51 protein-coding genes and 7 pseudogenes (1 of these 58 running past the window's edge) are annotated in these 57,671 nt (G+C 49.9%); 4 read left to right on the top strand and 54 right to left on the bottom strand.

Annotated elements, in window-relative coordinates; translation table 11 throughout:
• The 27 genes and pseudogenes from topA to EGV91_RS11265 all read right to left on the bottom strand — a co-directional run.
• Positions 1 to 411, bottom strand: partial view of a type I DNA topoisomerase gene (gene topA, locus EGV91_RS11395; RefSeq protein ID WP_135503822.1) — the 5' portion only. 1,659 nt of this gene lie to the left of the window's left edge; the window shows 411 of its 2,070 coding nt (coding positions 1-411); its start codon is at positions 409 to 411; its stop codon lies off the left edge, out of view.
• Positions 412 to 991: 580 nt separating this feature from the next.
• Positions 992 to 1,806 (bottom strand): annotated as a pseudogene (dprA, locus tag EGV91_RS11390) (DNA-processing protein DprA).
• A gap of 143 nt (positions 1,807 to 1,949) precedes the next feature.
• Positions 1,950 to 2,852 (bottom strand): succinate--CoA ligase subunit alpha, encoded by a 903-nt coding sequence (gene sucD / locus EGV91_RS11385; protein ID WP_135503821.1) that lies wholly within the window; start codon positions 2,850 to 2,852, stop codon positions 1,950 to 1,952.
• 17 nt (positions 2,853 to 2,869) lie between these two features.
• The gene (gene sucC, locus EGV91_RS11380) at positions 2,870 to 4,030 is read right to left on the bottom strand and encodes an ADP-forming succinate--CoA ligase subunit beta (RefSeq protein WP_135503819.1); all 1,161 of its coding nucleotides are present in this window, start codon (positions 4,028 to 4,030) and stop codon (positions 2,870 to 2,872) included.
• A 129-nt stretch (positions 4,031 to 4,159) separates the two neighbouring features.
• On the bottom strand, positions 4,160 to 4,939 hold the full coding sequence (locus tag EGV91_RS11375; RefSeq protein ID WP_135503817.1) for a ribonuclease HII: 780 nt from the start codon (positions 4,937 to 4,939) through the stop codon (positions 4,160 to 4,162).
• A gap of 92 nt (positions 4,940 to 5,031) precedes the next feature.
• Positions 5,032 to 5,898 (bottom strand): ribosome biogenesis GTPase YlqF, encoded by an 867-nt coding sequence (gene ylqF, locus EGV91_RS11370; protein WP_135503815.1) that lies wholly within the window; start codon positions 5,896 to 5,898, stop codon positions 5,032 to 5,034.
• Between the two features lie 11 nt (positions 5,899 to 5,909).
• Positions 5,910 to 6,467, bottom strand: a complete 558-nt coding sequence (gene lepB, locus EGV91_RS11365; protein ID WP_135503812.1) for a signal peptidase I — start codon at positions 6,465 to 6,467, stop codon at positions 5,910 to 5,912.
• A gap of 306 nt (positions 6,468 to 6,773) precedes the next feature.
• The gene (rplS, locus tag EGV91_RS11360) at positions 6,774 to 7,118 is read right to left on the bottom strand and encodes a 50S ribosomal protein L19 (protein ID WP_135503810.1); all 345 of its coding nucleotides are present in this window, start codon (positions 7,116 to 7,118) and stop codon (positions 6,774 to 6,776) included.
• A 124-nt stretch (positions 7,119 to 7,242) separates the two neighbouring features.
• Complete coding sequence (trmD, locus tag EGV91_RS11355; protein ID WP_135503808.1) at positions 7,243 to 7,980, bottom strand: tRNA (guanosine(37)-N1)-methyltransferase TrmD; 738 nt, start codon at positions 7,978 to 7,980, stop codon at positions 7,243 to 7,245.
• Complete coding sequence (gene rimM, locus EGV91_RS11350; protein ID WP_135503806.1) at positions 7,977 to 8,495, bottom strand: ribosome maturation factor RimM; 519 nt, start codon at positions 8,493 to 8,495, stop codon at positions 7,977 to 7,979. The genes trmD and rimM overlap by 4 nt, the downstream gene beginning before the upstream one ends.
• A 72-nt stretch (positions 8,496 to 8,567) precedes the next feature.
• A complete protein-coding gene (locus tag EGV91_RS11345) occupies positions 8,568 to 8,801 on the bottom strand; it encodes a KH domain-containing protein (protein WP_135503804.1) in 234 nt (77 codons plus the stop codon).
• A 12-nt stretch (positions 8,802 to 8,813) separates the two neighbouring features.
• On the bottom strand, positions 8,814 to 9,086 hold the full coding sequence (rpsP, locus tag EGV91_RS11340; RefSeq protein ID WP_052651220.1) for a 30S ribosomal protein S16: 273 nt from the start codon (positions 9,084 to 9,086) through the stop codon (positions 8,814 to 8,816).
• A gap of 159 nt (positions 9,087 to 9,245) precedes the next feature.
• Positions 9,246 to 10,602: pseudogene (ffh, locus tag EGV91_RS11335) on the bottom strand (signal recognition particle protein).
• Positions 10,603 to 10,614: 12 nt separating this feature from the next.
• Positions 10,615 to 10,938, bottom strand: a complete 324-nt coding sequence (locus tag EGV91_RS11330) for a putative DNA-binding protein (protein ID WP_135503871.1) — start codon at positions 10,936 to 10,938, stop codon at positions 10,615 to 10,617.
• A 67-nt stretch (positions 10,939 to 11,005) separates the two neighbouring features.
• Positions 11,006 to 12,022: a signal recognition particle-docking protein FtsY gene (gene ftsY / locus EGV91_RS11325; RefSeq protein ID WP_135503802.1), complete on the bottom strand. Its 1,017-nt coding sequence runs from the start codon at positions 12,020 to 12,022 to the stop codon at positions 11,006 to 11,008.
• Positions 12,023 to 12,037: 15 nt separating this feature from the next.
• Positions 12,038 to 15,586, bottom strand: a complete 3,549-nt coding sequence (gene smc, locus EGV91_RS11320; RefSeq protein ID WP_135503800.1) for a chromosome segregation protein SMC — start codon at positions 15,584 to 15,586, stop codon at positions 12,038 to 12,040.
• Between the two features lie 3 nt (positions 15,587 to 15,589).
• Positions 15,590 to 16,345, bottom strand: coding sequence for a ribonuclease III (rnc, locus tag EGV91_RS11315; protein ID WP_135503798.1), 756 nt, complete (start codon positions 16,343 to 16,345; stop codon positions 15,590 to 15,592).
• Between the two features lie 124 nt (positions 16,346 to 16,469).
• A complete protein-coding gene (locus EGV91_RS11310) occupies positions 16,470 to 16,706 on the bottom strand; it encodes an acyl carrier protein (RefSeq protein WP_135503796.1) in 237 nt (78 codons plus the stop codon).
• Between the two features lie 40 nt (positions 16,707 to 16,746).
• On the bottom strand, positions 16,747 to 17,493 hold the full coding sequence (fabG, locus tag EGV91_RS11305; RefSeq protein WP_135503794.1) for a 3-oxoacyl-[acyl-carrier-protein] reductase: 747 nt from the start codon (positions 17,491 to 17,493) through the stop codon (positions 16,747 to 16,749).
• Entirely contained in the window at positions 17,490 to 18,425 is a 936-nt protein-coding gene (gene fabD / locus EGV91_RS11300) for an ACP S-malonyltransferase (protein WP_135503792.1), read from the bottom strand. The genes fabG and fabD overlap by 4 nt, the downstream gene beginning before the upstream one ends.
• Entirely contained in the window at positions 18,418 to 19,413 is a 996-nt protein-coding gene (plsX, locus tag EGV91_RS11295; protein WP_135503790.1) for a phosphate acyltransferase PlsX, read from the bottom strand. The genes fabD and plsX overlap by 8 nt, the downstream gene beginning before the upstream one ends.
• Positions 19,410 to 19,994 carry a transcription factor FapR gene (gene fapR, locus EGV91_RS11290; RefSeq protein ID WP_135503788.1) on the bottom strand — a complete coding sequence of 195 codons (585 nt, stop codon included), beginning with the start codon at positions 19,992 to 19,994 and terminating at the stop codon, positions 19,410 to 19,412. The genes plsX and fapR overlap by 4 nt, the downstream gene beginning before the upstream one ends.
• Positions 19,995 to 20,083: 89 nt before the next feature.
• Entirely contained in the window at positions 20,084 to 22,126 is a 2,043-nt protein-coding gene (recG, locus tag EGV91_RS11285) for an ATP-dependent DNA helicase RecG (protein WP_135503869.1), read from the bottom strand.
• Entirely contained in the window at positions 22,116 to 23,015 is a 900-nt protein-coding gene (sdaAA, locus tag EGV91_RS11280) for an L-serine ammonia-lyase, iron-sulfur-dependent, subunit alpha (protein WP_135503786.1), read from the bottom strand. Before sdaAA ends, recG begins: the two co-directional genes overlap by 11 nt.
• A gap of 16 nt (positions 23,016 to 23,031) precedes the next feature.
• Complete coding sequence (gene sdaAB / locus EGV91_RS11275) at positions 23,032 to 23,694, bottom strand: L-serine ammonia-lyase, iron-sulfur-dependent subunit beta (RefSeq protein ID WP_135503784.1); 663 nt, start codon at positions 23,692 to 23,694, stop codon at positions 23,032 to 23,034.
• Between the two features lie 105 nt (positions 23,695 to 23,799).
• A complete protein-coding gene (locus EGV91_RS11270; protein ID WP_135503782.1) occupies positions 23,800 to 25,452 on the bottom strand; it encodes a DAK2 domain-containing protein in 1,653 nt (550 codons plus the stop codon).
• An 18-nt stretch (positions 25,453 to 25,470) separates the two neighbouring features.
• Positions 25,471 to 25,833, bottom strand: a complete 363-nt coding sequence (locus tag EGV91_RS11265; protein ID WP_135503780.1) for an Asp23/Gls24 family envelope stress response protein — start codon at positions 25,831 to 25,833, stop codon at positions 25,471 to 25,473.
• A 220-nt stretch (positions 25,834 to 26,053) separates the two neighbouring features.
• Here EGV91_RS11265 and rpmB point away from each other — a divergent pair, with 220 nt between their 5' ends.
• Entirely contained in the window at positions 26,054 to 26,242 is a 189-nt protein-coding gene (gene rpmB / locus EGV91_RS11260) for a 50S ribosomal protein L28 (RefSeq protein WP_135503778.1), read from the top strand.
• Positions 26,243 to 26,752: 510 nt separating this feature from the next.
• Here rpmB and EGV91_RS11255 read toward each other — a convergent pair.
• The 13 genes and pseudogenes from EGV91_RS11255 to EGV91_RS11195 all read right to left on the bottom strand — a co-directional run bounded on the left by EGV91_RS11255 (position 26,753) and on the right by EGV91_RS11195 (position 39,345).
• Positions 26,753 to 27,394 carry a thiamine diphosphokinase gene (locus EGV91_RS11255; RefSeq protein WP_135503776.1) on the bottom strand — a complete coding sequence of 214 codons (642 nt, stop codon included), beginning with the start codon at positions 27,392 to 27,394 and terminating at the stop codon, positions 26,753 to 26,755.
• On the bottom strand, positions 27,391 to 28,056 hold the full coding sequence (gene rpe / locus EGV91_RS11250; RefSeq protein ID WP_135503774.1) for a ribulose-phosphate 3-epimerase: 666 nt from the start codon (positions 28,054 to 28,056) through the stop codon (positions 27,391 to 27,393). The genes EGV91_RS11255 and rpe overlap by 4 nt, the downstream gene beginning before the upstream one ends.
• Positions 28,049 to 28,945: a ribosome small subunit-dependent GTPase A gene (rsgA, locus tag EGV91_RS11245; RefSeq protein WP_135503772.1), complete on the bottom strand. Its 897-nt coding sequence runs from the start codon at positions 28,943 to 28,945 to the stop codon at positions 28,049 to 28,051. Before rsgA ends, rpe begins: the two co-directional genes overlap by 8 nt.
• 36 nt (positions 28,946 to 28,981) lie before the next feature.
• Positions 28,982 to 30,964: a Stk1 family PASTA domain-containing Ser/Thr kinase gene (pknB, locus tag EGV91_RS11240; protein WP_135503770.1), complete on the bottom strand. Its 1,983-nt coding sequence runs from the start codon at positions 30,962 to 30,964 to the stop codon at positions 28,982 to 28,984.
• Between the two features lie 2 nt (positions 30,965 to 30,966).
• Entirely contained in the window at positions 30,967 to 31,716 is a 750-nt protein-coding gene (locus EGV91_RS11235; RefSeq protein ID WP_175580305.1) for a Stp1/IreP family PP2C-type Ser/Thr phosphatase, read from the bottom strand.
• A gap of 37 nt (positions 31,717 to 31,753) precedes the next feature.
• On the bottom strand, positions 31,754 to 33,100 hold the full coding sequence (gene rsmB / locus EGV91_RS11230) for a 16S rRNA (cytosine(967)-C(5))-methyltransferase RsmB (protein WP_135503768.1): 1,347 nt from the start codon (positions 33,098 to 33,100) through the stop codon (positions 31,754 to 31,756).
• Positions 33,097 to 34,029: a methionyl-tRNA formyltransferase gene (gene fmt, locus EGV91_RS11225; RefSeq protein WP_135503766.1), complete on the bottom strand. Its 933-nt coding sequence runs from the start codon at positions 34,027 to 34,029 to the stop codon at positions 33,097 to 33,099. The genes rsmB and fmt overlap by 4 nt, the downstream gene beginning before the upstream one ends.
• Complete coding sequence (def, locus tag EGV91_RS11220; protein WP_135503764.1) at positions 34,026 to 34,538, bottom strand: peptide deformylase; 513 nt, start codon at positions 34,536 to 34,538, stop codon at positions 34,026 to 34,028. The genes fmt and def overlap by 4 nt, the downstream gene beginning before the upstream one ends.
• A gap of 19 nt (positions 34,539 to 34,557) precedes the next feature.
• Positions 34,558 to 36,955, bottom strand: a pseudogene (gene priA, locus EGV91_RS11215) (primosomal protein N').
• Complete coding sequence (coaBC, locus tag EGV91_RS11210) at positions 36,945 to 38,150, bottom strand: bifunctional phosphopantothenoylcysteine decarboxylase/phosphopantothenate--cysteine ligase CoaBC (protein ID WP_135503762.1); 1,206 nt, start codon at positions 38,148 to 38,150, stop codon at positions 36,945 to 36,947. Before coaBC ends, priA begins: the two are co-directional and overlap by 11 nt.
• A 74-nt stretch (positions 38,151 to 38,224) precedes the next feature.
• Positions 38,225 to 38,449 carry a DNA-directed RNA polymerase subunit omega gene (gene rpoZ / locus EGV91_RS11205; protein ID WP_135503760.1) on the bottom strand — a complete coding sequence of 75 codons (225 nt, stop codon included), beginning with the start codon at positions 38,447 to 38,449 and terminating at the stop codon, positions 38,225 to 38,227.
• Positions 38,449 to 39,068: pseudogene (gmk, locus tag EGV91_RS11200) on the bottom strand (guanylate kinase). Before gmk ends, rpoZ begins: the two are co-directional and overlap by 1 nt.
• Position 39,069: 1 nt before the next feature.
• Positions 39,070 to 39,345: an extracellular matrix/biofilm biosynthesis regulator RemA family protein gene (locus EGV91_RS11195; RefSeq protein WP_135503758.1), complete on the bottom strand. Its 276-nt coding sequence runs from the start codon at positions 39,343 to 39,345 to the stop codon at positions 39,070 to 39,072.
• Positions 39,346 to 39,461: 116 nt separating this feature from the next.
• Here EGV91_RS11195 and EGV91_RS11190 point away from each other — a divergent pair, with 116 nt between their 5' ends.
• Positions 39,462 to 41,129, top strand: coding sequence for an Rqc2 family fibronectin-binding protein (locus EGV91_RS11190; protein ID WP_135503756.1), 1,668 nt, complete (start codon positions 39,462 to 39,464; stop codon positions 41,127 to 41,129).
• 194 nt (positions 41,130 to 41,323) lie between these two features.
• A complete protein-coding gene (locus EGV91_RS11185; RefSeq protein WP_135503754.1) occupies positions 41,324 to 42,001 on the top strand; it encodes an amino acid ABC transporter permease in 678 nt (225 codons plus the stop codon).
• 62 nt (positions 42,002 to 42,063) lie between these two features.
• Here EGV91_RS11185 and EGV91_RS11180 read toward each other — a convergent pair whose 3' ends face one another.
• From EGV91_RS11180 to pyrR, 14 genes and pseudogenes are all read right to left on the bottom strand, one after another.
• The gene (locus EGV91_RS11180) at positions 42,064 to 43,020 is read right to left on the bottom strand and encodes an ABC transporter permease (RefSeq protein WP_135503752.1); all 957 of its coding nucleotides are present in this window, start codon (positions 43,018 to 43,020) and stop codon (positions 42,064 to 42,066) included.
• The gene (locus EGV91_RS11175; protein ID WP_135503865.1) at positions 43,013 to 43,918 is read right to left on the bottom strand and encodes an ABC transporter ATP-binding protein; all 906 of its coding nucleotides are present in this window, start codon (positions 43,916 to 43,918) and stop codon (positions 43,013 to 43,015) included. Before EGV91_RS11175 ends, EGV91_RS11180 begins: the two co-directional genes overlap by 8 nt.
• Before the next feature lie 168 nt (positions 43,919 to 44,086).
• Positions 44,087 to 44,353, bottom strand: a complete 267-nt coding sequence (locus EGV91_RS11170) for a hypothetical protein (RefSeq protein WP_135503750.1) — start codon at positions 44,351 to 44,353, stop codon at positions 44,087 to 44,089.
• A 19-nt stretch (positions 44,354 to 44,372) separates the two neighbouring features.
• Positions 44,373 to 45,716 carry a D-serine ammonia-lyase gene (locus tag EGV91_RS11165; protein ID WP_221300761.1) on the bottom strand — a complete coding sequence of 448 codons (1,344 nt, stop codon included), beginning with the start codon at positions 45,714 to 45,716 and terminating at the stop codon, positions 44,373 to 44,375.
• A gap of 317 nt (positions 45,717 to 46,033) precedes the next feature.
• On the bottom strand, positions 46,034 to 46,663 hold the full coding sequence (gene pyrE / locus EGV91_RS11160) for an orotate phosphoribosyltransferase (protein ID WP_135503748.1): 630 nt from the start codon (positions 46,661 to 46,663) through the stop codon (positions 46,034 to 46,036).
• A pseudogene (pyrF, locus tag EGV91_RS11155) lies at positions 46,660 to 47,303 on the bottom strand (orotidine-5'-phosphate decarboxylase). Before pyrF ends, pyrE begins: the two are co-directional and overlap by 4 nt.
• Before the next feature lie 41 nt (positions 47,304 to 47,344).
• Positions 47,345 to 48,259 (bottom strand): dihydroorotate dehydrogenase, encoded by a 915-nt coding sequence (locus tag EGV91_RS11150; RefSeq protein WP_135503746.1) that lies wholly within the window; start codon positions 48,257 to 48,259, stop codon positions 47,345 to 47,347.
• Complete coding sequence (locus tag EGV91_RS11145; protein WP_135503745.1) at positions 48,256 to 49,023, bottom strand: dihydroorotate dehydrogenase electron transfer subunit; 768 nt, start codon at positions 49,021 to 49,023, stop codon at positions 48,256 to 48,258. The genes EGV91_RS11150 and EGV91_RS11145 overlap by 4 nt, the downstream gene beginning before the upstream one ends.
• Positions 49,020 to 52,208, bottom strand: a complete 3,189-nt coding sequence (gene carB / locus EGV91_RS11140) for a carbamoyl-phosphate synthase large subunit (protein WP_135503743.1) — start codon at positions 52,206 to 52,208, stop codon at positions 49,020 to 49,022. The genes EGV91_RS11145 and carB overlap by 4 nt, the downstream gene beginning before the upstream one ends.
• Positions 52,201 to 53,295 (bottom strand): carbamoyl phosphate synthase small subunit, encoded by a 1,095-nt coding sequence (locus tag EGV91_RS11135; RefSeq protein WP_135503741.1) that lies wholly within the window; start codon positions 53,293 to 53,295, stop codon positions 52,201 to 52,203. The genes carB and EGV91_RS11135 overlap by 8 nt, the downstream gene beginning before the upstream one ends.
• Entirely contained in the window at positions 53,292 to 54,572 is a 1,281-nt protein-coding gene (locus tag EGV91_RS11130) for a dihydroorotase (RefSeq protein WP_135503739.1), read from the bottom strand. The genes EGV91_RS11135 and EGV91_RS11130 overlap by 4 nt, the downstream gene beginning before the upstream one ends.
• Before the next feature lie 2 nt (positions 54,573 to 54,574).
• Complete coding sequence (locus EGV91_RS11125) at positions 54,575 to 55,444, bottom strand: aspartate carbamoyltransferase catalytic subunit (RefSeq protein ID WP_135503737.1); 870 nt, start codon at positions 55,442 to 55,444, stop codon at positions 54,575 to 54,577.
• Between the two features lie 126 nt (positions 55,445 to 55,570).
• A complete protein-coding gene (locus tag EGV91_RS11120; RefSeq protein ID WP_135503735.1) occupies positions 55,571 to 56,860 on the bottom strand; it encodes a solute carrier family 23 protein in 1,290 nt (429 codons plus the stop codon).
• 18 nt (positions 56,861 to 56,878) lie between these two features.
• Positions 56,879 to 57,328 (bottom strand): annotated as a pseudogene (gene pyrR / locus EGV91_RS11115) (bifunctional pyr operon transcriptional regulator/uracil phosphoribosyltransferase PyrR); the annotation flags it as partial.
• Here pyrR and EGV91_RS11110 point away from each other — a divergent pair.
• Positions 57,323 to 57,671: pseudogene (locus EGV91_RS11110) on the top strand (class I tRNA ligase family protein); the annotation flags it as partial. The pseudogenes pyrR and EGV91_RS11110 sit on opposite strands and share 6 nt — an antisense overlap.

The following is a 57,671-nucleotide window of genomic DNA, read 5'->3' as shown; positions in this document are numbered from 1 at the left end:
CTGCTGGGCATCCACTAAATCCATATCGATTTTTCGCGGATGTTTAAATGACTCTTTGATCGCATCTTTCGTAATTTCGTTGAACACGACTCGGCAATCCGAGTCCTGGTCGACACCCAGCGCAGTCGCCAAATGCCAAGCAATCGCTTCACCTTCGCGATCCGGGTCAGCTGCAAGAAAGACTTTTTTCGCTTTTTTCGCTTCTTTTTTCAAGTCTTGCAAAATAGGCCCTTTTCCCCGGATCGTAATATAGCGGGGTTCGTAATTATTTTCAACATCCACACCCATTTGGCTTCGGGGCAAATCACGCAGATGGCCGAGCGATGCCCGGACTTTGTACTTTTTACCTAAATAGCGTTCAATTGTTTTCGCCTTTGCTGGCGACTCGACTATGACCAAAAAATCCGACATGACTATTCCTCCTCATAGAGGTTTCTTAAAATTATCTAAATAAGTTGAACTTAGGATTCATGCTGTTGATACTGCGCAAAACTGCCTCGCTTGCCGCGGGCGAGCGCCGGGCCTCCTCAGTCGCTTCGCTTCTTCCGGGGTCTCGGCTGTCTCGCTATCCCGCAGGCGTCTCGGCACTTTTGCTCCGTATCCAGAAAATAACAGATCCAAAAAAGCTTATTTTATTCCTAAAGAGCTTATCCAGCGAAAGCGCGGCAAAGGGCTAGGCAAGGAAATGGCCAAATGAAATTTGGACCATTTCCTTTGCTTCGAAGCTAGCGAAGCGATGCAGAAGCAGAAGGTTTTTGCAGAAAGACAGGCGTTCTTTGCCTGGCTTTTTTGCGAGAGCCAAGGAGGTGCCAGGTACTTTTGGCGACTCCTTTGCGACGAGCTTGCGCAGGAGCAATCGTCTTTGCTCTGCCCAAAGCGTCTTGAGCGGTGCTCAATAAGTTACTTATTAGCTCAACTTATATAAAAGAATTACCTGTTGCAAAATGTATAACAGATTTTACCGGATTGCAAGGCTTTTCATTTTACTGAATTATTTTTCAGCTCTCAATTGCCGGTATTCATCCAGAATCTGATCGCCGTTCCATACCGGTTTTGCGCCTTCTGAGATAAGTTTATGCGGTCCCTCTGACAAACCCGAAAAGATATCTCCCGGCACCGCGAAAACGTCCTTGCCGTGGTCAAGGGCGTGCTCAATCGTGCTCAGCGTCCCGCTTTTCACTTGCGCTTCCGTAACCAGGACGCCGCAAGACAAGCCGCTGATAATCCGGTTGCGCATCGGGAAATTCCAGCGTTTCGGCTGCATATAGGGTGGATATTCCGTAATTGATAAAAATTTTTCTTCTATTATAATATTCAGTGCCATGTTTTCTTTTGGATACGGATGCAAAATCCGCTGCCAGCGACTGCAATTGTCTCACCGCCTGAATTTATGGCAATTTCGTGGGCCATTGCATCGGCCCCTTTTGCCAAGCCGCTGACAATTAAAAATTCATGCTGGGTTAAAACGGGCAATATTGTGTCCATTGCTTTGCGGGAATAGGATGAAGCCTTGCGCGAGCCAATTACGGCTATCTTTTGCGGCACGAGCAGCAGTTCTGTTCGGCCTTTAGCGTATAGGATGGCTGGAGGATCGATCAGTTCCAGCAATGATTTGGGGTAATGCGGATGGAGAAAAGATATGGGGGTTATCTTGTATTTTCGGTAGAGGCTTTCAAAAGGGATATCGAGCGCTTCTGTATAGGCTTTTTTCAAATCATGCGCTTGCTGTTCTTTCACATTCAGCAAAAATGCGAGTTCCAAGACGCTTCTGCGGCTCAGCTTCTCAAGCTCTTCGTCATCTGCCATCAGTTTTGACAGCCGGTTCAACGGTTTTGGATACACATAATGCAATGCGTTCAATCTTTGCACAAACAATTTGTCCATTCCATTCCTCCTCAAATTTCAGTAAAAAAAGAAGGCGCATCAGCTTGATGCGCCTTACTCTTATATTAATGTGTTTTGCAGCGATCATACAAGCCATTTTCTTTAATGACTCGGATTAAAGTTTCGCCGATTACAGATGGAGTTTCTGCAACTTGGATCCCAGCAGCGTTCATTGCTTTGATCTTGTCAGCAGCAGTCCCTTTTCCTCCAGAAATGATGGCGCCAGCGTGGCCCATGCGTTTTCCTTCAGGAGCCGTTTGTCCGCCGATAAAGCCGACAACCGGTTTTGTCATGTTTTCTTTAACCCACGCAGCAGCTTCTTCTTCAGCTGTTCCGCCGATTTCACCGATCATGACGACCGCGTAAGTATCTTCGTCTTCATTGAATTCTTTCAAGACATCGATGAAGTTTGTTCCGTTGACCGGATCTCCGCCGATTCCCACAGCAGTCGATTGGCCGATGCCTTCTTGAGACAATTGGTGTGTCGCTTCATACGTCAAAGTACCTGAGCGTGAAACAACGCCAACATGTCCTTTTTTATGGATGTAGCCAGGCATGATCCCGATTTTGCACTCGTCCGGAGTGATGACTCCAGGGCAGTTCGGTCCTACTAGGCGAGTTTTCTTGCCTTCCATATAGCGTTTCACTTTAACCATATCCAAAACCGGAATGTGTTCAGTGATGCAGATCGCCATATCAAGTTCAGCTTCAACCGCTTCAAGAATTGCATCGGCAGCAAAAGGAGCCGGTACATAAATTACAGAAACGTTTGCTCCTGTCGCTTTGACAGCATCTTCAACTGTGTTGAATACAGGTACGCCTTCAACTTCAGTGCCGCCTTTGCCAGGAGTTACCCCAGCAACGATTTTAGTGCCATATTCTAACATTTGCTTTGTATGGAAAAGGGCAGTTGACCCTGTAATTCCTTGTACAAGCACTTTCGTGTCTTTATTAATATATACGCTCATTTTTGTCCCTGCCCTTCTTAGCCTACAAGTTCTACGATCTTTTTAGCGCCTTCTGCCATAGTGCCGGCAGCGACGATATCAAGACCTGATTCGTTCAGCAGTTTTTTGCCAAGTTCAACGTTTGTTCCTTCAAGACGAACAACTAGAGGTACGCTCAAGCTGACTTCTTTTGCTGCTTGAATAACGCCTTCAGCAATGATGTCACACTTCATGATTCCGCCGAAAATGTTAACGAAGATCCCTTTTACATTCTTATCAGAAAGAATGATCTTGAATGCTTCCGTTACTTTCTCAGCGGTCGCACCGCCCCCAACGTCAAGGAAGTTAGCGGGTGTTCCGCCGTAATAGTTGATCGTGTCCATAGTTGCCATAGCAAGTCCGGCGCCGTTAACCATACAGCCGATGTTCCCGTCTAAAGAAATGTAGCTCAAGTCATACTTGGAAGCTTCGATTTCTTTTGGATCTTCTTCATCGTAGTCGCGCATTTCCATGATGTCCTGGTGGCGGTAAAGAGCATTTGCATCGAAGTTGAATTTCGCATCCAATGCTACTACTTGTCCGTCTCCTGTAACAACCAAAGGATTAATCTCAACGATTGCTGCATCTTTTTCGATGTACGCCTGGTAAAGGCCCAACATCAATTTAGCTGCTTTGTTGACAAGTTTGGTCGGGATGTTCATGTTGTAAGCCATGCGGCGGGCCTGGAAGCCAGTCAAGCCGACAACCGGGTCGATTTCTTCGTAGAAGAGGCGCTCCGGATTGTTTGCTGCTACTTCCTCGATGTCCATTCCGCCTTCTTCAGAACCCATAAGAGTTACACGTGAAGTTTCGCGGTCAAGAACCAATCCAAGGTAGTATTCTTTTTCGATGCTGCTTCCTGCTTCGATATACAGGCGTTTAATTTCTTTGCCTTCAGGACCAGTCTGATGTGTAACGAGCACTTTTCCAAGAAGCTCTTTCGCATAAGCGCGCACTTCATCCAAGTTCTTAGCAAGCTTAACGCCGCCTGCTTTCCCGCGGCCACCTGCGTGGATCTGGGCTTTCACCACAACAACTTCAGTACCAAGTTCTTTTGCAGCTTTGACAGCTTCTTCCGGAGAAAAAGCAACATAGCCTTCAGGAACTGCTACTCCATATTGTTTTAGGATCTGTTTTCCCTGATATTCATGGATATTCATCTTTCGTCCTCCAATCAAACATCTGTATCGTAATTTTATTGCCTTTACCATTGTATTAAAGTTGCCATAAAATGTCCACAGTTGTCGGCTATACTGCAAAAAACTTCAAATATTCACGCATTTCCGGTGCTATTCAGCGTTTTTATCTGCATTCATCGATTTTATTGGCTCAAACGTTTTTCGGTGGATGGGACAGGGGCCGACACGTTCCAGTGCGAGAAGATGGTCTTTTGTGCCGTAGCCTGAATGCTTTTCAAAACCGTAAGACGGAAACAATTCCGCGTAATCGTCCATGATGGCGTCCCGCGCCGTTTTAGCCAGAATCGATGCAGCGGCGATGCTCAGGCTTTTTGCATCGCCTTTAATAATGGATTCGCAGCGAATGCCGATGTCCAGCGACATCGCGTCAGCCAATATGATGTCAGGTGCCGGATCAAGGTTCATGGCGGCTTGAGACATCGATTGCTTTGTCGCCTGATAGATATTCAATTCATCGATTTTCTCAGGCGGCTGAATATGTATAGCATAGCTAATAGCCTGCTCTTTGATGAGCTGCGCTAATAGCCTGCGTTTGGCTGCCGGAATTTTCTTCGAGTCGTCCAGCCCGATCAGCGCGCTGCAGTCGTCCGGCAATATGACAGCTGCCGTTACGACTGGGCCAGCGAGCGGCCCCCGCCCCGCTTCGTCAATTCCACAGACCCGTTCGCCAGGATCCGCTTTGAACGATTGGTCAAATGACATTTTCCCGTCGTGTTCAAACCATAATTTGTCGTGCAGCCCTTTTTTCCGCTGCCAGCTTTTCAACGCGGCCTGTACTGACTTCCGTCCATCTTCCTGCAATTCGTCCATCCACGGCTGCCAGTCGGTTTCCGCCGCCAGCCGCTTTTTGATTGCTTCACTTGTCAGCATAAGCCTCTCCCTTTCTCTTGCTGTTTCTACACCAAATAACTGCGGGCAATAAAAAAGGGCTGACCCCAGTTTCACGGAATCAGCCCTTAGCGTCATTCTTCTTTGACAATCATTTCGTCACGGTAATCGAACGTGACCCGCCCTAAGTATTGATTGCGGATATCACGGACAATCGCCTCAGCGGTCATTTCGTAATCCACTTCGCCGTCCGGTGATACGAAACTGCGTCTTTTGCCGATCGCGTCAAAAGTATTGACGATTTCATCATCCACGCCATCAATGCCGTAGCGCTCTTTCAGCCGCTCGGGATACCGTTGTTCAAGGAATTTCAATGCGTAAATCGCCAGCTCCTGCATTTGGATGACAGAGTCTTTAATCGCTCCCGTCACCGCCAGCTTAAAGCCGATTTCCTGATCTTCGAATTTCGGCCACAAAATACCCGGCGTATCCAAAAGTTCGATTTCCTTGCCGACTTTTATCCATTGCTGTGCTTTGGTCACTCCAGGCATGTTTCCTGTTTTAGCCAAGCTTTTTTTCGACAGCCGGTTGATCAGCGTGGACTTCCCAACGTTCGGAATGCCGACAATCATTGCGCGGATGGCACGCGGCTTAATGCCCTTGGCGATCATGCGGCTCCATTTGTCTTCGAGAATTTCCTTCGAAGCTTTCGTCACCGCCTGCAGCCCTCTTCCTTCTAGGGAATTAATTGCAACTGCACGTGTACCCTGCCCTTCGAAATAGCGGATCCATTTCTTTGTTTCTGTTTCATCGGCCATGTCCATTTTGTTCAAAATGATCAGCCGGGGTTTGTGCTGGATCACTTGATCAATCATTGGATTGCGCGAGGATAAAGGAAGACGGGCATCCACCAGTTCAAAAATGATGTCGACCAGCTTCAGTTTTTCCGTTACTTCTCTTCTTGCTTTGGCCATATGCCCTGGAAACCATTGTATCGTCATAAAAACACTCCTTAGTTAACGAGCCCTGCTTCTTCCATCGGCCAAAATACGAAACTCGTATTACCGATGACGTCATCCATTGGCACTATACCAATATGCCGGCTGTCTTTGCTTGCTCTCCGGTTGTCTCCCATAACGAAAACATAACCTTCAGGTATCGTACTCTCATTGATTTTTTCTTCAAGCGTAAAATCCTCTGTCAATGTGCCGGTGATGCCTTCTTTGTAAATATCCAAATAAGGCTCTTCCACCGCTTGCCCATTAATAAACAGCTGATCATTTTCATAAGCGATGTGATCTCCCGGCAAGCCAATGATCCGCTTAATATAATCTTTTTCTTCAGGCGCATGAAAAACGATGATATCGAATCGGTCAGGCTCTCCTACCGAATAGCCGATTTTGTTGACAATCATACGGTCGCCATGCTCCAAGGTCGGCATCATTGATTCGCCATCCACTACAATTGGAGTAAAAAAGAAAACACGAATAATTGCCGCAAGCCCGAACGCAATCAACAGCGCCTTTGACCATTCCCAAACCTCATTCTTCTGTTTAACTTCACGTTCCATGCGCGTTCCTCCCCAAACATTCTACTGTAATTGTACAACATTCCAAGCCTTAAGCAAAGAAAAGCGGGTGTGCCCGTTTAGCCCCGACAAGCGCTGGAGGCCTGGCCGGTAATGGCGCTCTTTGCCATTGCTGGACAGGCTGAAGCGACTCGAGGGGCTGGGCACTGCAACTGGACACATAGAAAAGTGGAAGTGCCCGTTTAGCCCCGGCAACAAGTCATGCGACGCTAAATGTTTAACGATCTGCACTCTTTTTTTACGCAAAAAAGAAAGAGGGCGCATTCGCCCTCTTTCATCAGTGCAATCTTATCGAATTTCTTTGATGCGTGCTGCTTTACCGCGAAGGTTACGCAAGTAGTACAATTTCGCACGACGAACTTTACCACGGCGGGTAACTTCAAGTTGTGCAATCTTTGGCGTGTGTACAGGGAATGTACGTTCAACACCAACACCATAAGAGATTTTGCGGACTGTGAATGATTCACTGATTCCGCCTCCACGGCGACCGATTACAACTCCTTCGTATAACTGGATCCGTTCGCGAGTTCCCTCAACGACCTTCACGTGTACACGGACAGTATCTCCTGGACGGAAGTCCGGGTGGTCTGTACGAAGTTGATCTTTAGTAATGTCTGCAATAATGTTTTGCATGTTTTTTCTCTCCTTCTACAGATGCTCTTGCACACAATTGCTGCTGCAGCGGAACACCGTGATCCTGTACTTCACATAAAAGTACAGACTCCATGGTATCACTAAACAAGCAGTTATGCAAGGTCTATTCTTGATTGTTGCTGGTGTTTTTCAATGAATCGATAATCTTCTGCTGCTGCTTTGTCAGCTGGATGTGCTCAAGCAGATCCGGCCGTCGTTCAAGCGTGCGTTTCAACGCCTGCTCTTCGCGCCATTGATCGACTTTCCCATGGTTTCCAGAAGTCAACACAGCAGGCACCTGCCAACCTCTGAAATCAGCTGGACGGGTATACTGGGGATGTTCGAGCATGCCAGTAGAGAATGAGTCTTTGATAGAGGAGTCAGCGTTCCCAAGGACCCCTGGAAGCAGCCTGACGACACTGTCAATGACAGTCATCGCGGCAAGTTCGCCACCGGTGAGGACAAAGTCTCCGATGGAAATCTCATCTGTCACCAGATGTTCCCGGATCCGTTCATCGTATCCTTCGTAATGGCCGCAGATAAAGATCAACTCTTCTTCCTGCGCAAGCTCTTCGGCTTTTTTCTGCGTAAAGCGTTCGCCTTGTGGGCACATTAAGATCACGCGCGGCTTTTTGTCCGTGACGAGCGACTCGACAGCATTGAACATCGGTTCGGGTTTCAGTACCATGCCCGCTCCGCCGCCAAAAGGATAATCATCGACCTGGCGTTTATTGTCGGCAAATTCCCGAAGATCCACGACGTTCAGCTTGACCGCATTTTTGTCTTGGGCTTTTTTCATGATCGATTGGTTGAAGACCCCTTCGAACATAGGCGGAAAGAGCGAAATGACATTTATATTCATGTGTTCAACAAGCCTTCCAGCACTTCGATGACGATTTTCTTTTCATCTATGTCGATTTCTTTGACGACATCTTCGATATACGGGATATAGTGTTTTTTGCCAGCTTCCGGCGTCACTTCCCATACATCATTCGCTCCTGTCTCCAGGATCTCGGTTACCTTGCCAATGAGCTCGCCTTCTGTCGAATACACTTCACAGCCAAGAATTTCATGGTGGTAATATGCGTTGTCTTCAAGTTCCGTTAAATCGTTTTCTGAAATGCGCAGATAGCTGTCTTTGAATTCTGCGACATCATTGATGTGCGGATAGCCTTCGAATGTCAGCAATTCAAAATTTTTGTGCTTCCGATGGCTGGCGATTGTCACCATAATCGGTTTCTTTTCGTTTTTCTTGAACAAGCCCAGTTTCATGCCGACGGCAAACCGCTCTTCCGGAAAATCCGTACGTGACAATACACGGACTTCTCCAAGGATGCCGTGAGTGTTGACTATTTTTCCTACATTAAACCATTCCACGCAATAAAACATCCTTTCAGTTTCTGTTTTGGCTGACAAAAAAGGGAGGAACCTAGGCTCCTCCCTTTTTTGCTAATCCACAATATCGACGTAAGTTTTCTTCTTATGATGATTCCCAGCTGCTGAATACACGATGGAGCGGATCGCTTTCGCGACGCGTCCTTGTTTACCGATGACTTTCCCTGTATCTTCTGGATGCACTGAAAGTTTATAGACAATACGGCTTGCATTTTCGTCAGTTTCGACGCGAACTTCGTCCGGATGATCGACTAGCGGTTTCACAATGGTTTCAATCAGCTGCTTCATAAGAAAACTCCCTTACTTGCTTAATTTTTCGTTATGGAATTTCTCCATAATGCCGTTTTGAGAAAACAAGTTGCGAACTGTGTCAGATGGTTTAGCACCATCATGAAGCCATTTCAACGCTAATTCTTCGTCAATTTTAACTTCAGCTGGAACTGTTAGCGGGTTGTAAGTACCCACTGTTTGGATTTGACGGCCGTCACGTGGAGCACGTGAGTCAGCTACTACAATACGGTAAAAAGGAGATTTCTTAGCTCCCATACGTTTCAAGCGAATTTTTACTGCCATTTCTTAAAGCACCTCCGAATAGTTTCACACAAGATATTATATTATCAAGCTTTAAATAGTTTGTAAAGTATTTTTTCTTAACACCTTAAAATTTCTTTGCTGCAACAGCGATTCGCCGTGTTTTTAAACGGTTTTCACGCGCAATAAATCATTCTCGGATCATTTGAAAAGCGAATCCAGGCCAGGCATCGAGCCTTTCTTTTTGCCTTTTTGGCTCATGCCTGACATCTGCTTCATCATTTTTTTCATGTCTTCGAATTGCTTCAATAGACGGTTAACGTCTTGGATCGTCGTTCCCGAACCTTTGGCAATGCGTTTTTTGCGGTTCGAGTTCATGATGTCAGGAGTCGTTTTCTCCTGCGTCGTCATCGATTGGATAATCGCTTCCACACGGGCCATCTGGCCTTCATCAACTTTCGCATTTTCCAGCCCTTTGATTTTATTGGCGCCTGGCAGCATCTTCAGGATTTCGTCCAGCGGGCCCATCTGTTTCACCTGCGACAGCTGGTCCAGGAAATCATCGAATGTGAACGAAGAAGTCCGGAATTTCTCTTCCAGTTCTCTCGCTTTTTCTTCATCGACGTTGGACTGCGCCTTTTCAATCAGCGACAGCATATCGCCCATGCCAAGGATCCGTGACGCCATGCGTTCCGGATAAAACGGCTCCAATGCATCCATTTTCTCGCCCATACCGACGAATTTAATCGGCTTCTGGGTAACGGAACGGATGGACAGAGCCGCACCACCGCGTGTATCGCCGTCAAGCTTCGTCAGCACGACTCCGGTGATGCCGATAGCTTCATCGAAGTTCTGCGCTACGTTGACAGCGTCTTGGCCTGTCATTGCGTCGACGACAAGGAAGATTTCTTCTGGCTCTTTAAGGGCGCGGATATCTTTCAATTCCTGCATCAGTGCTTCATCGACATGCAAACGGCCGGCCGTATCGATGATGACCGTGTCCATATGTTCCTGTTTGGCGAACTCGATCGCCTGCCGAGCAATTTCCACAGGGGAAATATCCGTGCCTTTCGAGAAGACCGGCAGCGACAATTGCTTGCCGATTGTTTCGAGCTGCTGGATAGCGGCCGGACGGTAAACGTCGGCTGCCACCAATAGCGGCTTGCGGTTGTTTTTTTTTGCGCAGCAAGCTGGCAAGTTTACCGGAAGTGGTCGTTTTACCCGCCCCCTGCAATCCCACCATCATGATGACGGTCGGCTGCTTTGATGAGAATTCGATTTTGCTTTGGTCGCCGCCCATCAATTCCGTCAACTCGTCTTTTACGATCTTCACGACTTGCTGGCCTGGCGTCAAGCTTTCCATGACGTCCACACCGATTGCGCGTTCACTGACTTTTTTCACGAATTCTTTTACGACTTTCAAGTTGACATCCGCTTCGATCAAAGCGAAGCGGACTTCGCGCATCATTTCTTTGACGTCCGCTTCCGACACTTTACCTTTGCCTTTGATCTTTTGGATGGTGCCTTGCAGGCGTTCAGCTAATCCTTCAAATGCCATTGCTATCGCCTCCTAATCCCATTCTTTTAACTGGCCGAGGAATTCCCGTACCCGTTCTTCTGTAAAGGGTTCTTTTTCAAATGCCGTAACCAGCTGCTGCCGTTTTTGGAATTTCTCGAACAGCTGCAGTTTGGCTTCATATTCTTCAAGCATCGCTTCAGTGCGGCGGATATTGTCATAAACCGCTTGGCGGGTGATATTATACGCTTCTGCGATTTCCCCCAAGGAATGGTCGTCCAAATAATAGAGCTCCATATAGCTGCGCTGTTTAGGCGTCAGCAATTCCTGATAAAAATCGAACAGGTAATTCATGCGCGTTGTTTTTTCTAAGCCCATCATTGCAGTTCACCTCATCCACTCTTCTTTTTACGATACTGAAAACAGAGTTGGGCGTCAAGTAATTTTACTTGTCTCCTTCTAAGAGTTCCATCGCTTCTTCTTTGTCCAAACCTTCCGCAAACAGGCCATAGACGTATTTTTGCGGGTCGAACGGCTGCAAGTCATCCATTTGCTCACCAAGCCCCACAAATTTCACGGGGATTTTCAGCTTGCTGCGGATCGCGAGGACGATCCCGCCTTTTGCAGTGCCGTCAAGCTTCGTCAGGACAATGCCCGTCACGTTTGTCACTTCTTTGAACATCTGCGCTTGGATCAATGCGTTCTGGCCAGTCGTCGCGTCCAGCGCCAGCAGGACTTCATGCGGTGCGCCAGGAATTTCGCGTGCGATGACCCGGTTCACTTTCTCCAGCTCTTTCATCAAATTGACTTTGTTCTGCAGGCGTCCGGCGGTATCGCAGATCAATACGTCCACGCCGCGCGATTTTGCTGCACGGACGGCATCGTACATGACCGCTGCCGGGTCAGACCCTTCACTTTGTTTGATGACGTCGACTCCGACGCGCTTGCCCCAGATGTCCAATTGTTCGATTGCTCCAGCACGGAATGTGTCGCCCGCTGCCAAAAGGACCGATTTGCCTTCGTTTTTCAAGCGGTGCGCCAATTTGGCGATGCTTGTCGTTTTGCCAACGCCATTGACTCCGACGAATAAAATCACCGTCAAGTCATCCGCGAAATTCAGCTCAGTGGTTTGCTCTTCGCCCGCTTGATAGATTTCCACCAATTTCTCAGAAATGACAGACTGGACCCTCGATGTGTCACGGACGTTTTGGCGCTGCACTTCATAGCGCAGTTCATCCATCAATTCCATGACTGTTTCAAATCCAACGTCCGCTTGAAGAAGGATTTCTTCCAATTCTTCAAAGAAATCTTCATCGACTTTGCGGTATTTCGCTACGAGGTCATTGATCTTCGACGTAAAGCCCGTGCGCGTTTTCGTTAAGCCTTCTTTGTATTTTTCTGTCGACTCTTCCGCTTCCGCGTTTCCTGCAAATTTATCTTTCAGCTTTTTAAAGAAACTCACATGATCACTCCTCTATTAATTTTGTTCCTGCAATTTGACGGACACCAGTTTTGAAATACCTGATTCCTGCATCGTGATGCCGTACAGCACATCCGCGCCTTCCATCGTCCCTTTGCGGTGCGTGATGACGATGAATTGTGTGTTTTTGCTGAATTTCTTCAGGTACTGACTGTAACGTACGACATTCGATTCATCAAGCGCCGCTTCTACTTCGTCAAGTACGCAGAAAGGCACCGGGCGAATGTTCAAAATTGAAAACAGCAGCGCGATGGCGGTAAGCGCCCGTTCGCCGCCTGACAGCAGGCTTAATGTCTGTTGCTTTTTCCCAGGCGGCTGCGCGATAATTTCCACGCCGGTCATTAGCATATCTTCCGGATTGGTCAGCACGAGATCCGCGGAACCGCCGCCGAACAATTCGCGGAAGACCCGCTGGAAATGTCCGCGGATGGCATGGAATGTTTCATCAAAACGGCTGGTCATTTCGTCATCCATTTCCCGGATGACGGTGCGCAGCGTCTCTTTTGCTTCGTTCAGGTCGTTGCGCTGTTCGGTCAGGAAATTGTGGCGCTCGGAGACATGGTCGAATTCTTCAATCGCTCCGATATTGACCGGCCCCAATTCTTCAATCGACTGTTTCAGCAGTTTCACTTTCTTGCGGACTGCCGCTTCTTCGTCAGCCAGTTTGAATTCACGTGCTTTTTCGATCGTCATATGGTAATTATTCTCCAGCTGGGAAAGGAAACCTTGGATCTGGACATCGATGCGCGTCGACTTGACTTCGCAGATGCGGATCGCTTCGACAAAGCCCTTGTAGATGCGCTGAAGCTCTTTCAATTGCTCTTCAAGCGCTGTCAGTTCGCTCTGCTTAGCCGTGCGGCCTGCTTTCAGCTCGGCAAGCGACTGTTGCACATTCTCTTTCTTATTGGTCCAGACTGTAATTTCGCGCAAGATATCGTCATCGGAATAAACTTTAGAAGCTTCTTCTGACTGAATCCAATCGAGCTCTTTTTGCAGCTGCTGGATTTTCAAATCGCTTTTCTCTTTCCGTTCCAAAAGCTCCGCTTCGCTGACGATCAGCTGAGCAACGCGCTCTTTCATGACAGCAAGCGAAGATTTCTGGTCTGCGAGTTTGGAAATGACCGAATCACGGGCCGAATCGTTCTGCTGCTTGAACTGCGTCAATTCGTCGATCTGTTTGGAAATCGACAGCAATTCACCGCTGATTTCGCCTAGCCGGTCTGCAGCTGCCTCTTTTTTGTCGGCCAATGCGGACAAATCATGTGTTTTATTGCTTCGCTCTGCTTGAAACAGCCCGTAGCGGTCTTTCGTCGTCTTCAAGACAGCTTCGATTTCGCGCAGTATAATCGCGCGCTCGGCTTCCATGTCGCGGTATTTTTCACCTTCAGAACGCAAATTGTTCAATGCCTGTTCCGCTTCGGTGACTTCTTGCTGTTCTTTTTTCACAGTCTTTTCAGCTTGGGCGATGGTGCTCGTCAATTCCTTCAGCTGAATGACCAATTGTTCGAGTTCGGCTTTCCGAGTAAAGAACGAAGCCTGGGTCTTGTTGGCGCCGCCTGTCATCGAACCGCCCGCATTAACGACATCACCTTCTAGCGTAACGGTGCGGTAACGGTTCATCGTCAATTTCGCAATGGCCGATGCACCTTTTAAATCTTTCGCGATAATGACATTGCCAAGCAAGTTTTCCACGATCATTCCGTATTTCTGATCATAGCCGACCAGTTCATACGCCATTTTCACAAATGACGGATGCTGCTCTATAGCCGCTATGCTACTGGAAGGGATTTTCCGTGATTTCATGACAGTCATTGGCAGGAACGTAGAGCGCCCTGCGCGTTTATTGCGCAAAAATTCGATGCCTTCACGGGCGTTTTGTTCATTTTCCGTGACGATATGCTGACTGGCTGCGCCAAGCGCCGTTTCGATCGCTTTTGCGTATTGCTGGTCCACTTGGACAATTTCAGCAACCGCCCCGACGATGCCGGAGAGTTGGCGTTTGTCACGCGCCACCAGGACTTCGCGGACACCTTGGAAAAAGCCGGAAAAATCCGCTTCCAGCTCTTGCAAGGTTTCCACACGGGAACTCAGTTGCTTTTGCGACTGGTAAGCCTGGAACAACATCGTTTGTTTTTTATCAAACGCCTGCTTTTTGCTGGTATAGGTTGATTCCGCCGCTTTGTATTGTGCACGTTTTTCTTCCAGCAATGTCCGGATGTTTTCGAGTTTTCCCCCGGCAGCCGTTTTTTCTTCATCAAGGCGTGCCAATTCAGTCGAAAAATCCGCCTCTTGTACGGCGATGCGGCTGCTCGATTCCGAGACTTGCTGTTCCTGCAAATCGATATTCTTCAATTCGTTTCGGACGCTTGCCTGTTCGTTCATCAAATCGATATACGTGGATTTATGGGTTTCGATATCGTTGTCAATATCAGCAGGCGACCGGTTGAGCTGGTCCTCCAGCACTTTCACGGATTGGCGGATCGCTAGTTGTTCGGCTTTGCGCTCCTGCAGCATCGCCATTTGTTCGCGATGCTTTTTGTGGAGGGCTGCATTTTCCTGCTTTTCGCCATCCAGGCTCGCAGTCAGCTGTTGCGCTTGGCGGTCTGCGTTATTCTTTTTCTCAGACATCAACAGCTTGCGGCCTTCCCATTTCTCACTTTCGCTGCTGGCCTCTACCAATTGCTGCTGGGAGCCGTCGATTTCATCGTCCAGCTTTTTCAATGCCGAGCGGATCGTTTTAACCCCATGTTCTTTTTCTTCAATATCAGCCGCTAACTCCCGCTCTTTGCGTGAGTGGGAAGCTGCATCTTCTTCCAGTGCTGCCATTTGTTGTACAAGCTGCGTAATATCAAAAGCCAATAAGGCAATATCTGCGCCTTTCAATTGTTCATTCATATCCAAATAATCGCGGGCAGTCGATGCCTGAATCTGCAGCGGCTCCATACGGCCATCAAGTTCATGCAGGATATCCAATACGCGATTCAAGTTTTCATCGGTTTCGCTAAGTTTGAATTCCGCCTTCTTCTTGCGCTGCTTATACTTTAAAACGCCCGCTGCTTCTTCAAAAATCGAGCGGCGCTCTTCCGCTTTGCTGTTGAGAATTTCGTCAACCCGACCTTGGGAAATAATGGAAAAAGCTTCTTTCCCGAGTCCGGAATCCATAAATAGATCCGTAATATCTTTCAGGCGGCAATTTTGCTTATTCAGCAAATACGCACTTTCACCACTGCGAAAAACCCTTCTCGTCACGCTGATTTCGCTGTAATCGAGAGGGGCACTGCCGTCCGTATTATCCAATACCAAAGTAACTTCCGCAAAATTCAGCGGCTTTCTGGATTCACTGCCGGCAAAAATGACATCTTCCATTTTTGCGCCGCGCAAAGATTTGGCCGATTGCTCGCCAAGCACCCAGCGGATTGCATCGGTGACGTTGCTCTTGCCGCTTCCGTTAGGTCCGACAACTGCTGTCACGCCGGGGACGAAATCGATGCCGATGCGATCGGCGAACGACTTGAACCCCATGACTTCTAATCGTTTCAAAAACATGTTCTAATCCTCCGTTGCTTCCTGCAATTTAAGGATGGCCAGCTGAGCGGCTTTTTGCTCCGCTTCTTTTTTCGAGCGGCCATTGCCGATGCCGAGTTCCTGATCAGCGAGCGATACCCGCGTCACAAACACGCGGCTGTGTGCAGGGCCTTTTTCATCGATGATTTCGTAGCTTAATGAGCCATTGTTCTTTTGCTGCACCAATTCCTGGAGCTGGCTCTTGTAATCCATGACGTTGGAAAATGCACCGACTTCAACTTTTGGAAATAGCACCACTTCCATAAAGCTGACAACCGCTTCCAAGCCCTGGTCCAAATACAAAGCGCCGATCAGCGATTCAAATACATCCGCCAATAGCGCAGGGCGCGTCCGGCCGCCTGTCTGTTCCTCACCTTTTCCAAGCAAGATGTAGTTGCCGAGATTGAGCTCATTGGCAAACGTCACCAATGAAGGTTCGCAGACGATTGCTGCACGCAGCTTTGTCAGCTTGCCCTCGCTCATTTCTGGATACTTTGCATACAAAAAGTGAGAAACTGACAATTCCAATACTGCGTCTCCCAAAAATTCAAGGCGTTCGTTATCGAGGTAATACCTTCTTCTGTGTTCGTTGACATAAGAAGAATGCGTAAATGCCTGATAAAGCAACGCCGGCTGTTCAAATTTAATATTCAAGTCCTTTTGCAATTGGTCAAAGGCTGCCCGCGAGCTTTCTTTGATCAATCCAGGCTTCTGCTGATTCACTTTTCTTTTCATTGCCATTGTAATCTGCCTTCCTTTAACGTTCTGCCTCTAATTTTACCTTTTTTTGAAGCTTTGTGCAAAAAAACAAAGCGACGCACAGCCGCTTTGCTAAAAGCTTCTGTGCGTCGAGAGTGTAATCAGATTATGCTTGCTTTTTTTCGATATACGTTACCGCGTCGCCTACTGTTGCCATACCTTCTGCGTCTTCATCAGAAATTTCCATGTCGAATTCGTCTTCAAGTTCCATAACCAATTCAACTACGTCCAATGAATCTGCACCAAGGTCGCCTGTGAATGAAGCTTCAAGCTTTACTTCGCTTTCTTCCACACCTAGACGATCTACGATTACTTTTGTTACGCGCTCTAATACTGTTGACAATGCCGTCACCTCCCCTCAAATCAGTATACAAAATTTCTTCCTACATGACCATGCCTCCGTCAAGATGAAGCGTCTGCCCAGTCATATAAGATGCGTCGTCTGACGCCAGGAAAAGCGCCGCTTTCGCCACTTCTTCCGGTTTGCCGAAACGGCCGAGGGGAATTTGCGCAAGCATCGTTTTTTGGATGTCTTCGCCCAATTTATCCGTCATATCCGTTGTGATAAACCCTGGAGCCACAGCATTTGCCGTGATATTCCGGCTCGCAAGTTCGCGTGCTGTTGTCTTCGTCAAGCCGATGACACCGGCTTTAGCTGCCACATAATTCGCCTGTCCCGCATTGCCCATCACGCCGACAATCGACGCAATGTTGACGATGCGCCCAGAGCGCTGTTTCATCATTTGGCGCGTCACCGCTTTGGTGCAGATAAAGACGCCTTTCAGATTCGTGTTGATGACGTCATCCCACTCATCGTCTTTCATGCGCATCATCAAATTATCGCGTGTGATGCCTGCATTGTTGACAAGGATATCCACTGAGCCGAAAGCCTGCATCGCCTGATCGACCATCGCTTTCACGGCATCTGCGTCTGCAACGTCTGCTTTCACAGCAATCGCTTCGCCGCCATTGTTTTTGATTTCTTCTACGACAGCTTCCGCTTTTGCCTGGCTGCCGCTGTAATTAACGACAATCTTAGCACCGGCTTCGGCCATTTTACGGGCGATTTCCGCACCGATGCCGCGCGAAGCTCCTGTGATAATTGCTGTTTTCCCTGTTAAGTTGGTCATTTCGCCAGCTCCTCTACCGCTTTTTCAAACGTTGCCAAATCGTATACTGGCAGTGTTACCGCTGAACGGTCAATTTTCTTCACAAGGCCGCTAAGCACTTTTCCGGGCCCGATTTCCACAAATACGGTGACGCCCAAGTCGATCATTTCACGCACCGATTGCTCCCAGAGGACCGGCGAGTACAATTGGCGCACCAATAGCTCCTGGATTTGGGAAGCATGGGTTTCACTTTTCGCTGTAACGTTCGTGATAACCGGTACTTTGGCATCTTCCAAAAAGGCCTCGCTCAGCACTTTCGACAACGCCTGCGATGCCGGCCGCATCAATTCTGAATGGAACGGACCGCTGACGTCAAGAGGAATTGCCCGTTTGGCGCCGCGTTCTTTCGCGAGCACACAAGCTCTGTCAACGCCCGCTTTCGTTCCGGAAATGACGATTTGCCCTGGGCAATTCAGATTCGCCAATTGGACGACGCCGACCGAATCCGTCACTTCATTCGTCACTTTTTCCAGCTCTGTGCTATCCATCCCTAGAATGGCAGCCATCGCCCCTTCTCCTGCAGGCACTGCTTCGTTCATGAACAAGCCCCGCTTATGGACGATATCGACCGCTTTTTCAAACGGCAGGACGCCTGAAGCGACAAGCGCGCTGTATTCACCCAGGCTATGCCCGGCTGTGTAATCCGGGAAGATCCCGGCGCGGTTCAAGCGTTCTGTAATCATCGAGCTCACCGTCAACAATGCCGGCTGCGCATGGTATGTAAGGGTCAAGTGTTCCTGCGGGCCTTCAAGCATCATCTGCGACAAATTGACGCTCAGCACTTCATCGACCTGTTTGAAAAACTCAAGGCTCTTGCTGTCGGATAAAAAGCTTTCGCCCATTCCGACAGCTTGTGAACCTTGCCCTGGATAAATAAATGCAATTTTAGTCATGAGGGTTCTCCTTTTTCAGCGTGCTGTATATCGTTCCCGCTACATCATTTTCCACCATTGTCCGCGCCTGGCGGATGGCATTGAACAGCGCAGTGCCATTGGATGAGCCATGCGCTTTGATGACCGGAGCCTTCAAGCCGAATAGCCCCGCACCGCCATATTCGCTGTAATCGAGCATGCCTTTCAAGCCGCGCAAATCGTCTTTGACCAATAAAGCCGCCAATTTCGTCTTCGCCGAGCTATTGAACACATCTTTGATCATCGCAAAAACGTTCATCGCCGTGCCTTCGATCGTTTTCAGCACCATATTGCCGGTAAAGCCGTCCGTCACCACAACATCAGCGACACCATTCAATAAATCACGCGATTCTACGTTGCCGATAAAATTAATCGGGGCTTCTTTCAAGAGCGGAAAGGCTGCTTTTGTCAATTCGTTGCCTTTCTTTTCTTCTGTGCCGATATTCAACAAGCCGACTGTCGGATTTGTGATGCCGCGCACTTTTTCTGCGTATATGCTGCCCATGATGGCGTATTGCACCAGATGCTCCGGACGCGCTTCTGCGTTTGCCCCCATATCGAGCATCAGGAATCCTTTGCGGTCAATTGTCGGAAGCGTCGGCGCGAGCGCCGGGCGGTCTACCCCTTCAATCCGGCCGACCACGAATAAGCCAGCTGACATCAACGCGCCGGTATTGCCTGCCGATACACAAGCATCTGCCCGGCCTTCTTTCACTGCCAGCGCCATCTGCACCATCGAAGAGTCTTTCTTGCGCCGTACTGCCCGGACAGGATCGTCCGTCGACTCGATTATTTCTTCACAGTGAATGACGGCCAATCGGTTATGGTCTTTCAAATACTCTGCCATCCGGTCTTGCCTGCCATACAATTGAATCTGCAAATCGCTGAATTCTTCAAGCGCTTTATAAACGCCTGCAATAATTTCTTTCGGGGCGTTGTCTCCGCCCATGCCATCTACTGCTATGATCAATTTCCGTCACCTTCGCTTTGCTCAGTCATTCGGTACATTTCAAATGTGCCGATAAATACGGTCGCCTGATCAACAGTCGAGACGACTTTTACATATGCCCGATTTTTCTCCGGATTCCGGTCGATTACTTGCGCTTTCGCCACTACACGCTGTCCTGCCCTTACAGGCCGCAGAAACTGCAGCTCGGATTTTACGGTGAGCGCGAGTTCGTCATTCATGACAGCTACCGCCAATGAATTCGCTTGAGCGAATAAATGGTGGCCGCGGGCAATCTGGTTGCGTTGAAATACATGTTCCGGTTTAACGTCGAAAAGAGAAATCGCTTTTTCATCCAATTCAATATCGATAATCTCCCCGATTACTTCGTCAATCGGCAAAGACTTCACTTCATCTTCAAATGTCTTAACGGCTACATGCTTGATGCGTTCCCGCAGTTCGGGAATCGACAATTCCATGCGGTCAAGGCGTATCGTTTGGACACTGACGCCAAAATTTGCCGACAATTCCTCGTCCGTCACAAAAGGGTTTTCTTTTATGGACGCCGTCAGCGCCAATTGCCGTTCTTTTTTCGGTTTTTTCATCTTGTCACCGCCCGCTATTAGCACTTGGTACTAATATGAGTATATAAATAACAAAAAAAGAATGCAAGGATAATCTGCACCCTGCATTCTCAGTCAAGCCTGCCTCCGGCCAGTGCACCCGATTTTTCGAGCTGGCTGCGAAGGCACGCCATTTCGTCGCTGGTCCAAAATTCTTCGGAACTCACTAATGACTCCGCATCTTTGCGCGCTGTTTCCAGTGCCCGGTAATCATGCACAAGATCCGCCATTTTGAACTCCGGTATGCCGCTTTGCTTGCGCCCGAAAAAGTCTCCGGGCCCGCGCAGCTGAAGATCTTTCTCTGCCAGCACAAAGCCGTCATTGGTTTCCGTCATCGAAGACATGCGTTCTTTGCCGACTTCCGTTTTCGGATCCGCCAGCAACACACAATACGATTGATCGCTGCCCCGGCCGACCCGGCCCCGCAGCTGGTGAAGCTGCGACAGGCCAAAGCGTTCCGCGTCGTAGATCAGCATGAACGTGGCATTTGGCACGTTCACGCCGACTTCAACGACTGTTGTGGAAACAAGCACTGCCACTTCGCCTTCAGAGAACGAACGCATTGTCTGTTCTTTTTCATCGCTATGCAAGCGTCCGTGCATCAAACCGACCGTGAACTTGCCATAGAAATGGCTGGATAGTTGCTGGAACAGATCGACAGCATTCTGGTAATCAAGCTTATCCGACTCCTCGATCAGCGGGCAAATGACGTATGCTTGGCGGCCTGCCGCCAGCTCTTTTTCCATCCGGCCCACGATTTTGCCGAACATGTCTTTTTTCATCCAAAAAGTTTCAATCTCTTTGCGGCCCACCGGCATTTCATCGATGACTGAAACGTCCATCTCACCGAATGCCGATATTGCGAGCGTCCGCGGAATCGGGGTCGCTGTCATGAACAAGACATCCGGATTATAGCCTTTGTCTTTCAAGACTCGGCGCTGATCCACGCCAAAGCGGTGCTGCTCATCAGTGATGACCAGTCCCAATTTCTTAAACGCAACATCCGGTTGGATCAATGCGTGGGTGCCAATCAGCATATCGATTTCCCCAGCCGCCAATTGATCCAGAATCAATTGGCGCCGTTTTCCTTTGACCGATCCCGTCAACAACGCAATCTTCACGGGGAAATCCGCGAACCATTCCGCTAAGGTATTGGCGTGCTGCTCAGCCAGAATTTCGGTCGGTGCCATCAACGCCCCTTGCTGTCCCGCTGTCACCGCTGCGTAAAGCGCAATGGCAGCGACAACCGTTTTGCCTGAACCGACGTCTCCTTGAAGCAGCCGGTTCATGCGGAACGGTTCTTTCATATCTTTCGAGATTTCATTGACAACGCGTTTTTGTGCGCCGGTCAAGCCGTATGGCAGTGATTGGATGAACTTTTTCAATTCGTTCAGGTCATAGTCGATAAACGAGCCGCCTTCTTCTTCGCGGTTCTTTTTCCGCAATGCCTGCATCTTCAATTGGAAAATCAGCAATTCTTCGTAGACAAAACGGCGTCTCGCCTGTTTCAGCGCTTCACCGTCCACCGGGAAATGAACCCATTCCAAGGCATCTTCAATAGACGCCAAGTGATAGGCTGTGCGAAAACGCTCCGGCAAACAGTCTTCTAGGTCGGATTTAGCAATATCCAGCGCTTGCCGCATCAATTTGCGGAACGTCTTCTGGTGGATGCTGCCTTTCAAACTATAGACCGGCTCAAAATCAGCGCCGCCTGTGCGCGGGCCGATTGTGTGGCTTTGCACCGTGATGATTTGGCGGCCGCGGTCCCATTTGCCGGCTAGCGTGACAATCTCACCGATGTGCAGCTTGGCTTTGACGTAAGGCTGATTGAAGAAAATCGCTTTGATCAAATGGCGGCCCACCATCACTTGGACAGTTGTCCGCGACTTGTTTTTTCCTAAAAAAAGGACGGAAGGCTCACTTTCGACCCTTCCCTCCACAGTCACCCGTTCATTATGCGGTGTATCAGCCAGATCTTTCAGCTGGAAATCTTCATGGCGGTAAGGAAATGTCATAATCAGATCATGGATCGTTTCAATCTTCATTTCCTGTAAAGTTTCCGCAGCTTGTCTGCCGACGCCTTTTAAAACAGCGACAGAATCTTTACTGCCCACTGCCGACCACGGACCCGCCAAATATTTTCGCTTCCAGCCATTTGCCGGTCGGAGTAGCGGCAAGTCCGCCTTTTGCCGTTTCTCTCAATGCGCTCGGCATCGATTTACCGATTTCATACATTGCGCTGATCACTTCATCGCATGGAATGCGGCTGGTTACGCCTGCAAGTGCCATATCGGCAGCTACAACCGAATTGGCTGCGCCCATGGCATTGCGTTTGACGCAAGGCACTTCGACAAGGCCTGCCACTGGATCACAAACCAGTCCGAGCATATTTTTCAATGTAATCGCAAATGCTTCAGAAGATTGCTGCGGTGTTCCGCCCGCCATCTCCACGATCGCAGCAGCGGCCATTCCGGCAGCTGATCCGACTTCCGCTTGGCAGCCGCCCTCTGCACCTGAAATCGACGCATTATTCGCGACAACAAAGCCGAAAGCACCCGACGTGAACAAATAACGGATCATCTGTTCCCGAGTTGGGTTAAGCTGGTTTTTTACTGCAAACAAGGTTCCTGGCACAACGCCTGCTGAACCCGCTGTAGGTGTCGCACAAATCGTACCCATCGCCGCGTTGACTTCGTTTGTCGCCACAGCTTTGCTGACAGCGTCCAATAAAAGGTTGCCTGACAGCGTATTGCCTTTTTCCATATACGCCTGCAGCAAAACAGCGTCGCCGCCTGTTAAACCGGATACGGAATGCACGCCTTTCAGCCCTTTTTCAACGGCTTCTTCCATGACCGTCAAATTGCGGTCCATCTGTTTCATGATATCTTCGCGCGGCCGGTCAGTGACGAGCATTTCCTGCTCAATCATGATTTCTGAAATCAATTTATTTTCCTGTTCAGCCCGTGCCACCAATTCTTTTACATTGCGGAATAAAGGTTCCACTCCATTTGCCTCCTTCTCAATCAGCGATTCGCGTCACTTGTGTAATGTTCGGCAGCTCAGTAAGCTCATCCAACACTTCTTTGTCGACATTCTGATCCACTTCAATGACCATAAGCGCCATGTCCCCTTTTTCTTTCCGGGACACTTCCATATGGCCGATGTTGATATCGTATTTATACAAGCAATTCGCTACGTTTGCGATGCAGCCAGAGCGGTCATCATGGACCACCAGGATCGCCGGATGGTTGCCGGACAAGCGCAGCGGGAATCCGTTCAATTCCGTGATTTCTATTTTACCGCCACCGATGGAAATGCCCATCAGCGACATTTCCGAACGTTCATCGCCAATGACGATGCGTGCGGTATTCGGGTGTTCAACGCTGGCGGTTTCCGGGATGAACTCGAATGCCATGCCCAGCTTTTCCGCTTCTTCAAAAGAAGTTTTGATGCGCTCATCAAACGTATCGTAGTCCAACAGTCCGCCGACGATTGCTACATCCGTGCTATGCCCTTTATATGTCTCGGCGAACGAGCCGTATAAATGGATCTTCGCCCATTTCGGCTGGCGGCCGAATAAATCCCTTGCCACTCTTCCGATGCGCGCGGCACCCGCCGTATGCGAAGAAGAGGGACCGATCATGACCGGTCCTATAATATCAAAAACAGATTTGAACTTCATTGCTCAAACCCCTTTCTATCTAGTTGCGTCTACCTTCAGTGTACATGAATTTGCCACAATCTACAAAAATAAAAAAGCGCATACATTTGTATGCGCTAAGGGTTTCTATTCAACAGAAATTATATAAGGATAAAGCGGCTGCTTGCCGTTGTGGATTTCCACTTCGACTTCGCTATTGAGGGTTTCGATGAATCCGCCCAATTTCTCAGCATCCGATTCGTTCACATCTTCACCGAAAAGAATAGTGACGATTTCAGAATCTTCATCGATGAGTTTTTTCGCCAATTCTTCCGTAACCCGCTCTAAGCTGGCATCTGAAATGACGATTTTGCCTTCTGAGATTCCCATGAAGTCATCTTTCGTAATGGTCACGCCATCAATTGTAGTATCACGGACTGCAAATGTCACAGAGCCCGATTTCACTTGTTTCGATGCATTCGCCATTGTTTTCAGGTTTTCATCAACTGTCGCGTTGGCATTGAATGCCAGCAATGCGGCCATTCCCTGCGGCACGTCTTTAGTTGGCACTACGGCTGCTTCGATATCGAGCAATTCCGCCGCCTGCTCGGCTGCCATGATGATGTTTTTATTGTTCGGCAAAATCAGTACGCGTTCTGCACCGATCGATTTAACCGCGTTGACGATGTCTTCCGTCGAGGGGTTCATCGTTTGCCCGCCTTCAATGACGTAAGATGCTCCGATGCTTCTGAGAAGTTCAGCTACGCCTTCACCCATTGCGACAGTCACGACTGCGTAAGGATGCGTCGCCGTTTTTTTCGGTTCGCCTTTGCGGAAATCCTCGCCAACGATATCGATATGCTGTTGGCGCATGTTCTCGATTTTCATCGAAATCAAGCTGCCGTATTCTTGGCCGTATGTAAGCACTTTGCCCGGTTCTTCCGAGTGGATATGGATTTTCGCGACTTCATCATCCGAGATGACCAAAAGCGAATCGCCGTAGCCGCTCAAGTCTGTACGGAAAGCTGCTTCGTTGAATTCTTTTTTGCCTTCTTCGAATTTCACCATGAATTCCGTGCAATAACCGAATTCAATATCCGATGTGTCCATGAAGCCTGCGATGTTCTTATGGTGTTCAGCGCTGACCAAATCATCCATCGTGTTATGGGCATGCTTCTCCGGCAATTGCTCGCCTTTCAATGAAGCAAGAAATCCTTCGTACACGTAGACTAGCCCTTGGCCGCCGCTGTCGACAACGCCGACTTCTTTTAATACAGGAAGCAGATCCGGTGTGCGTTCAAGTGAAGCTTTCGCTTCCATGACCACGGCTTCGAAAAGCGTAATAACATCCGTTTCTGTTTTTGAAACTTCCATGCCTTTTGCTGCAGCGTCTTTAGCTACAGTCAAGATTGTGCCTTCAACCGGCTTCATCACCGCTTTATACGCTGTTTCTACGCCGTGCTGAAGAGCTTCCGCAAATTTGACAGCCGACAATTCCGGTTCATTGGCAATCGATTTGCCAAAACCTCGGAATAATTGCGATAAAATAACGCCCGAATTTCCGCGCGCTCCCATCAACAATCCTTTTGATAATGCTCCTGCCGTTTTGCCGATATGTTCTTGTGCATGCGCTTCGGTTTCTTTCGCCCCCGAAGTCATAGACAAGTTCATGTTCGTTCCAGTATCACCGTCTGGCACTGGAAATACATTCAATGCATCTACATAATCCGCATTTTGATAAAGGTGATGGGCACCCATCTGCACCATATCCGCGAACTGAATTCCATTTAAAGACTTCATAGCCGTTTCTTCCTCCTCTTACGGGTTCGTCACACGAACTCCTTGAACATAAATATTGACTGCTTTGACAGGCATGCCAAGCGTCTTGGTAATTGTGTATTTCACTTTGGACTGGACTTGGTACGCCACTTCGGAAATTTTTGTTCCGTAGCTGATGATGACATACATATCAATGCTCAAATCTTTATCTTCCTGGCGGACAATGACACCTTTAGCGAAATTCTCTTTGCGCAATATATCGGTCAGGCCATCTCTGATCTGATGCTTCGTCGCCATCCCTACGATTCCGTAGCATTCGATTGCCGCTCCGCCTGCAATTTGGGCGATTACATCATTGGAAATATCGATTTGGCCGTATTCGTTTTTCAATTCAATCGACATTGGAATTCCTCCTTGAGTCCTATTTCACTCTTTTCATTCTACATGAAACCATTATACAAGAAAAGCAGGCGTTTGGGGTGTAAAGGTTTTTTTCTTGAAAGACCTGTGAAAATATCTTGCAAAGGCTAAATACCTGTGGTAAATTATTAAAGTATGTGAAACGAAAAACGAACTGAAATTCTATTATAATTTTCAGCTTCACTTGTGAGGAGGGACTTACATGCCTAAAGTATGTGCTATTAGCGGACGTAAAGCTCGCGCTGGAAACGCTCGTTCACACGCGTTAAACTCGACAAAACGTACATGGGGAGCAAACCTTCAAAAAGTTCGTATCCTTGTAAACGGTAAACCGAAACGTGTATGGGTTTCTGCAAGAGCAATGAAATCAGGAAAAGTTGAGCGCGTTTAATCACTCGCCCAACACGAATGCCGAATCTGACATCAGTCAGATCCGGCATTTTTTCTTTTTTAAGAATCATAATGCGCTATTTAATATATATTTCATTTCGCTTCAGCCGGACGCTTTCCGCGGGCACGGCTGAAGCCTCTTCCCTCGCTTTGATCAGTCCAGGGTCTTCAGCTCGTCGCTCTGTCGCTTTGCTCCATCACTGCTCCCGCTGGAGTCGCCGTCATCCACTTCATTCAATGGTATTTCTTAGTAAAGGATCATTTCTTTTATTGAAAAATTTGAAAGATAGAAGTAACTGCATATTGTTCAAATCTCCAGATATGGAGCAAACCAGTCCCGACTCCCGCGGGAGAGCGAAGTGCCGAAATCCACTCGTGCACTAGCACGAGTTAGTTCGGCGCAAGCCCGCAGGAAAGCGGGGCTGTTTTGCGGAATATCGGCTCATCAATTGAATTTTTAATAGCTATCCCCAAAAATAAAAGGTGCATCGGAAAAATCCGATGCACCTTTTCATATGTCTGCGCTTTCGATGACGATGCAGCTGCCTTTTGTAAAGGACACGGTGCCCTCGCCGTCAAATTCGTTGCTGACGAAACGCGTGGAACCGAAACGGATGGTTTCATCCACAACAGGATATTTGAAGTTCTCCAATGTGAAGCCTTCAATCTCCTCAGCGAATGGATAAAACGAGATGAAGCGGTAGCCGTTTTCCCGTTGGATTTTGTGGATGCCGGGTTCCAAAAAGCGGATGCGGTTCTGTTTGTTGACGATGTAGAACTTGATGCCGGAATGCTTGAGATGGACATGGTAAACAGCGTGGAGCGCGCTCATGTAATGATCCAGCCGTCCACCGGTTACACCCGCCACAAAAACATGCTGCGGTGAAAATTCCATCGCCTTCTCCAGCGCAAGTTCCGTATCGGTTTCATCCTTTTCTTCTTCTGCCCGGCTGAAATCAGGGAACAGCGAAGCGATTTCATCCAATTCCCTCTGCGACACCGAATCGAAATCGCCGACCGCAGCTTTAGGAAAAATGCCTTGTTCCAGCAACACCAATGTCCCCGCGTCCACCCCGATGAATACCGCATCTGGCCAAGCGGCGAAGTCCGGCAGTTCGTCCACCGGTCCGCTGCCGACAATTACGACATTCATGAGATGGCCTCTTCTCCAGCCCGTTTGATCGCCTGCAATGCTTCGCGGCGATCCCTTTTCCCAAAAATTGCAGAACCTGCTACAAATACATTGGCGCCGGCTTTCGCACATGGAATAATCGTTTCTTCATTGATGCCGCCGTCGATTTGGATGTCGATTGACAAGCCTTTTTCACGGATGATTTTCGACAATTGTTCCACTTTCGGCACGACCGATTCGATGAATTTCTGGCCGCCGAAGCCCGGGTTGACCGTCATGAACAATACGAGATCAATATCTTCAAGGATTGGAAGAATTGTTTCGATCGGCGAATGCGGATTCAAAACGACCCCTGGCTTAACACCGGATGCGCGGATCAATTGGATTGTCCGGTGCAAATGCGGGCATGCTTCAACATGGACCGTGATGTAATCCGCTCCTGCTTTGGCGAAATCCTCGATGTAGCGGTCTGCATTTTCAATCATCAAGTGGACATCAAGCGGAAGTTTCGTCAATGGGCGGATAGCGTCCACCACAATCGCGCCAAAAGAGATATTCGGAACGAAATGGCCATCCATGACATCAATGTGGATCCAATCCGCTCCTGCTTTTTCAACTTCGAGAACTTCTTCTCCCAATTTTGCAAAATCTGCTGCTAGTATCGAAGGTGCAATTTTAATCATTGGAGTACCTCGGCTTTCTCGTCATAATTTCATCCAGGAATTTCAAGTAATGCTTATAGCGGTATTCCGGGATTTCTTTATTTTCCACTGCTGCTTTGATTGCGCATTTCGGTTCATTTAAATGAAGGCATTCCCGGAATTTGCAGCCGTTTGAACGGGCAGCGAATTCAGGGAAGAACTCGGAAAGTTCTTCTTTTTCAACCGTATCAAAATCGAATGAACTGAATCCTGGCGTGTCGGCCAGCAAGCCGTTATTGACCTCGATCAGCTCGACGTGGCGCGTCGTATGCTTGCCTCGGTTCAAGGCTTTCGAAATGGCATCAGTTTTCAGCTCGAGCGCCGGCAGAATCGTATTGAGCATCGTTGATTTGCCGACGCCTGATTGGCCCGCCAGTACACTGATTTTGCCTTCGAGTACAGGCATCAGGCGCTGCTGCAATTCAGGGTCGCCAATGAATGTCGGAATGACTTCATAGCCGATTTTTTCATAATCCTCAATAAAATGAGCAAGATTTTCTTTTTCGCTGTCGTTCATCAAATCCATTTTGGTGATGCAAATGACAGGCTGGATATCATGAGACTCGATCGCCGTCAAAAACCTGTCCAATAGCATCGTATGGAAATCAGGCTGTTTTGCGGAAAACACAAGAATTGCCTGGTCGACATTCGCGATGGGCGGGCGCACCAGTTCATTCTTCCGTTCATGGACATGTGTGATGGTGCCTTCCAGTTCATTATCCGCTTCATAGTCGACATAATCGCCGACCAGAGGGGAAATTTGGCGGTTGCGGAAAACGCCCCGGCCTCTGCACTGGGTATAGCGTTTGCCGTCTTCGTCCATAACATAATAGAATCCGCTCAGCGCTTTTCTGATTTGACCTTTCGGCATGCTTGTTTTCACTCCTTCTATTGTCAGCTAGTGATTTTATTCCACGTTATTGTATTCGATGGTGTCTTCTTCAATAACGGTCGAGTCGCGGACGATGCGATAGGTTGCGCTGCCGCCTTCTGCAATCTGCAATTCGACTTTACGCGACTCGCTTTCGGTAATGGTGAACTCCTCGACAGGCTCAGCCATTGTACTGTCATTGTCCTGGATATAAATCTGGATCGTCTGTTCCACTGGCTCCTCGCCCTCCGCCGCCGGTTCGGCCGGCTCGTATGGAATATCAACGGTGCGGATATATGTTTTCAGCGGCAGCGGAGCTTTGCCGGATGACATCACCACTTCGATGGTACTGCCCGCTTCCAGTTCTTCACCAGCAGCCGGGGTCTGCGATAAGACAGTCCCTTCCGCAGCAGTATCCGATGACTCTTCCCCGATGATGCGGATATTGAAGCCGGAGGTCCGCGCGTACTGGCTCAAATCCGCCTCGGAAAATCCAGCGATGTTTTCCACTGCGCGCATGTCTTTGCCTTTGCTGACCGTCAAAACCACTTCTGTTTCAGAAGCAATGACTTCGTCGCCGGCTCTCGGTTCATGCGAGAGGACGGTGCCGGCTGGTTCATCTGAAAATTCCTCGACAAGGCTCACGTCCATGTAATTGGCCTGCCGCAGCAATTCTTCCGTTTCTTCAGCATCTTCGCCGGTATAATCCTCGAACAAGACACTTTCTTTGCCTGAGCTAATGAACAATTGAATCTCAGATTCCCGGTCCCGCATTTTTCCGGATTCCGGGATCGTCCGGATAACCTGGCCTTCTTCAATATCTTCAGAAGGCTGCTGCTGTTCTTCCCCAATCAGGAAGCCTGCAGCCTGCAATTCTTCAACCGCTTCGTTCCGTTCCATGCCGGAAACGTCCGGTACAGCGACTTGCCGCGGTTCAAACAGTCCGGGAAACGCTATCGCTGTTATCAATCCAGCTAAAATCAGCGCGCCAATCACTGCGATGGCCCATGGCAGCTTCTTTTTCTTTTCCGGAACCGGAGGCTTTTTATTGCTGCCTCCAGCGATTTTTACGCTGTCGACAGGCACAACGGTTTTCGTCTCCTGAGAACGTTCAAACGTTTTCGGATCCTTGATGGCGGGCATCGCTTTCGTCTCGTCATCGTCATGGGGGACTGTAAACTTCGGTTCATTGAGCCGTTCCGGCAATAAAACCGTCGACAAATCCTCTTCCATTTCGTTGGCTGACTGGTAGCGGTGCTGCGGGTTTTTCGCAGTCGCTTTTAAGACGACATTCTCCAGACTTTGTGGAATTGTCGGCACCATTTCACGCAGTGACGGCGTTTCTGTCTGAAGATGCTTTAATGCAATCGATACCGCAGATTCACCTGAGAACGGCAAACGCCCTGTAAGCAATTCAAACATCACAATGCCCAGTGAATAAATATCCGATTTCTTGTTCGCTGCGCCGCCGCGTGCTTGCTCCGGCGACAAATAATGGACTGTCCCAAGCACCGAATTGGTTTGCGTATAAGACGTGGCACTCAATGCCATCGCAATGCCGAAATCGGTGATTTTTACATTGCCTTCCGCATCCATCAGGATATTTTGCGGCTTGATGTCGCGGTGGACGATCTGGTTCTGGTGGGCATGCGCCAACGCTGACGTCAGCTGCTTCATGATTTTCACAGCTTGTTCAGGCTCGACGGGCGAGTGCTCGATTATGTATTCTTTGAGCGTCTTCCCCGGCACATACTCCATTACCAAATAATGCAGCGAGCCTTCTTCTCCTACATCGAAAATGTTGACGATATTCGGGTGTGCCAGGCTGGTGGTCGACAATGCCTCACGTTGGAATCGCCTGCGCAATTCTTCTTCATTGGAGAAATCATAGCGCAAAATCTTAATGGCAATATCCCGGTCCAAAATTATGTCATGGGCCAGGTAAACGTTCGACATCCCGCCTCCGCCGATCAATTCTAAAATCTTATAGCGGCCATTAATGCTTTTGCCGATTAACATGCTTACACCTCCTCATCCTTCAAGGAAAGAAGAACGAACGAGATATTGTCCTCTCCTCCCATGTCATTCGCCAGATTCACCATTTCCTCACCTTTAAGGGAGAGTGGAGCATCTGACAGAATAATGGAGGAAATTTCTTCTTTGGTTATTTTATTGCTGAGCCCATCTGAACAAATCAGCATATACGAAAGTGCTGTTGTTGAGAAATGAAGGATTTCACCATCAATTTCGGGATCGGTCCCAAGCGCTTTGACGATCCAATTTTTCTTCGGATGCGCTTCTGCTTCTTCTTCACTGATCTCACCGCTGTCAATCAGCACGTTGACGTAAGAATGGTCACGCGTCACTTGTTCGATTGATCCATTGATGACATAAGCACGGCTGTCGCCAATGTGGCACATAACGCAATCTTGCCCTTCGATCAAGGCGGCGATGAGCGTTGTGCCCATCCCTTTGCAGCCCGGGTTGTTTTCTGCGTATTCATATACCATGGCGTTGACTTTCTGGATATTCAAGGACAACCACGATTTCTTTTCATCGATTGATGAAAACGCGTCTTTCCCTGCTTCCATGAACATTTCTCCTAAAGTATCAACGGTCATCGAACTCGCTACGTCACCTGCATTATGGCCGCCCATCCCATCGGCTACCACTGCAAGCAGCAGGCCATCCGGACGCTTCAAAACCGCTACCCGATCCTCGTTGATTTTGCGTTTTTTACCCGTATCACTTTCCAAAACATATTGCACCAAAACCCGGCACCCCGTTTCATGTCTAATCGTGCTTGAACTATTTAATAGAAGCTTGTTTGCGGAAGGCGGAAAGGAAAAAACCGTCGCTGCCGTAGTCTTGCGGAAAAATCTGCACGAAGCCTGTGTTTTTCAGCCCCAACTCTTTTGGCAATGCCACTTCGATTTTTTCCATTTCCGGATGTTCTTTCAGGAACCGCTCAGCCGTTCCGCGGTTTTCCACCGAATCGACTGTGCATGTGCTGTAGACCATGATGCCATCCGGCTTTAATAATTGCGCCGCTTGGCCAAGCAACTCCAATTGAATTTCTTGCAGCCTATCGAAATCTTCTTCTTTTTTTGTGTATTTGATGTCCGGCTTGCGTTTGATGACGCCAAGACCGCTGCAAGGAGCATCTACTAGAATACGGTCGAATTTTTCAGGACCGAAGCGTTCGACGCTTTTCTTGCCGTCGCCGACTTCCGTTTCGATAACGGTATGGCCGAGGCGTTTTGCCGTTTCTTCAATCAGCTTGATTTTATGCTTATGGAGGTCCATGGCGAAAAGATGCCCTTTGTTTTCCATCTTCTCTGCGATATGCGTCGTTTTCCCGCCGGGAGCCGCACACATATCCAGCACTTCCATGCCCGGGCCTGCCTGTAAGGCATAAGCGCTCAGCATCGAACTTTCATCTTGTATCGTGATAAAGCCTTTTTCGAACGTCGCCGTTTTCGCTGGCTGGCCATTTGTGACAATCAGGCATTCCGGCACCCATTTGCTTTGCACCGCTTCCAAGCCTTCGGATTCAAGCATCTCGATGACTTCTTCCGGAGTCGCCTGCATGCGGTTGACGCGAACAGTCTGGGAAGGGATTTTATTGTTTTCCAATGCCATTTCGCGCGTCTTTTCCAAACCGAATTGTTCGGCCCAGCGTTTGATCATCCATACCGGATGGCTGGTTTCGATGGAAATTTTTTCATACGGATCGCTGATTGTGTTGAACGAACGCACGCCGTTGCGCTGAACCGAGCGGAGTACGCCGTTAACGAATTTAGCAATGCCCCCGTGGCCGCGCCGTTTGGCAATTTCCACCGCTTCATGGACAACTGCATGCGCCGGAACCCGGTCAAGGTAGACGATTTGGTATAGCGACATGCGCAGCAAGGTTTTTACCCACGGCTCCACTTTGCCTTTCAAATAAGGCTCCAGGTAATAATCGAGCGTCATCTGGTGCTGCAAAGTGCCGTAAGTGATTTCAGTCAACAAGCCTTTGTTCTTATTGGAAATGGCGTAGCTTTCGATTGTCTGATGCAACAGCAAATTGCTGTATGCCTGTTTGTTTTCAACAGCCCAGAGAATGGAAAATGCCGCATCCCGAACGTTGCCTTGCAGTTTTTTATTTTTCATACGAATAAATCTCCCACCTGGATCTTAGGTCCTTTTAAATAATCGTCAGCGCTCATGCGCTTTTTGCCTGCTGGCTGCAGTTCCGTGATCGCCAAGACGCCTTCTCCCGTTTGCACGAGAATGGCGTCGCCGCCTAGTTCAAGCACTTCTCCCGGTTTTCCGCTTTTCGCAGAATCTGCCGGTTCCGTTTGCCAGATTTTCATGTTTTGTTCATTATAAGTCGTGAACGCGACTGGCCACGGATGCAGTCCGCGCACCTGGTTATAGATGGCTTGCGCTGATTGGGTCCAATCAATGCGTTCCTGCTCGCGTGATATATTGCGTGCATATGTCACTTTTTCTTCGTCCTGCGGTTTTCTTTCGTTGGTGCCATCGATGATCGATGGCAAGGTCGCTTTCAGCAAATCTTTGCCTGCCGCGCTCAATTTATCGAACATTACGCCCGTATCGTCTTTGCTGCCAATCGGCACAACGGTTTGGGAAATGATGTCTCCGGCGTCGAGCCGGTCGACCATATACATGATGGTGACGCCCGTTTCTGTTTGGCCGTCGATAATGGCCTGATGGATCGGTGCGCCTCCCCGGTATGCTGGCAGCAGCGATGCATGGACATTGATGGCGCCAAGTTTCGGCGCCTCAAGCACGGCGCTCGGCAATATTTGCCCGAACGCCGCGGTGATGATCAAATCCGGTGCAAGGTCCAGCACATGTTGCAATTCTTCGGGATTCTTCAATTTCTCCGGCTGGTAAACCGGCAATCCAAGGCGCAATGCCTCTTCTTTGACAGGTGTCGGCGTCAGTACTTTTTTGCGCCCGACTGGCCGGTCCGGCTGAGTGACGACTGAAATCACGTCATAGCCTTCTTCGACAAGCATGCGCAGGATTGGCGCCGAAAACGCCGGCGTGCCCATAAAGACGATTTTCGTCAAACCGTTTCCTCCTCTTCAGCAGCCGCTTCGGCGATGATCGCATCCAATTCTTCCTGTGAAATATATTTCGTTATTTTGCTCGTGAACAAAATGCCTTCGAGGTGGTCCATTTCATGCAGGATTGCGCGTGCTTCATAGCCTTCCGCTTCAAGTTCATACCAAGAGCCGTCGCGCTCTTGCGCTTTGATCTTGATGTGGTCAAAACGCTCTACTTCACCGAAAATTCCCGGGAAGCTGAGGCAGCCTTCAATATCGGTGTCGGCTCCTTCATACAGGGCCAATTCCGGATTGATCATTTCAATCGGTTCCTGGCCTTCATTGAAATCGACGATGGCGATGCGTTGTGCCACATTGACTTGCGGCGCAGCAATGCCGACGCCGTCGTTTTCAATCATTGTTTCGTGCATATCGTCGAGCAACTTCGCAAGTTTTTTATCGAATTTCGTCACCGTTTCGCATTTCTGCTCTAAAATCGGGTTCGGGTGTTTGATGATTTCTAAGATTGCCATGTCTGGTTCCCCATTTCTTTTACATCACCGAAGTCGGATTCATATCAATCGACAATGTTGCGCCTTTTTTTATCCATTCCGAGCGATAAATTTTGATCAGCTGCTGCATAACGTCGGCGAGCTTCGGTTCTTTTTTTGTATTTTATCAAACATTGATAGCGATATCTATTGTTCACACGGGCGATCAGCGAGGCGGATGGCCCGATAATCAGCGTGCTTTGGGACAATTGGCTTTGCAGGAAGCGGACGCTTTGGTCCGCATAGCCCGCGACCGTCATCAAATCCTCGTGCGTGAACTGCACATTGACGACGTAATAATACGGCGGGTAGCCGCTGGCACGCCGCATCGCCATTTCCTGTTCGAAAAATGGCTCGTACAATTGGTCTTTCGCCAGCGTAATTGCGTAATGGTCCGGCGTATAGGACTGGACGAAAACCGTTCCCGGCAATTTATCGCGTCCTGCACGCCCGCTCACTTGCGTCAACAGCTGGTAGGTTTTTTCAGCCGCCCGGAAATCAGGCAAATGCAGCGTCGTGTCCGCAGATAGCACTCCTACCAGTGTAATGTTCGGAAAATCGAGGCCTTTGGCAATCATTTGGGTGCCGAGCAAGATATCCGCTTTGCCTTCCCCGAATGCCGCAAGGATTTTTTCGTGTGCGCCTTTATTGCGCGTCGTGTCGACGTCCATCCGCAGCACGCGGGCTTCCGGCACCAACTTCGCCAGTTCTTCTTCCACTTTCTGCGTTCCGGTTCCGAAGAAACGGATGTGTTCGCTTTCACATTCCGGGCATGTATGCGGCACCGGTTCATCGTAGCCGCAATAATGGCATTTCATCAATTCACTTGAACGGTGATAGGTCAATGAAATGTCGCAGTTCGGGCATTGCATGACCGTTCCGCAGTCGCGGCACAGCACGAACGAGGAATAGCCTCTTTTGTTGAGGAACAACACCGTCTGTTCTTTGCGGTCAAGGCGTTCGCGGATCGCTTCTGCAAGCGGCACCGAAAACATCGAACGGTTGCCGTTGCGCAGTTCTTCGCGCATATCGACAATGTGGACAGTCGGCAGCGGCTGGTTTTTCGCCCGTTTTTCAAGCACCAGCAATTCGTAAACGCCTTTTTGCGCGCGTGCATAAGATTCAAGCGACGGCGTCGCGCTGCCTAGGATGACCGGACAATTATGGTATTCACTGCGCCAAATAGCCATATCCCTTGCATGATAGCGAGGGGAGTCATCTTGCTTATAACTCGATTCGTGTTCTTCATCCAGAATGATGAGGCCCAAATTGCGGAAAGGGGCGAAAATCGCTGAACGCGCACCAACGACCACTTTCACTTCAGCGCGCTGGATTTTCCGCCATTCGTCGTATTTTTCACCAGCTGACAAGCCGCTGTGCAGCACTGCCACCAAATCGCCGAAACGTTCCTTGAAACGCAGCGTCATTTGGGGCGTCAACGAAATTTCCGGCACGAGCATGATCGCCTCTTTGCCGGCTTTCAGCGTTTCTTCAATTGTCTGCAGGTAGATTTCCGTCTTGCCGCTGCCGGTGATGCCGTGCAGCAGGAAGGTTTTCGGTGTATTCAATGCCGCATCGATTGCGTCGTATGCGGCTTGCTGCGCTTCGGTCAATTGCAGGTTCGGCTTTTTCTCGATGTCACTCAATAATTTCGGATCGCGGTAGAGCTCTTCGTTGTGGATTTCCGCTGCCCCTTTTTCCGCCAAACTGTAAATGGTCGGCAAAGTCGTGCCCGCTTCTTTTTGCAGGACCGAGGATTCGATCGCCTTGCCGAGATGGTTTTTGAAAAAAGCCATCAATTTGACCTGCTGTTTGGCATTGGAGCGGATTTCGATCGACTCCAGCTTTTCCAACGAATCCGTAATATGGATCATCCGCGCTTTTTTGACAGCCGTCTGCTGCGAGATGTCGGTATCAGCGACAACCGTGCCGCGCTCCAGTTCTTTCTTCAATAAACCATAGACCTCCACAGCGTCCTGCGAACGGACGGATGGCCGTTTATCAAAATAAGGCTGCAGCGGTTCCGGGAGCTCCTCTAGCGGTGCGTTCAAGACAAAACGTTTTTCGTATTTCGCGCGCAATGCTGAAGGGATCATCACTTGCAAAGCATCTATTTCAAAACACACAGTCTGTTTTTTCATCCATTTCGCCATAGCCAATAATTCTTCATTCAAAACTGGTACGACATCCATCAATTCATGGATCGGTTTCAGGCGGGACACATCGAAATCGGATGTATCTTTTAATGCAGTGATAAAGCCGAGCACTTTGCGCGGACCAAACGGCACTTTCACGCGCATGCCCGGTTCAACCAGCACTTGCAGCTCCTCCGGAACGGCGTAATCGAACGGCCGGTCGATAGGATGCGCTGCGACATCGACAATCACTTCAGCTATCATGCAAATCTTCCCTTTCCACGATCAGTCCAAGCAGCTGCTGCGCCAATTGTTCTTTCGGCAGCATATCGAAAATACGTTCGAAGCCGTTGCGGCCGTAAACCGTCACGCGATTGCTATCCGACTCAAAGCCGGAACCCGCTTCGCTGACATCGTTCGCGATGATGTAATCCGCATTTTTCCGTGCCAGCTTGTCTTTCGCGTAATGTGCCACATCGTTCGTTTCGGCTGCAAAACCGATCAATATCTGGTGTGTTTTTTCCTGTCCGAGCGTCTGGAGGATGTCTACCGTGCGTTCGAGTTCAATCGTCGAACCGCCAGCTTGTTTTTTCATCTTCTGTGAATGCGCATGAATGGGCCGGTAATCAGCCACTGCCGCCGTCTTAATGACGATGTCAGCATCCGGGTATTCCGTTTTCACCGCGTTCAGCATGTCTTCTGCACTTTCCACCGAAATCCGTTTGACCCCTTTTGGCACCTGCAGCGAAACCGGCCCGCTGATTAAAATCGTCTCCGCACCCATTTCAGCAGCCGCGCGGGCCATTGCATAGCCCATTTTGCCGCTTGAGAAATTCGTCAGAAAGCGCACAGGATCGATGCGCTCACGCGTGGGCCCCGCTGTCACAACGACTTTTTTGCCTGCCAGTGCTTTGGGACGGGTGAAATGATCGGAAACAAGTTCCACAATTTTCTCCGGTTCTTCAAGCCGCCCTTTGCCGACATAGCCGCAAGCCAAAAAACCCTCTGAGGGCTCGATGAATTGGACACCGTCTTCGTGCAGCTGCTGGATATTCCGCTTGACTGCGGGATGGTCGTACATATGGACATTCATCGCAGGCGCCACCCAAATCGGGGCTGTCGCTGCAAGCAAGGTTGTGGTGACCATATCGTCGCCGATGCCGTTGGCCAGTTTGCCGATGACATTTGCCGTTGCAGGCGCCACAATGATCAAATCAGCCCAATCAGCCAAATCGATATGCGCAATCACCGAGGAATCCTTTTCATCGAATGTATCAAAATAGACATCATTGCGGGACATCACCTGGAACGATAACGGCTGGACGAATTGCCGCGCCGATTCCGTCATGATCACTTTGACCGCGGCTCCTGCCTGAGACAGTTTGCTGACCAAAGCCACCGCTTTGTAGACAGCAATGCCTCCGCTTACACATAATAGGATTTTACGATTCACCAACAACACAAACACCCTTTCTAAACAACAAACTCCCAAAGAACAAATTTGCTCTGGGAGTCGTCGGTTGCGATTAATGGTTAAATTTCATCTTCGTAGATTGCGAATTCGTCTTGCTGTTCGATCTTCAATACGCCTGCAGCCACTTCTTCAAGCGCTTTGCCTACGGATTTAGCGGACACGTAAGAATCGAGTTTTTCGTCGCCATGTTCATGCAATTGGCGAGCACGCTTGGAAGCGAGCGCCACCAACGAGTATTTCGAATCGATCTTGCTTTTTAACTTATCAACGGATGGGTATAACATCAGACATTCTCCTTTAGCATATCAAGATAGCGTTGCTCAACACGTTCACGCTTGCAATGTTCCGCGATGATGATCGCATTGATGCGGTCGCAAGCGTTTTCGACTTCGTCGTTCACGACAACGTAGTCATATAAATTCATCATTTCCAGTTCCTGGCGTGCTGCACTTAAACGCGAAGCGATCACTTCATCCGTTTCTGTGCCGCGTCCGACCAGCCGCTCTTCAAGCTCGGACAAACTCGGCGGTGCCAGGAAAATGAACAAGCCATCCGGCACTTTCGAACGGACTTGGGCCGCACCTTGCACTTCGATTTCCAGGAATACATCCCGGCCGCATCCCGCATCATATTGACATAATCAAGCGGTGTGCCGTAATAATTCCCGACGAACTCTGCGTATTCGAGCAATTTGCCTTGCTCGATCAGTTCTTCGAATTCGCTGCGGGTCTTGAAGAAGTAATCGACTTCATCCACTTCCCCTTCCCGCGGCGAGCGGGTCGTCATTGAAATGGAGTATTCATAATTCGTATCCGGCTGTGAGAACAGCTCTTTTCTGACGGTGCCTTTGCCGACACCCGAAGGCCCTGATAATACAATCAGCAGTCCGCGATGTTTTCTCATTTTATCCCTCATTCGTTTCGTCGTCATTTTCTTCAGCACGCGCAATCAATGTCTCAGCTGACATTGCGGATATGACAACGTGGTCGCTGTCCATCACCAAAATCGATCTGGTCTTCTTGCCGCCTGTCGCGTCAACGAGCAAGCCTTTGCTGCGCGCTTCCTGAACCAGCCGTTTGGACGGTGCAGAATCTGGTGTAACGATCGAAACGATCCGATTCACCGACACGGCATTGCCACTGCCGAGAGAAACAAACTTCACCGCTTTTTTCACAGACATCACCGCCACCCATAACTGGTCATTGTTCTTCGTTTTCTATCTAACTGTCTTATTATATCATAATACACCGTGAAAATGATAAGATGGAACAAAACGATTTGAAAGAGGGATTTTTAATGGCATTTGATGGATTATTTACAACAGCGATGACGCGCGAGCTCCAAGGCCTCGTGTCAGGCAGAATTTCAAAAGTTCATCAGCCCAATCAGCTTGAACTGCTTTTGCACATACGCGCGCAAGGGAAAAACCATAAATTATTGATTTCGATCCACCCGTCATACGCTCGCATGCACCTCACCAATATGGCGAACACCAATCCGTCCGAACCGCCGATGTTCTGCATGCTGCTGCGCAAGCACATCGAAGGAGGCGTCATCTCGAGCGTTAGCCAGCACGAGATGGACCGCCTCATCATTTTGAAAATAAAGAGCAAAAACGAAATCGGCGATGACATCGAACGCGAATTGCATGTTGAATTGATGGGCCGCCATTCGAACGTCATCTTAGTAGACGCCGAACGGATGATGATTCTCGACAGCCTCAAGCATTTGCCGCCGAGCGTCAACTCGTTCCGCACAGTGCTGCCGGGACAGCCTTATGTCTTCCCGCCGTCCCAGGATAAAAAAAATCCATTCAGCTCTGCCGCCGAACTCGCCGAGCTCAGCGAATCCGAAATTGTCAGCACTTATGCCGGCTTCTCGCCGCTCAATGCCCGCGAGCTCGTCTACCGCCTCAGCCACACCGAAAGCAAAACCGAAGCGGCCGAGCAGTTCCTCCATGAATTCCGGAAAGAGCAGCCGAGCGGCTATTACGTCGAACAAGAAGGCAAAAGCTTTTTCTCTGCCGCACCTTTGACGCATCTCGCAGCAGGCAGCACGCTCGAATTCCCGACATTGGGCGAATTATTGGACCGCATGTATTACGCCAAAGCGGAACGCGATCGCGTCAAACAGCAAGCCGGCGACCTTGAACGCTGGCTGCAAAATGAAATCACCAAACTTAAAGGGAAATTGAAAAAGCTGAAGAAAGAGCAGGACCAAGCTGAAAAACGCGATCTGCTGCAATTGAACGGCGAGTTGATCATGGCAAACCTGCACCGCATGACCAAGGGCTTGAAAGAAATCGATGCCGAAAACTATTACAACGGCGAGACTGTGGTAATAGCATTGGATCCGCGGAAAACGCCGATCGAGAATTCCCAGAAATACTATTCCCGCTACCAAAAAGCGAAAACAGCCCTTGTGAAAACACAAGAACAGATTGAGAAGACCGAAGACGACATCAATTATTTCGAAACGCTCATGCAGCAAGTCCAGCAAGCCGGCATTTCCGACATCGAAGAAATCCGGGAAGAACTGGCGGAGCAAGGCTTCATGAAAGCGCAGAAATCGAAGAAAAAGAAAAAACCCGTCAAGCCGTCTGTCGAAGCATACGTGTCGAGCACAGGCGTACCTTTCTCAGTAGGCAAAAACAACAAGCAAAACGATTATGTGACATTCAAAGTGGCATCGAAATCCGATACGTGGCTGCATACGAAAGACATACCTGGCTCGCATGTCGTCATCCATTCGAACGATCCGGATGAAACGACGATTCTCGAAGCCGCCACCGTCGCCGCTTATTTCAGCAAAGCACGCGAATCGAGTTCCGTGCCGGTCGATTACACAGAAGTCCGCCAAGTGAAAAAGCCGAGCGGTGCGAAACCGGGCTTTGTCATTTATTTCGAACAGAAAACGGTATTTGTCACCCCTGACGAAGACTTGGTCATCAAATTGAAAAAATAAACAGCGGGCGGGAAGGCTTTCGGGCCTTTCCGCTTTTTTCTATGCTTGCAGAAAAGGAAGTACAACCAGAAAGCTTTTGTTTACATAATAATTATATCGTAATTTATTCTAGGAGCCATTGCCCTGTCCGTCTGAAAATGCTATGTTTTTAAAGGACTTTTCTATTTCAAGCATTTGCATTGGAGGTTTTATCTTTGAACGATATTGAATGGGGGCTCCTTTTTGACCCTCAACTGGCTATAGACTCGCTGCCCTACGTCTTGGGCGGAATCGGCTACACATTATTGATTTCAATCGTCAGCATGGCAATCGGGCTGGTGCTCGGATTTTTCCTGTCACTCGCCAGGACCGCGCCTTACCGTTTGCTGGAATGGCCAGCTCGCTTGTATATCTCGTTCATGCGCGGCGTGCCGATTTTGGTTATCCTGTTCCTGCTGTATTTCGCATTGCCAGTCATCGGCATCCAGTTCACCGCTGTGCAAGCGGCGTTAATCGGCTTTTCCATCAATTCTGCCGCCTATATTGCGGAAGTGTTCCGTTCGTCGCTCGCTTCGGTCGATAAAGGGCAATGGGAATCGTCCCGCGCATTAGGACTGACATATTGGCAGTCGATGCGCCGCATCATTTTGCCCCAATCGGTGCGCATTGCGATTCCACCGCTGTCGAACGTCTACCTCGACTTGATCAAAGCGTCTTCGCTTGCTGCGATGATCACCGTGCCGGAAGTCTTCCAGAAGGCCCGCATCGTCGGAGCCCGCGAATACGATTTGCTGACGCTGCTCATCCTGGTAGCGCTCATTTACTGGGCCATCTGTTCAATCATGACGGTGCTGCAGAATTACTTGGAGAAACGCTTTGAAGGATACCTCTAAGCTACCCGTAAAGAAACGAAAAAAGCCGAGCTTCCATTTCCGGAAGCTCGGCTTTTTCATTTTTAATTTCCTGCAATGTCCCTTTTCGTGAATGCGGTCCAAGCGGCTGCCAGGAAAATGGCGAAATAGATGGCCAGCACCGTAAGTGAAAACGCCAGTGACATGCCTTCGATTATCGGCTCGTTGCCGTTGAAATATTGCTGGAGGTTCGTATTTGCAAACAGGATATATTTCGACCAGCTGTATTGCGACACGAACATGACAAGTGTATTGCCGGCAAACATCAGGAATATCGCCAGGCCGATTGCCATGCCGCTGCTTCGGAAGATCGTCGAGATCATAAAGGCGAACGTCGCCATCATCACCAATGTCACCATGCCGAATCCGTAGCCTAGCAATATCTCCTTGAGAACCGAGGTCTGCTCAAAGCCTGCAGCTGTTTCCTGGACAATCATCGGCGACGCACCGTTCAGCCCGAACAGCAGCGCTCCTACAAGCCAGGAAGCGGCGAGCATCGAAACCAATAACATCAAAGCAAACAACAACACCGATACATATTTGGACAATAAAATCTTGCTGCGTGAAATCGGGCGGATCAGCAACAGCTTGATCGTGCCCCATTTGAATTCATTCGACACGATTCCCGCTGCAATTATGATGGTGAACAAGCTCAACAATGAAGTGAGCGCAGCGTTTTCCAATACATATTCCCAGCCGTCATACGGCAATGGCTTGATATCATTTTCCAGATAATACTCGTTTTTCTGGATGGTAAACGGATTCGAAAACTGCGCAAATTCGTCTTCTTCCATTTCTTTCGCTAGCGCTGCATTTTCTTGCTGCAGTTCCGATTGCCAGTCTGCACCGTATTCTTCCGTCTGAATCCCGGAATCCATAAATTTCGCCAACAGGCCTGCGCCAATGACAATTGCTGCAATAAGCGCAATCATAATCCACGTCGATTTTTTAGCATACAATTTTATCTGTTCATTCCATACCAGCTTTAGGAAATTATTCAATTGCATTCTCTCCAATCAAATCAAAGAATTTATCTTCCAGCGTCGATTGCAGAATCCGCACCCCGTAGACATCCATTCCCCGATTGACGAGGTTTTTCAGAATTTGCGGGATGTCCTCCCGCTTTGCTGAGACAATCAGCTCTTTTTTATTGATGGCAATGGTTTGATCCATTTCGCTTTGCAGATAGTCCTTGGCCATCTCAAGCGGATGCACTTCAATATGTACGTCTTTCAATGCGCTATGGTCTTCCACCGTTTTGACATCTTCGATGGCGATCAATTCGCCTTTTTTAATGATGCCGATCCGGTCGCACATCAATTCGATTTCCGACAATAAATGGCTCGAAACGATGACCGCAACATTTTCTTTTTCAGCCAAATTGCGTATGTATTTGCGGATTTCCCGAATGCCCGATGGGTCGAGGCCGTTTGTCGGCTCGTCTAGAATCAGTATGGATGGTTTATGAAGAAGCGCCTGCGCGATGCCGAGCCGCTGCCGCATGCCCAGCGAATAGCGGCCTGCTTTTTCATGGATGGCATTTCCCAAGCCGACCAATTCAACCACTTCCTTGATCCGTTCTTGAGAAACGCCTTCCGTCATTCGCGCATATTGCTGCAAATTTTTCCAGCCGCTCAGGAATGGGTACATTTCAGGGTTTTCCACGATAGCCCCGACATGGCGGACGGCTTCCTTAAAATTATCTTTGATGCTTTTGCCTTCGATCAGCACATCGCCTTCTGTGATGTCCATCAAGCCGACCATCATCCGGATCGTTGTCGTTTTCCCCGCTCCGTTCGGGCCCAGGAAACCAAAAACTTCTCCCCTTTTGATTTCGAACGTCAGGCCTTTGATGATCGGTTTGCTGCCGATGGTTTTCTTTAACCCGATTAACGTCATCGCTGCTTTTTCAGCCAAATTAAAACCTCCCACACTTTTTTGTTTCCATAGAACTATACGGATGGCAGGTAAGAAAGTTCCCAAAAATGGAAATCAATTTCTAATTTCCTGAATTCATTTCATTGAAAAAAGGCTGGTCCGCTTTTCAGCTCCCAGCCCTTCGACATTTTATAATTTATCGACATAGCGTTTGGCATCAAGCAATGACATGCCGAATTCTTCACGTGCCTTCCTTACTGCCTCAATCGTTTTTCCATGATGCAGTAATTTGCGCAGCTCTTCATTGACCGCAAGTTCTGTTTCCGGCCGTGTACCAACGGCAAGTTCACTGACGCGTTTTTCAAGTGCCTTGATGCGCTTATCGAGGCTGCTGAATAGAAGATATGCACCTAACATGAGCATGGCGAGGACCGGCAAATACCATGTTCCATCCATCTCCTCATCCCCTTTCTGTTTAACGGGACGTTCGCTGCAGCCCATCAGTTCCTTTTTGGTAAAAATGTTCGCGCTCTTCCTGCGGCACCAGAGAACCGCCGGTTGCCCACACGACATGTACGGCATTTGCCATATTCAAGCCTCTTGCTGCTGCGTAGCCCGTGGACAGAATTTTCTGCGGCCCCGGGAATCCGGCCGCTGCGGACGGTTCGATGAACATGTTTTCGCTGTCGGACAAAAGCTTCAGCAATTTGAACAGCTCGCCATCTTCCAATGTGTATGCGCCGCTGACCAATTGTTCGCTGATGCTTGAGGCAAAACTTGATGGCCGTCCGACCGCAAGGCCATCGGCTTCTGTCCGGTTCTCGATGCCGAAATCCTGGACGCAGACCTTTTCCTTTTCTCCCGTCAACAAGCCGATCAGCACGGCCGGCGAATGGGTCGGTTCCGCGAAGAAGCAATGGACTGCATCGCCGTAAACCTGCTTCAAGCCGAACGCGATGCCGCCAGGAGCTCCGCCGACGCCGCATGGCAAATAAACAAAGAGCGGATGCTCCCTGTCGACAATTATGCCTTGTTCCTGCAATTGCGTTTTCAGCCGGACCGCAGCTGTGCTATAGCCGAGGAATAAATGCCGGGATTTTTCATCATCGACAAAATAGGCGGTTGGGTCCTGCTTCGTCGCTTCCCGCCCTTCCGAAATCGCTTTGCTGAAATCACCGCTGCATTCCCGCACCGTTGCGCCTTTCGCCCGCAATAAATCTTTCTTCCATTGTTTCGCATCGTCCGACATGTAGACGGTCGTCTGGAATCCGAGCTTCGCTCCGGCTATTCCGATGCTCAAGCCGAGGTTTCCTGTCGAACCCACACCAAGCGAATAGCCGCTGAAGAATTGCCGAAACCGTTCACTGGCGAATTGGCTGTAATCCTTCGAAGCGTCGATCATGCCCTCAGCCAAAGCCATCTGTTCCGCATGCTGCAGCACTTCGTAAATGCCGCCCCGTGCTTTTACTGAGCCCGCGATCGGCAAATCATTATCACATTTCACGTAAAGTACGCCTTCGATTTCCGCTCCATACTGTGAATTCAATTGTGCTTTCATCCCATCAACGCGCTTCAATGGCGACTCGATGATCCCCCCCTGTGCCGCAGTCTCTGGAAAGGCTTCCGCAATAAATGGCGCAAATCGCTGCCACAATGCTTCTGCGTTTTCCATGTCTTGCCGGTTCACGGCCAACCCTTCCACTTGCGCCATGTCCCGTGCATTTGGATTCAGCCACGTAACTTCCTTAAGCTCTAAAATGTCCTTTAATAATGGGTATCTTTTTTTCCAGCCTTCGATTTCATTCACGTTGAATGCCATAATAATCCCCTTTCTTTTCCATATTGCTTTCATCATACAAGAAGCAGAGCAGGATTTCAGCAAATTATCCGCTATTAGCAATGGATTTTATCCTTTAGCTAGGCGTAAAAGAGAATTTCATGGCCGCTGCGAATGAAAAGAATGGCTTCCTGCTGTAACAGTGAAGATTTTATTTCCACTATTTTCATTTACTTTCCCTGATACTTAAAATACTTTCTGTAAGCACCCATTTACTATCCCTCGATGCTCAGCTATTTCCTCTGAGCCCCAAAAATACTTTCCAACGCCCGAAGCAAATAAAAAAGCCGACCCTCGGGTCAGCTCTTCAATGTACCTGCTTTCAAGTTTTCGTGCCAATCCGCCAGCATCGGCAAATCTTCTTCGCGGATTGCTCCGGAGTCGATCGCTTCTTCCACAAGCGCTGGGAAATTCGTCAAGGTATGGAAGGTGAAGCCTGCTTCGCGGATCGCATCGATCGACTGCGGCAAATCATACGTGAAGATTGCCACGATGCCGAGCACGTCGAATCCGGCCGCTTTCAAGCCTTCAGCTGCCTGCAGCACCGACCCGCCTTTGGAAATCAAATCTTCCACGACGACCACTTTTTGTCCCTTTTCGACTTTGCCTTCGACCATATTGCCTTGGCCGTGCTCTTTCGCTTTCGAGCGCACGTAAACCATCGGCAGCTCCAGCAAGTCGCTGACCCATGCTGCGTGGGGAATGCCCGCTGTAGCTGTACCCGCCACCACTTGGCAGTCCGGGTAAAATTCTTCGATCAGCCCGGCCAAGCCTTTGGCGATTTCTTTGCGCACCGAAGGATAGGACATCGTCAGGCGGTTATCGCAGTAAATCGGCGATTTAACGCCTGACGCCCAGGTAAATGGTTCGTGCGGACGTAATTCGACCGCCCCGATGCTCAATAATTGCCGCGCGATATGCTGTTTCATAATAATCCGCTCCATTCGTTTTTGATTTGGCCATAGCTTGCAGCCGGATTTTCGGATTTCGTGATGGCGCGCCCGACGACGATATGCGTCGAACCTTTGAGCCTCGCCTCTTGGGGCGTTGCAATGCGTTTCTGGTCATCCGCAGCTGCGTCTGCCGGCCGGATGCCGGGTGTCACACGCATGAAGCTTTCGCCGCACGCTTCGCTGATTGCTGCTGCTTCCAGCACCGAGCACACCACACCGTCAAGGCCCGCTTGCTTGGCCTTTTTCGCGTAATGCAGCACCGAGTCGTGGAGGCTCGCAGCAATCAATTGATCGCTGTGCATTTGTTCTTCGCTTGTTGATGTCAATTGTGTGACGGCAATCAGTTTTGTCTCAGAACCTGAAAGCCCGCGCTTTGCGGCTTCCATCATTTCGACGCCGCCTGCCGCATGGACGTTCGTCAAATCGACGCCCAGTTTCGCAAGTCCGCGCATGGCCGATTCGACCGTGTTCGGAATGTCGTGCAATTTCAGGTCCAGGAAAATGTCATGGCCCATCGCTTGATGGTGCGCACCAAGTCCGGGCCTTCCTGGTAGAACAATTCCATGCCCACTTTGACAAATAAAGGCTCATTAAAACGGCTTAAAAATTCCTCCACTTGCTGTTTGCTGGAAAAATCGAGTGCAATGATGGGTTTATTCACAGGCGGTGGCTCCTTCCGACCAATTCTTCGACCGATTCATAGCCGAGGTCGTGCAGTTTTTCCGGCAACGCCGCGATGATTTCCGGGCACACGAACGGATTGACGAAGTTCGCCGTGCCGACTGCGACCGCATTGGCGCCGGCCGAAAGGAAATCGATGACGTCCGTGACGTCCGTGATGCCGCCCATGCCGATGATCGGCAGGTCTGTATGTTTGCGCACTTCGTAGACCATGCGCAATGCAACCGGTTTAATGGCAGGGCCTGATAAACCGCCGGTGATATTCGCAATAACCGGACGGCCTGTTTTTTCGTCCAGGCGCATGCCGAGCAATGTGTTGATCATTGTGATGCCGTCCGCTCCACCTTCTTCGACCGCTTTGGCAAGCTGCACGATGTCGGTGACGTTCGGCGATAATTTGACATAGACTGGCACCGACGACACGTCTTTCACGGCGCGCGTCAAGGCACGCGCAATGTTCGGATCCGTGCCGAATGTGATGCCGCCTTGCTTGACGTTCGGGCACGAGATATTCAATTCCAGTGCATGGACGTTCGGCGCACTGGAAATCGCCCGTGCGACTTCGACGTAATCTTCCGTTTGCGATCCTGCGACATTGGCAATGATCGAGGTGTCGTATTGTTCGAGCCAAGGCAGTTCCGAAGCCATGACTTTCTCCAAGCCGGGATTCTGCAAACCGATGGCATTCAGCATGCCGGAGCTTGTTTCCGCAACACGTGGCGTCGGATTGCCGAGGCGCGTTTCAGCGGTTGTCGCTTTGATCATAATGGCGCCAAGCTGGGATAAATCATAAAGCTGTGCGTATTCCTTGCCGAAACCGAAGCAGCCGGAAGCTGGCATAATCGGGTTTTTCAGATTCAGCCCTGGCAAATTCACTGTTAAATTCGTCATACAATCACCACTCCCGCAGGAAATACAGGACCATCCGAACATACTTTGATGTAATCCGTTTCGCTTTTCGTTGTCCGGCAGACGCAGGCGAAGCATGCACCGATGCCGCAGCCCATCCGTTGTTCATAGGACAGGAATCCTTGCTTTTCCGGATACGCCCATTGCACCGCTTCCAGCATCGCAGTCGGCCCGCAGCTGTAATAGGTGTCGAAATCCTTCGGCAATTCGTTGAGGATATGCGTCACAAAGCCTTGTGTGCCGTGGGAGCCGTCGACGGTCGCAATATGCGTCTCGCCAAGGGCCTTGAATTTTTCTTCATAAAAAACCGCTTCTTTGCTTTCAAAGCCCAGGATATGGACGGTTTCAACGCCTTTGGCATTCAATTCCTTCGCCAGCTGATACAGCGGCGGCACGCCGATGCCGCCTCCGATCAAATAGGCTTTGGCCTTTGCGGCATCGACATCAAAGCCGTGGCCCAGCGGTCCGAGCACATCAATGGTGGCGCCGACCGCTTTTTCTGCCAACAGGCTGGTCCCGCGCCCTTCGGAACGGTAAATCATCGTGAACTGGGATTCTTCCCGGTTGATTTCCGCGATGGAAATCGGGCGGCGCAGCAGCGGTTCAAACGAATCCGCTACCCGGATGTGGACAAATTGCCCGGGTTCTTGCATGTCCTGCACCAAATCGCCTTTGACAATGAGTTCGAAAATGTTGCGGGCAATCTGCTGCTGCGAGACGACGACCATTTTCTCTTGTCTGATCATACACCTGCCCCCATTTCTTCAGCTGAGAATGTCATCGATTCGATGACGCCGAGCATCGCGCGTGCGGTATCAAGCGACGTCAGGCAAGGCACGCCGTTTTCCACGGATTCGCGGCGAATGCGGAAGCCGTCGCGTTCCGGCTGCTTGCCTCTCGTCAAGGTGTTGATGACGAGCTGTGCGCGGCCGTTTTGGATCGCATCGACCAAAGTCGCGCCTTGTTCGCCGATTTTGCCGATTTCCTTGACGCGGATGCCGGCTTCTTCAAGCGTTTTCGCTGTTCCTTCTGTCGCCATGATCTGGTAGCCGATCGCCGTGAAGCGTTTCGCCAGGCCAACCGCCTCTTCTTTGTCTTTATCGGAAACTGTCATCAATACGGTGCCGTGGTCTTTGATTTCCATGCCTGCTGCGACTAGCCCTTTGTACAGCGCTTTTTCGAGCGTTGCGTCTTTGCCCATGACTTCCCCGGTCGATTTCATTTCCGGTCCGAGCGTAATGTCGACGCGGCGCAATTTCGCGAACGAGAATACCGGCACTTTGACGTAAACGCCTTTCGACAATGGTGCGAGCCCCGGCTTATAGCCTTGGCTGACAATCGACTGGCCGAGTATCGCTTTCATGGCAATGTTCGCCATCGGAATGGCGGTGATCTTGCTCATGAACGGCACCGTCCGGCTCGAGCGCGGATTCACTTCGATGACGAAGATCTCACCGTTCGAGATGACATATTGGATGTTCAGCAAGCCGACAATGTTCAAGCCTTTCGCCAGGCGCGTCGTATAATCGACCAATGTGTCGAGCAATTCATCCGAAATGTTCTGCGTCGGATAAACCGCGATCGAGTCGCCGGAATGGACGCCCGCGCGTTCGATGTGTTCCATGATGCCGGGAATCAAGACGTTTTCACCGTCTGATATAGCATCTACTTCGATTTCAATCCCCGTCAAGTAGCGGTCGACCAAGACCGGATGTTCCGGGCTCGCTTCAACGGCATGCTCCATGTAATGGCGCAAATCCGCTTCGTTGTAGACGATTTCCATCGCGCGCCCGCCCAGGACGTATGACGGTCGGACAAGTACCGGGTAGCCGATGTCGCCGGCAATGATGACGGCTTCCTGCGCAGATACCGCGGTTTTGCCCAAGGGCTGCGGAATGCCGATTTCGTGCAGCGCTGCTTCAAATTTATTGCGGTTTTCAGCACGGTCCAGATCTTCAAGAGACGTTCCGAGAATCTGCACGCCGTGCTGTTCAAGCTTTTCAGCCAAGTTGATAGCGGTTTGCCCGCCGAATTGGACGACGACGCCTTTCGGCTGTTCGATTTCAATGATGTGCATGACATCTTCGACCGTCAACGGCTCGAAATACAATTTATCGGAGATCGAGAAATCGGTCGAGACGGTTTCCGGGTTGCTGTTGATGATGATGGCTTCATAACCCGCTTCTTTAATCGCCCAGACCGAATGGACGGTGGCGTAATCGAATTCGACCCCTTGGCCGATGCGGATCGGGCCGGAACCGAGGACGATGATGCTTTCCTTGTCCGTTTTCACCGATTCGTTTTCGTCTTCGTAGGTGCCGTAGAAATAAGGCGTTTCGGATTCAAATTCAGCGGCGCACGTATCGACCATTTTGTAGACAGGCATCAAGCCTTGCTCTTTGCGCCATTCATAGACTCTTTCAGCGGAAGTTTCCCACAGCATCGCGATCGTCTTGTCTGCAAAGCCCATGCGTTTCGCTTTTTTCGCAGTCGCAAAATCGAATGGATTGCCTTTCAATACTTCCTCATAGCGGACGAGGTTCTCGAACTTCTTCAGGAAGAATAAATCAATTTGGCTCCAATCGTGGATTGCTTCAATCGTCACACCGCGGCGCAATGCTTCACCGATAAAGAACAAGCGCTCATCGCCGGCGCGCCGGATGCGCTTCTCGATCCATTCGTCGCTCATGCCGTCGCCGTTCTTCAATGCCAAGTGGAACTGGCCTGTTTCCAGCGAGCGAACAGCTTTCATGATCGCTTCTTCAAACGTGCGGCCCATCGCCATAACTTCGCCAGTCGCTTTCATTTGCGTGCCGAGGTTGCGTTTTGCCGATTCGAATTTATCAAACGGCCAGCGCGGAATTTTAGCGACCACATAGTCGAGTGCCGGTTCGAAAGCGGCATATGTGCGGCCCGTCACCGGGTTCATCATTTCATCCAGCGTCAACCCGACGGCGATTTTTGCCGCAAGCTTCGCAATCGGGTAGCCTGTCGCTTTTGAAGCCAAGGCAGACGAACGGCTGACCCGCGGATTCACTTCGATGATGTAGTAATTGAAGCTGTCCGGATCGAGCGCGAGCTGCACGTTGCAGCCGCCTTCGATTTTCAGCGCCCGGATGATTTTAAGCGACACATTGCGGAGCATCTGGTATTCCCGGTCCGACAGGGTCTGGCTCGGTGCGACAACGATCGAGTCGCCTGTGTGGATGCCGACCGGATCGATGTTTTCCATATTGCACACGACGATCGCAGTATCGTTGGCGTCGCGCATCACTTCATATTCAATTTCCTTAAAGCCGGCAATCGATTTTTCAAGCAGGCATTGCGTGACCGGGCTGTATTTCAAGCCGCTAGTAACGATTTCCTGTAAATCTTCATCATTGTGGCAAATGCCTCCACCAGTGCCGCCCAGCGTAAATGCTGGGCGTACAATTACCGGATAGCCGATTCGCTCAACAAATGTTTTCGCTTCTGCCATGTTGTGGATGATGTCAGAATCCGGAACCGGTTCGCCCAGTTCGTTCATCAAGGTGCGGAACAAGTCGCGGTCTTCCGCTTTATGGATTGCTTCCAGTTTCGTACCCAGAATTTCGATTTCCAGCTCTTCAAGAATGCCCGACTCGTCCAGCTCGATTGCCATGTTCAGGCCTGTTTGCCCGCCCAATGTCGGCAGCAAAGCGTCCGGCCGTTCTTTGCGCAAAATGCGGCTGACAAATTCAAGCGTGATCGGTTCAATGTACACTTTGTCTGCAATTTCCGTATCGGTCATGATCGTCGCCGGATTGGAGTTGATCAGGATGACCCGGTAGCCTTCTTCTTTCAATGCTAAACAGGCTTGAGTACCTGCGTAATCGAATTCTGCTGCTTGTCCGATGACGATCGGCCCCGATCCGATCACCAGAATGCTTTTGATATCTTGTCTTTTAGGCATATTGCTGCTCCTTTCGGTTTGCGCTCATCAGTTCGATAAAACGGTCAAACAGGTAATTCGAATCTTCCGGTCCTGGCGAGGACTCCGGATGGTATTGCACAGTGAATGCCGGGTAATCCAAATGCGCCAGCCCTTCATTGGTGCCGTCGTTCAGCGCGCTATGCGTCACTTTCAGGCGCGTGCCCTGCAGCGTATCTTCATCAACCGCGTAGCCGTGGTTCTGTGAAGTGATTTCCACTTTGCCGGTCGTCAAGTCCTTGACCGGATGGTTGCCTCCGCGGTGGCCGAATTTCAATTTAAACGTATCCGCTCCGCAAGCGCGGGCAAACAGCTGATGGCCCAAGCAGATTCCGAAAATCGGCACCTGACCAATCAATTCGCCGACCACTTCCACACATTCCGGAACGTCTTTCGGATCTCCCGGCCCGTTTGACAGCATGACGCCGTCCGGCCCCCACGCCATGATTTCCTTCGATGGCGTATTGTAAGGTACGACGATGACGTCGCAATCACGGTTGTTCAGTTCCCGCAGGATGCCGTGCTTCATGCCGTAATCGATGAGCACGACGCGCTTGCCGCGCCCCGGGCTTGGGTAAGGGCGAGCCGTTGAAACTTGCGCCACTTGATCATGCGGCAAAACGGTTTGCTGCAGTTTTTCCACCACGTCACTGACGTTCACTTCTTCATCCGCTGCAGTTAACACACCCTTGATCGATCCTTTCGAACGAATCAGGCGCGTCAGTTTGCGCGTGTCGATTCCGGCGATTCCCGGTATGCCTTTGCGCTCGAACAACTCATTTAAAGTCGAATTGCAGCGGAAGTTTGACGGGAAATCCGCCACTTCGCGCACCACCATGCCTTTGACTGCTGGCTCGATCGATTCGAAATCATCACTGTTGATGCCGTAATTGCCGATCAACGGATAAGTCATCGTGACGATTTGGCCGCAATAAGAAGGATCCGACAAAATTTCCTGATAGCCCGTCATGCTCGTATTGAACACCACTTCCCCGACCGATGCTTCTTTGCCGCCGAACGCTTCCCCTTCAAACACCGTTCCGTCTTCTAAGATCAAATAACGTTTCATAGGTTTTTTTCCTCCTGCCAAGCGATTTGTCCTTCGAATATTGTCATGACCGGCCAGCCTTTGCATGCCCAGCCGCCGAATGGCGTATTCTTTCCTTTCGATAAAAAGGCATTTACGTCGATTGGCTGTTCTTTCTCAAGATCCAGCAGCACCAAGTCGGCGCTTTGCCCTTCTTCAATTTTTCCGTACGGCAAGCCGAATGTTTCACATGGTTTTTTCGTCATCCAGTCAATCAGCTGCTGGAGCGTCCATTTGCCGGTTTCGACGTAATGCGTGTACAGCAGCGGAAACGCCGTTTCTAAGCCGACGATGCCAAACGGCGCTTTTTCCATGCCGTTCGACTTTTCTTCCAGCGTATGCGGCGCATGGTCCGTTACGATAAAGTCGATTGTGCCGTCAAGCAATCCTTCGTGCAGCGCCTCGACATCTTCCTTGGCCCGCAGCGGCGGATTCATTTTCCAGTTGGCGTCATCTCCCGGGATGTCATCTTCGCTGAGCAGCAAGTGGTGCGGGCATACTTCGGTCGTCACATGGACGCCTGCGCGCTTTGCATTGCGGATGATGCGCACCGATTCCTTCGTCGACACGTGGCAGACGTGGTAATGTGCGCCGGCCGCTTCAGCAAGAAGGATGTCGCGTGCGATGTGGACCGATTCCGCAACCGACGGAATGCCCTTCAGCCCCAATTCCTTGCTGCGTTTGCCGTCGTGCATAACGCCGTCGTAGATCAGGCTATTGTCTTCGCAATGCGCGACAACCGTCATGCCGATTTTTGCTGCATCCTGCATCGTCTCAAACATCATGCCCGCCTGCTGGATTCCGACGCCGTCATCCGTAAACGCGAACGCGCCGTTTTCTTTCAGTTCAGTCAAGTTCGTGCGTTCTTTCCCTGCTTCGCGGATCGTGATCGAAGCGTACGGCAAAACCCGGATAAGCGCATTTTTCTCGATCAAGTTATTGACGAGCTGAAGGTTATCTTTCGTGTCCGGCACAGGCCGTGTATTCGGCATGGCGCAGATCGTCGTGTATCCGCCTTTTGCCGCTGAATGTGTGCCGGTTTCGATTGTTTCTTTCCCTTCGCCGCCCGGTTCACGCAAATGCACATGAACGTCTACAAACCCTGGTGCGATCATCCGGCCATTGCCGTCTATTTCTGTTTCCCCTTGCGAAGCCAATCCGCTTCCGATTTCAGCGATTTTGCCGTCCGCCACCCTTATATTCGTTAAAGCCATTTCGCCTTCTGTCAGCATGTTTACGTTTTTGATGAATAAATCCATTCTCAATCTCTCCCTTTCATTGCGTATTCAAGCACGGCCATCCGGACATAAACGCCATTGGCCATTTGTTTGAAAATCCGTGAACGTTCGCATTCCACCAGGCTGTCTGCAATCTCGACGCCGCGGTTGATCGGCGCCGGGTGCATGATGATCGCCGAATCTTTCATTTTCCGTTCCCGTTCCAAGGTCAAGCCGTATTTCTCATGGTAATCTTCTTTTGAAAACAAAGCTGAAACGGCATGCCGTTCGTGCTGGACGCGCAGCATCATGACGACGTCTGTGTCGCTGATGAAATCGTCGAGTTTTTCAGAGGTCTGGTAATCTCCGCTCCATTCTTCCGGGCAGATAAAGGACACTTTTGCACCCAGCTTTTCAAGCGCAGAAGCATTCGATTTGGCTACGCGGCTATGGGCGATATCCCCGACAATTGTAACGTGGATGCCTTCGATGCGGCCGAATTCCTGGTGAATCGTCAGCAAGTCCAGCAATGACTGCGTCGGATGCTGCCCCGAACCGTCCCCGCCGTTGATGACCGCAACGCTGCAGCCCACCAGCTCTTCGTAATAGGCTTCTTCTTCGTGCCGGATGACGACCGCGTCGACGCCGATCGCTTCGAGCGTCTTCACCGTGTCGTATAAGGTTTCGCCTTTCAGGATGCTGGAAGCTGCTGTTTCAAAAGGCAGCACGGTCATGCCCAGCTTGTGTTCAGCCATCTCAAAGCTCATCTTCGTCCGGGTGCTCGGCTCAAAAAACAAATTGACCGCCGTACCTGCTTGCACGCTCCGCGCCCCTTTTTCGAATTCATCCGCCCGCTTCAGCAAAGCCATGATTACTGCGTTGTCCATATTGTCCATGCTCAATACATTCGGCACATCATTCCACTCCTTTGGTTAAAAAAAACGCCTTCCCAGGAGCAGGAAGGCGTGAGGAAAAAAGCGCAGTCTGTGCCCTTTTCCACTTCCCTTTCCATGCCTCTCTGGACATTCATTAAAAGGTGTTTATTCAGATTCAAAATCGATTTCTTGTTTGACGCGCCCCGGCAAGATCAAATTCAGCAAGACGCCGATGATTGCAGCGAGCGCCATTCCTTCGATCGAGAACGTTTCACTGAACTCGATTTTCGCTCCGCCGATCCCGATGACCAGGATGACTGACGAGATGACCAAATTCCGTTTTTCGCCGAAGTCGATTTTATTGTCGACCAGCATGCGCAAGCCCGATGAAGCGATGATGCCGAACAGCAGGATGGAAATCCCGCCAAGCACTGCGGCTGGAATCGTTTCGATTGCCGCCATCAGTTTGCCGAAGAAGGAGAAGAGAATGGCGAACACGGCAGCGCCAATGATGACGTAGATGCTGTAGACCCTTGTGATAGCCAAGACGCCGATGTTTTCGCCGTACGTGGTTTTCGGCGGTCCGCCGACCAATGAAGACACAAGCGTTCCAAGTCCGTCACCAAGGATCGAGCGGTGAAGCCCCGGGTCTTTTATGTAATTGCGTTTGACGATTTTCCCAAGAACGAGCTGGTGTCCGATGTGTTCTGAAATCGTGACAATGGCAATTGGCACCATGATGAACAGCAATGTCGGTGTTACCGTGAAGCTGTAATCGATGCCAGGCAACAGGAAGTCTGGTACCTGGAACCAGCTCGCTTGGCCGATCACCGTATAGTCGATGATGCCGATGGCCGCTGAATATGCGTAGCCGACGATGATGCCGATCAGAATCGGCATCAAGCTGATAATGTTTTTGAAATAAAGATTGCAGATAATCGCTGTGGCCAATGTCACCAGCGCCGCTGAGAAATGCAGCATGCTGTATGCGGAGCCGCCATCCGCTGTCGGGATGTTCATTGCCATTCCAACCGCAGTGCCCGATAAGGCTAACCCGATGACGATAATGACAGGGCCGACGACAATCGGCGGCAGCAGGTCCATGAGCCAGCGGTAGCCGGTCTTCCAAATGAGCAGCGCGGTCAAAGCGTACACCACCGAGACGAACATGGCGCCGATCATGGCTGATCCGATGCCCCCGGTTTCCGTCGCGATTGTTATCGGCACGATAAACGCGAATGATGAGCCAAGATAAGCCGGCACTTTAAACTGGGTGATGAGGATGAAGATGATGGTTGCGATGCCGCTTGTCAAAAGTGCGATCGCCGGGCTCAGGCCTACGAGTTTCGGAACCAGGATTGTCGCTCCGAACATAGCGAACATATGCTGCAGGCTCAAGGAGATCCATTGGGCCGTTTTCGGTTTGTCTTGTACATCCAATATTGCTTCAGTCACAGTCAATTCTCTCCAATCCTATTCGTGTATTGCTACGCGGTCGCTGCCGTCGCTTTCCATCATTTGAACGACAATGCGTTCGTTGCTTGAGGTCGGGATGTTCTTGCCGACGAAATCGGCGCGGATTGGGAGTTCCCGGTGGCCCCTATCGATCAGCACCGCCAATTGGATCTGTGCCGGGCGCCCGAGGTCCATGACCGCGTCCATCGCAGCCCGCACGGTGCGTCCTGTGTATAGCACATCATCCACCAGTACGACTTTTTTGTTCGAGATGTTGTGCGAGATATCCACTTGCTGGACAAGAGGTTCCTTGTTCTGGTTTTTGACGCTTAAGTCGTCCCGGTAAAGCGTGATGTCCAGTTCACCGGTCATGATCGGCTTGCCTTCAATCTGTTCGATCCGCTCAGCCAGCCGCTTTGCGATGAATGCGCCCCGCGTTTTGATGCCGACGAGCACACACTCGTCGATGCAGTGACGAACTTAGCGGAACGCTACGAGTTCGGCGAAGTGGGCCGTGCGCTCTATAACTTCATCTGGGATGATTTCTGCGACTGGTACATCGAGATGGCGAAGTTGCCATTATACGGCGAAGACGAAGACGCTAAGAAAATGACGCGTTCGGTTCTGGCTTACGTACTCGACAATACAATGCGCCTCTTGCATCCGTTCATGCCGTTCATCACGGAAGAAAATCTGGCAGAACCTGCCGCACCAGGGCGAGTCGATTACAATCGCCGCTTGGCCGACAGTGGATGATTCATTGACCAACCAAAGCGAGTCCGCCAATATGAAATTATTGATGGACATCATC

Source organism: Planococcus koreensis, assembly GCF_004761975.1.
Lineage (GTDB): Bacteria > Bacillota > Bacilli > Bacillales_A > Planococcaceae > Planococcus > Planococcus koreensis.
The sequence above is the reverse complement of the archived record's forward strand: the minus strand, read 5'-3'. Positions and strand labels throughout refer to the sequence as shown.

What these genes read in the sequence shown, in the direction of transcription:
- sucD (WP_135503821.1), bottom strand. Translation starts at nt 2,852, where the DNA reads ATGAGCGTATATATTAATAAAGACACGAAAGTGCTTGTACAAGGAATT.
- sucC (WP_135503819.1), bottom strand. Translation starts at nt 4,030, where the DNA reads ATGAATATCCATGAATATCAGGGAAAACAGATCCTAAAACAATATGGA.
- EGV91_RS11375 (WP_135503817.1), bottom strand. Translation starts at nt 4,939, where the DNA reads ATGCTGACAAGTGAAGCAATCAAAAAGCGGCTGGCGGCGGAAACCGAC.
- ylqF (WP_135503815.1), bottom strand. Translation starts at nt 5,898, where the DNA reads ATGACGATACAATGGTTTCCAGGGCATATGGCCAAAGCAAGAAGAGAA.
- lepB (WP_135503812.1), bottom strand. Translation starts at nt 6,467, where the DNA reads ATGGAACGTGAAGTTAAACAGAAGAATGAGGTTTGGGAATGGTCAAAG.
- rplS (WP_135503810.1), bottom strand. Translation starts at nt 7,118, where the DNA reads ATGCAAAACATTATTGCAGACATTACTAAAGATCAACTTCGTACAGAC.
- trmD (WP_135503808.1), bottom strand. Translation starts at nt 7,980, where the DNA reads ATGAATATAAATGTCATTTCGCTCTTTCCGCCTATGTTCGAAGGGGTC.
- EGV91_RS11345 (WP_135503804.1), bottom strand. Translation starts at nt 8,801, where the DNA reads ATGAAGCAGCTGATTGAAACCATTGTGAAACCGCTAGTCGATCATCCG.
- rpsP (WP_052651220.1), bottom strand. Translation starts at nt 9,086, where the DNA reads ATGGCAGTAAAAATTCGCTTGAAACGTATGGGAGCTAAGAAATCTCCT.
- EGV91_RS11330 (WP_135503871.1), bottom strand. Translation starts at nt 10,938, where the DNA reads ATGGGCTTAGAAAAAACAACGCGCATGAATTACCTGTTCGATTTTTAT.
- smc (WP_135503800.1), bottom strand. Translation starts at nt 15,586, where the DNA reads ATGTTTTTGAAACGATTAGAAGTCATGGGGTTCAAGTCGTTCGCCGAT.
- rnc (WP_135503798.1), bottom strand. Translation starts at nt 16,345, where the DNA reads ATGGCAATGAAAAGAAAAGTGAATCAGCAGAAGCCTGGATTGATCAAA.
- fabG (WP_135503794.1), bottom strand. Translation starts at nt 17,493, where the DNA reads ATGACCAACTTAACAGGGAAAACAGCAATTATCACAGGAGCTTCGCGC.
- fabD (WP_135503792.1), bottom strand. Translation starts at nt 18,425, where the DNA reads ATGACTAAAATTGCATTTATTTATCCAGGGCAAGGTTCACAAGCTGTC.
- fapR (WP_135503788.1), bottom strand. Translation starts at nt 19,994, where the DNA reads ATGAAAAAACCGAAAAAAGAACGGCAATTGGCGCTGACGGCGTCCATA.
- sdaAB (WP_135503784.1), bottom strand. Translation starts at nt 23,694, where the DNA reads ATGAAGTTCAAATCTGTTTTTGATATTATAGGACCGGTCATGATCGGT.
- EGV91_RS11270 (WP_135503782.1), bottom strand. Translation starts at nt 25,452, where the DNA reads ATGAAGTCTTTAAATGGAATTCAGTTCGCGGATATGGTGCAGATGGGT.
- EGV91_RS11265 (WP_135503780.1), bottom strand. Translation starts at nt 25,833, where the DNA reads ATGTCGATTGAATTGAAAAACGAATACGGCCAAATCGATATTTCCAAT.
- rpmB (WP_135503778.1), top strand. Translation starts at nt 26,054, where the DNA reads ATGCCTAAAGTATGTGCTATTAGCGGACGTAAAGCTCGCGCTGGAAAC.
- EGV91_RS11255 (WP_135503776.1), bottom strand. Translation starts at nt 27,394, where the DNA reads ATGAATGTCGTAATTGTCGGCAGCGGACCGGTGGACGAACTGCCGGAC.
- rpe (WP_135503774.1), bottom strand. Translation starts at nt 28,056, where the DNA reads ATGATTAAAATTGCACCTTCGATACTAGCAGCAGATTTTGCAAAATTG.
- rsgA (WP_135503772.1), bottom strand. Translation starts at nt 28,945, where the DNA reads ATGCCGAAAGGTCAAATCAGAAAAGCGCTGAGCGGATTCTATTATGTT.
- pknB (WP_135503770.1), bottom strand. Translation starts at nt 30,964, where the DNA reads ATGTTAATCGGCAAAAGCATTAATGGCCGCTATAAGATTTTAGAATTG.
- rsmB (WP_135503768.1), bottom strand. Translation starts at nt 33,100, where the DNA reads ATGAAAAATAAAAAACTGCAAGGCAACGTTCGGGATGCGGCATTTTCC.
- def (WP_135503764.1), bottom strand. Translation starts at nt 34,538, where the DNA reads ATGGCAATCTTAGAAATCATCAAACACCCGAACCCGATTTTAGAGCAG.
- rpoZ (WP_135503760.1), bottom strand. Translation starts at nt 38,449, where the DNA reads ATGTTATACCCATCCGTTGATAAGTTAAAAAGCAAGATCGATTCGAAA.
- EGV91_RS11195 (WP_135503758.1), bottom strand. Translation starts at nt 39,345, where the DNA reads ATGTCTGTGAAAAAAGCGGTGAAGTTTGTTTCTCTCGGCAGTGGCAAT.
- EGV91_RS11190 (WP_135503756.1), top strand. Translation starts at nt 39,462, where the DNA reads ATGGCATTTGATGGATTATTTACAACAGCGATGACGCGCGAGCTCCAA.
- EGV91_RS11175 (WP_135503865.1), bottom strand. Translation starts at nt 43,918, where the DNA reads ATGACGTTAATCGGGTTAAAGAAAACCATCGGCAGCAAACCGATCATC.
- EGV91_RS11170 (WP_135503750.1), bottom strand. Translation starts at nt 44,353, where the DNA reads ATGGATGGAACATGGTATTTGCCGGTCCTCGCCATGCTCATGTTAGGT.
- EGV91_RS11165 (WP_221300761.1), bottom strand. Translation starts at nt 45,716, where the DNA reads ATGGCATTCAACGTGAATGAAATCGAAGGCTGGAAAAAAAGATACCCA.
- pyrE (WP_135503748.1), bottom strand. Translation starts at nt 46,663, where the DNA reads ATGAAACAGCATATCGCGCGGCAATTATTGAGCATCGGGGCGGTCGAA.
- EGV91_RS11150 (WP_135503746.1), bottom strand. Translation starts at nt 48,259, where the DNA reads ATGACGAATTTAACAGTGAATTTGCCAGGGCTGAATCTGAAAAACCCG.
- EGV91_RS11145 (WP_135503745.1), bottom strand. Translation starts at nt 49,023, where the DNA reads ATGATCAGACAAGAGAAAATGGTCGTCGTCTCGCAGCAGCAGATTGCC.
- carB (WP_135503743.1), bottom strand. Translation starts at nt 52,208, where the DNA reads ATGCCTAAAAGACAAGATATCAAAAGCATTCTGGTGATCGGATCGGGG.
- EGV91_RS11135 (WP_135503741.1), bottom strand. Translation starts at nt 53,295, where the DNA reads ATGAAACGTTATTTGATCTTAGAAGACGGAACGGTGTTTGAAGGGGAA.
- EGV91_RS11130 (WP_135503739.1), bottom strand. Translation starts at nt 54,572, where the DNA reads ATGGATTTATTCATCAAAAACGTAAACATGCTGACAGAAGGCGAAATG.